Annotated in this window: 56 protein-coding genes (2 of these 56 only partly in view); 36 read left to right on the top strand and 20 right to left on the bottom strand. The window is 67.4% G+C overall.

The genetic code is table 11. The features are described from left to right. The 5 genes from ACZ5PO_RS34110 to ACZ5PO_RS34090 form a co-directional block, all read left to right on the top strand. Nucleotides 1-131, top strand: the 3' end of a protein-coding gene (locus ACZ5PO_RS34110) for a DUF1499 domain-containing protein (protein WP_464187141.1). Its footprint begins 652 nt before the window's first position; only the last 131 of its 783 coding nucleotides appear in the window; the start codon falls outside the window, past its left edge; its stop codon occupies nt 129-131. Nucleotides 132-528: 397 nt separating this feature from the next. Further along, nucleotides 529-2,022, top strand: a complete 1,494-nt coding sequence (locus ACZ5PO_RS34105) for a 2-hydroxymuconic semialdehyde dehydrogenase (protein WP_464197148.1) — start codon at nt 529-531, stop codon at nt 2,020-2,022. 114 nt (nt 2,023-2,136) lie between these two features. After that, complete coding sequence (gene hpaH, locus ACZ5PO_RS34100; protein WP_464187140.1) at nt 2,137-2,919, top strand: 2-oxo-hept-4-ene-1,7-dioate hydratase; 783 nt, start codon at nt 2,137-2,139, stop codon at nt 2,917-2,919. Between the two features lie 15 nt (nt 2,920-2,934). Next, a complete protein-coding gene (locus tag ACZ5PO_RS34095) occupies nt 2,935-3,699 on the top strand; it encodes an HpcH/HpaI aldolase family protein (RefSeq protein WP_464187139.1) in 765 nt (254 codons plus the stop codon). Nucleotides 3,700-3,706: 7 nt separating this feature from the next. Next, a complete protein-coding gene (locus ACZ5PO_RS34090) occupies nt 3,707-4,675 on the top strand; it encodes an amidohydrolase family protein (RefSeq protein ID WP_464187138.1) in 969 nt (322 codons plus the stop codon). Here ACZ5PO_RS34090 and ACZ5PO_RS34085 read toward each other — a convergent pair. From ACZ5PO_RS34085 to ACZ5PO_RS34060, 6 genes are all read right to left on the bottom strand, one after another. After that, nucleotides 4,650-5,561, bottom strand: coding sequence for an MBL fold metallo-hydrolase (locus ACZ5PO_RS34085; protein WP_464187137.1), 912 nt, complete (start codon nt 5,559-5,561; stop codon nt 4,650-4,652). The two genes, ACZ5PO_RS34090 and ACZ5PO_RS34085, sit on opposite strands and share 26 nt — an antisense overlap. 170 nt (nt 5,562-5,731) lie before the next feature. After that, nucleotides 5,732-6,622 (bottom strand): cation diffusion facilitator family transporter, encoded by an 891-nt coding sequence (locus ACZ5PO_RS34080; protein WP_464187135.1) that lies wholly within the window; start codon nt 6,620-6,622, stop codon nt 5,732-5,734. A 206-nt stretch (nt 6,623-6,828) separates the two neighbouring features. Further along, nucleotides 6,829-7,053 (bottom strand): hypothetical protein, encoded by a 225-nt coding sequence (locus tag ACZ5PO_RS34075; protein WP_464187134.1) that lies wholly within the window; start codon nt 7,051-7,053, stop codon nt 6,829-6,831. Between the two features lie 474 nt (nt 7,054-7,527). Continuing rightward, nucleotides 7,528-8,049, bottom strand: coding sequence for a hypothetical protein (locus tag ACZ5PO_RS34070; protein WP_464187133.1), 522 nt, complete (start codon nt 8,047-8,049; stop codon nt 7,528-7,530). Nucleotides 8,050-8,153: 104 nt separating this feature from the next. Continuing rightward, nucleotides 8,154-8,816, bottom strand: coding sequence for a TetR/AcrR family transcriptional regulator (locus ACZ5PO_RS34065; RefSeq protein ID WP_464187131.1), 663 nt, complete (start codon nt 8,814-8,816; stop codon nt 8,154-8,156). A 37-nt stretch (nt 8,817-8,853) separates the two neighbouring features. After that, on the bottom strand, nt 8,854-9,243 hold the full coding sequence (locus ACZ5PO_RS34060; protein WP_464187130.1) for an amidase family protein: 390 nt from the start codon (nt 9,241-9,243) through the stop codon (nt 8,854-8,856). Nucleotides 9,244-9,528: 285 nt separating this feature from the next. On the opposite strand from ACZ5PO_RS34060, the gene ACZ5PO_RS34055 reads away from it, so the two are divergent. The 4 genes from ACZ5PO_RS34055 to ACZ5PO_RS34040 are packed head-to-tail and all read left to right on the top strand — an operon-like array spanning nt 9,529 to nt 14,139. After that, the gene (locus ACZ5PO_RS34055; protein ID WP_464187129.1) at nt 9,529-10,500 is read left to right on the top strand and encodes a BMP family protein; all 972 of its coding nucleotides are present in this window, start codon (nt 9,529-9,531) and stop codon (nt 10,498-10,500) included. Next, nucleotides 10,497-12,116: an ABC transporter ATP-binding protein gene (locus ACZ5PO_RS34050; RefSeq protein ID WP_464187128.1), complete on the top strand. Its 1,620-nt coding sequence runs from the start codon at nt 10,497-10,499 to the stop codon at nt 12,114-12,116. Before ACZ5PO_RS34055 ends, ACZ5PO_RS34050 begins: the two co-directional genes overlap by 4 nt. Further along, complete coding sequence (locus ACZ5PO_RS34045) at nt 12,113-13,219, top strand: ABC transporter permease (RefSeq protein ID WP_464187127.1); 1,107 nt, start codon at nt 12,113-12,115, stop codon at nt 13,217-13,219. Before ACZ5PO_RS34050 ends, ACZ5PO_RS34045 begins: the two co-directional genes overlap by 4 nt. Nucleotides 13,220-13,221: 2 nt before the next feature. Continuing rightward, nucleotides 13,222-14,139: an ABC transporter permease gene (locus ACZ5PO_RS34040; protein ID WP_464187126.1), complete on the top strand. Its 918-nt coding sequence runs from the start codon at nt 13,222-13,224 to the stop codon at nt 14,137-14,139. A gap of 130 nt (nt 14,140-14,269) precedes the next feature. Here ACZ5PO_RS34040 and ACZ5PO_RS34035 read toward each other — a convergent pair whose 3' ends face one another. Together ACZ5PO_RS34035 and ACZ5PO_RS34030 are read right to left on the bottom strand one after the other, a co-directional pair. After that, a complete protein-coding gene (locus tag ACZ5PO_RS34035) occupies nt 14,270-14,677 on the bottom strand; it encodes a hypothetical protein (protein ID WP_464187125.1) in 408 nt (135 codons plus the stop codon). A 122-nt stretch (nt 14,678-14,799) separates the two neighbouring features. Beyond that, nucleotides 14,800-15,447, bottom strand: a complete 648-nt coding sequence (locus ACZ5PO_RS34030) for a LexA family transcriptional regulator (RefSeq protein ID WP_464187124.1) — start codon at nt 15,445-15,447, stop codon at nt 14,800-14,802. A gap of 92 nt (nt 15,448-15,539) precedes the next feature. Between ACZ5PO_RS34030 and ACZ5PO_RS34025 the strand changes: the two genes are divergently transcribed. From ACZ5PO_RS34025 to ACZ5PO_RS34010, 4 genes are read left to right on the top strand one after another with little or no spacing between them, the layout of a single operon-like run. Further along, the gene (locus ACZ5PO_RS34025; RefSeq protein WP_464187123.1) at nt 15,540-15,806 is read left to right on the top strand and encodes a hypothetical protein; all 267 of its coding nucleotides are present in this window, start codon (nt 15,540-15,542) and stop codon (nt 15,804-15,806) included. Next, on the top strand, nt 15,803-16,291 hold the full coding sequence (locus ACZ5PO_RS34020; protein ID WP_464187122.1) for a hypothetical protein: 489 nt from the start codon (nt 15,803-15,805) through the stop codon (nt 16,289-16,291). The genes ACZ5PO_RS34025 and ACZ5PO_RS34020 overlap by 4 nt, the downstream gene beginning before the upstream one ends. A 32-nt stretch (nt 16,292-16,323) precedes the next feature. Next, nucleotides 16,324-16,551 carry a hypothetical protein gene (locus ACZ5PO_RS34015; protein WP_464187121.1) on the top strand — a complete coding sequence of 76 codons (228 nt, stop codon included), beginning with the start codon at nt 16,324-16,326 and terminating at the stop codon, nt 16,549-16,551. Continuing rightward, nucleotides 16,548-17,147: a hypothetical protein gene (locus ACZ5PO_RS34010; protein WP_464187120.1), complete on the top strand. Its 600-nt coding sequence runs from the start codon at nt 16,548-16,550 to the stop codon at nt 17,145-17,147. Before ACZ5PO_RS34015 ends, ACZ5PO_RS34010 begins: the two co-directional genes overlap by 4 nt. A 550-nt stretch (nt 17,148-17,697) precedes the next feature. Here ACZ5PO_RS34010 and ACZ5PO_RS34005 read toward each other — a convergent pair. Both ACZ5PO_RS34005 and ACZ5PO_RS34000 read right to left on the bottom strand, forming a co-directional pair. Further along, nucleotides 17,698-17,871, bottom strand: coding sequence for a DUF3606 domain-containing protein (locus ACZ5PO_RS34005; protein ID WP_464187119.1), 174 nt, complete (start codon nt 17,869-17,871; stop codon nt 17,698-17,700). Between the two features lie 153 nt (nt 17,872-18,024). Further along, nucleotides 18,025-18,243: a hypothetical protein gene (locus ACZ5PO_RS34000; protein WP_464187118.1), complete on the bottom strand. Its 219-nt coding sequence runs from the start codon at nt 18,241-18,243 to the stop codon at nt 18,025-18,027. Nucleotides 18,244-18,586: 343 nt separating this feature from the next. Here ACZ5PO_RS34000 and ACZ5PO_RS33995 point away from each other — a divergent pair, with 343 nt between their 5' ends. The 5 genes from ACZ5PO_RS33995 (at nt 18,587) to ACZ5PO_RS33975 (ending at nt 26,007) form a co-directional block, all read left to right on the top strand. After that, nucleotides 18,587-19,099, top strand: a complete 513-nt coding sequence (locus ACZ5PO_RS33995; protein WP_464187117.1) for a winged helix-turn-helix transcriptional regulator — start codon at nt 18,587-18,589, stop codon at nt 19,097-19,099. 23 nt (nt 19,100-19,122) lie between these two features. Beyond that, nucleotides 19,123-20,310: an acetyl-CoA C-acyltransferase gene (locus ACZ5PO_RS33990; protein WP_464187116.1), complete on the top strand. Its 1,188-nt coding sequence runs from the start codon at nt 19,123-19,125 to the stop codon at nt 20,308-20,310. A gap of 63 nt (nt 20,311-20,373) precedes the next feature. Further along, on the top strand, nt 20,374-21,639 hold the full coding sequence (gene fabF / locus ACZ5PO_RS33985; protein WP_464187115.1) for a beta-ketoacyl-ACP synthase II: 1,266 nt from the start codon (nt 20,374-20,376) through the stop codon (nt 21,637-21,639). An 804-nt stretch (nt 21,640-22,443) separates the two neighbouring features. Beyond that, nucleotides 22,444-23,340, top strand: a complete 897-nt coding sequence (locus ACZ5PO_RS33980) for a Hint domain-containing protein (RefSeq protein WP_464187114.1) — start codon at nt 22,444-22,446, stop codon at nt 23,338-23,340. 159 nt (nt 23,341-23,499) lie between these two features. Further along, nucleotides 23,500-26,007: a tetratricopeptide repeat protein gene (locus ACZ5PO_RS33975; protein WP_464187113.1), complete on the top strand. Its 2,508-nt coding sequence runs from the start codon at nt 23,500-23,502 to the stop codon at nt 26,005-26,007. A gap of 190 nt (nt 26,008-26,197) precedes the next feature. Here ACZ5PO_RS33975 and ACZ5PO_RS33970 read toward each other — a convergent pair whose 3' ends face one another. Next, nucleotides 26,198-27,370 (bottom strand): helix-turn-helix transcriptional regulator, encoded by a 1,173-nt coding sequence (locus ACZ5PO_RS33970; protein WP_464187112.1) that lies wholly within the window; start codon nt 27,368-27,370, stop codon nt 26,198-26,200. A gap of 181 nt (nt 27,371-27,551) precedes the next feature. Between ACZ5PO_RS33970 and ACZ5PO_RS33965 the strand changes: the two genes are divergently transcribed. Further along, nucleotides 27,552-34,709 (top strand): Hint domain-containing protein, encoded by a 7,158-nt coding sequence (locus tag ACZ5PO_RS33965; protein WP_464187111.1) that lies wholly within the window; start codon nt 27,552-27,554, stop codon nt 34,707-34,709. Nucleotides 34,710-34,725: 16 nt separating this feature from the next. Here the strand turns inward: ACZ5PO_RS33965 and ACZ5PO_RS33960 are convergent, their stop codons facing one another. After that, nucleotides 34,726-35,898 carry a helix-turn-helix transcriptional regulator gene (locus ACZ5PO_RS33960; protein WP_464187110.1) on the bottom strand — a complete coding sequence of 391 codons (1,173 nt, stop codon included), beginning with the start codon at nt 35,896-35,898 and terminating at the stop codon, nt 34,726-34,728. Between the two features lie 494 nt (nt 35,899-36,392). Between ACZ5PO_RS33960 and ACZ5PO_RS33955 the strand changes: the two genes are divergently transcribed. Beyond that, entirely contained in the window at nt 36,393-36,635 is a 243-nt protein-coding gene (locus tag ACZ5PO_RS33955; RefSeq protein ID WP_464187109.1) for a hypothetical protein, read from the top strand. A gap of 172 nt (nt 36,636-36,807) precedes the next feature. Here ACZ5PO_RS33955 and ACZ5PO_RS33950 read toward each other — a convergent pair whose 3' ends face one another. After that, nucleotides 36,808-37,578, bottom strand: coding sequence for a LuxR C-terminal-related transcriptional regulator (locus ACZ5PO_RS33950; protein WP_464187108.1), 771 nt, complete (start codon nt 37,576-37,578; stop codon nt 36,808-36,810). 56 nt (nt 37,579-37,634) lie between these two features. On the opposite strand from ACZ5PO_RS33950, the gene ACZ5PO_RS33945 reads away from it, so the two are divergent. Both ACZ5PO_RS33945 and ACZ5PO_RS33940 read left to right on the top strand, forming a co-directional pair. Next, nucleotides 37,635-37,844: a hypothetical protein gene (locus ACZ5PO_RS33945; protein WP_464187107.1), complete on the top strand. Its 210-nt coding sequence runs from the start codon at nt 37,635-37,637 to the stop codon at nt 37,842-37,844. Between the two features lie 187 nt (nt 37,845-38,031). Next, a complete protein-coding gene (locus ACZ5PO_RS33940; RefSeq protein WP_464187106.1) occupies nt 38,032-38,742 on the top strand; it encodes a LuxR C-terminal-related transcriptional regulator in 711 nt (236 codons plus the stop codon). Between the two features lie 316 nt (nt 38,743-39,058). Here ACZ5PO_RS33940 and ACZ5PO_RS33935 read toward each other — a convergent pair whose 3' ends face one another. Then, nucleotides 39,059-39,805 carry a Hint domain-containing protein gene (locus ACZ5PO_RS33935; protein ID WP_464187105.1) on the bottom strand — a complete coding sequence of 249 codons (747 nt, stop codon included), beginning with the start codon at nt 39,803-39,805 and terminating at the stop codon, nt 39,059-39,061. A gap of 574 nt (nt 39,806-40,379) precedes the next feature. Between ACZ5PO_RS33935 and ACZ5PO_RS33930 the strand changes: the two genes are divergently transcribed. The 5 genes from ACZ5PO_RS33930 (at nt 40,380) to ACZ5PO_RS33910 (ending at nt 43,097) form a co-directional block, all read left to right on the top strand. Then, nucleotides 40,380-40,691 (top strand): hypothetical protein, encoded by a 312-nt coding sequence (locus ACZ5PO_RS33930; protein ID WP_464187103.1) that lies wholly within the window; start codon nt 40,380-40,382, stop codon nt 40,689-40,691. A 792-nt stretch (nt 40,692-41,483) separates the two neighbouring features. After that, nucleotides 41,484-42,065 carry a hypothetical protein gene (locus ACZ5PO_RS33925; protein WP_464187102.1) on the top strand — a complete coding sequence of 194 codons (582 nt, stop codon included), beginning with the start codon at nt 41,484-41,486 and terminating at the stop codon, nt 42,063-42,065. Next, nucleotides 42,062-42,304 carry a response regulator transcription factor gene (locus tag ACZ5PO_RS33920; RefSeq protein WP_464187101.1) on the top strand — a complete coding sequence of 81 codons (243 nt, stop codon included), beginning with the start codon at nt 42,062-42,064 and terminating at the stop codon, nt 42,302-42,304. The genes ACZ5PO_RS33925 and ACZ5PO_RS33920 overlap by 4 nt, the downstream gene beginning before the upstream one ends. 99 nt (nt 42,305-42,403) lie before the next feature. Further along, nucleotides 42,404-42,889 carry a hypothetical protein gene (locus ACZ5PO_RS33915; protein WP_464187100.1) on the top strand — a complete coding sequence of 162 codons (486 nt, stop codon included), beginning with the start codon at nt 42,404-42,406 and terminating at the stop codon, nt 42,887-42,889. A 40-nt stretch (nt 42,890-42,929) separates the two neighbouring features. Next, nucleotides 42,930-43,097: a hypothetical protein gene (locus ACZ5PO_RS33910; protein WP_464187099.1), complete on the top strand. Its 168-nt coding sequence runs from the start codon at nt 42,930-42,932 to the stop codon at nt 43,095-43,097. A 32-nt stretch (nt 43,098-43,129) separates the two neighbouring features. Here ACZ5PO_RS33910 and ACZ5PO_RS33905 read toward each other — a convergent pair whose 3' ends face one another. The 3 genes from ACZ5PO_RS33905 to ACZ5PO_RS33895 form a co-directional block, all read right to left on the bottom strand. Continuing rightward, a complete protein-coding gene (locus tag ACZ5PO_RS33905; protein WP_464187098.1) occupies nt 43,130-43,564 on the bottom strand; it encodes a GFA family protein in 435 nt (144 codons plus the stop codon). Nucleotides 43,565-43,784: 220 nt separating this feature from the next. Further along, the gene (locus tag ACZ5PO_RS33900) at nt 43,785-43,991 is read right to left on the bottom strand and encodes a hypothetical protein (RefSeq protein ID WP_464187097.1); all 207 of its coding nucleotides are present in this window, start codon (nt 43,989-43,991) and stop codon (nt 43,785-43,787) included. Nucleotides 43,992-44,328: 337 nt separating this feature from the next. Further along, nucleotides 44,329-44,691, bottom strand: coding sequence for a hypothetical protein (locus ACZ5PO_RS33895; protein ID WP_464187096.1), 363 nt, complete (start codon nt 44,689-44,691; stop codon nt 44,329-44,331). A gap of 322 nt (nt 44,692-45,013) precedes the next feature. Here ACZ5PO_RS33895 and ACZ5PO_RS33890 point away from each other — a divergent pair, with 322 nt between their 5' ends. From ACZ5PO_RS33890 to ACZ5PO_RS33865, 6 genes are all read left to right on the top strand, one after another. Continuing rightward, on the top strand, nt 45,014-45,253 hold the full coding sequence (locus tag ACZ5PO_RS33890) for a hypothetical protein (protein ID WP_464187095.1): 240 nt from the start codon (nt 45,014-45,016) through the stop codon (nt 45,251-45,253). Nucleotides 45,254-45,374: 121 nt separating this feature from the next. Beyond that, on the top strand, nt 45,375-45,632 hold the full coding sequence (locus ACZ5PO_RS33885) for a hypothetical protein (protein WP_464187094.1): 258 nt from the start codon (nt 45,375-45,377) through the stop codon (nt 45,630-45,632). A 244-nt stretch (nt 45,633-45,876) separates the two neighbouring features. Further along, nucleotides 45,877-46,113: a hypothetical protein gene (locus ACZ5PO_RS33880; RefSeq protein ID WP_464187093.1), complete on the top strand. Its 237-nt coding sequence runs from the start codon at nt 45,877-45,879 to the stop codon at nt 46,111-46,113. A gap of 115 nt (nt 46,114-46,228) precedes the next feature. Further along, nucleotides 46,229-47,470: an LLM class flavin-dependent oxidoreductase gene (locus ACZ5PO_RS33875; protein ID WP_464187092.1), complete on the top strand. Its 1,242-nt coding sequence runs from the start codon at nt 46,229-46,231 to the stop codon at nt 47,468-47,470. Nucleotide 47,471: 1 nt separating this feature from the next. Then, nucleotides 47,472-48,707: a serine hydrolase domain-containing protein gene (locus ACZ5PO_RS33870; protein ID WP_464187091.1), complete on the top strand. Its 1,236-nt coding sequence runs from the start codon at nt 47,472-47,474 to the stop codon at nt 48,705-48,707. Between the two features lie 273 nt (nt 48,708-48,980). Continuing rightward, nucleotides 48,981-49,673, top strand: coding sequence for an adenylate/guanylate cyclase domain-containing protein (locus ACZ5PO_RS33865; protein ID WP_464197146.1), 693 nt, complete (start codon nt 48,981-48,983; stop codon nt 49,671-49,673). A 68-nt stretch (nt 49,674-49,741) separates the two neighbouring features. Here ACZ5PO_RS33865 and ACZ5PO_RS33860 read toward each other — a convergent pair whose 3' ends face one another. Beyond that, nucleotides 49,742-50,641: a LysR family transcriptional regulator gene (locus ACZ5PO_RS33860; RefSeq protein WP_464187090.1), complete on the bottom strand. Its 900-nt coding sequence runs from the start codon at nt 50,639-50,641 to the stop codon at nt 49,742-49,744. Between the two features lie 142 nt (nt 50,642-50,783). Here ACZ5PO_RS33860 and ACZ5PO_RS33855 point away from each other — a divergent pair, with 142 nt between their 5' ends. From ACZ5PO_RS33855 to ACZ5PO_RS33845, 3 genes are all read left to right on the top strand, one after another. After that, a complete protein-coding gene (locus ACZ5PO_RS33855; protein WP_464187089.1) occupies nt 50,784-51,812 on the top strand; it encodes an aldo/keto reductase in 1,029 nt (342 codons plus the stop codon). Nucleotides 51,813-51,821: 9 nt separating this feature from the next. After that, entirely contained in the window at nt 51,822-53,060 is a 1,239-nt protein-coding gene (locus ACZ5PO_RS33850) for an MFS transporter (protein ID WP_464187088.1), read from the top strand. Between the two features lie 134 nt (nt 53,061-53,194). After that, entirely contained in the window at nt 53,195-54,271 is a 1,077-nt protein-coding gene (locus tag ACZ5PO_RS33845; RefSeq protein WP_464187087.1) for an alkene reductase, read from the top strand. 109 nt (nt 54,272-54,380) lie between these two features. Here the strand turns inward: ACZ5PO_RS33845 and ACZ5PO_RS33840 are convergent, their stop codons facing one another. Beyond that, nucleotides 54,381-54,680 carry a YciI family protein gene (locus tag ACZ5PO_RS33840; RefSeq protein WP_464187086.1) on the bottom strand — a complete coding sequence of 100 codons (300 nt, stop codon included), beginning with the start codon at nt 54,678-54,680 and terminating at the stop codon, nt 54,381-54,383. 229 nt (nt 54,681-54,909) lie between these two features. Further along, nucleotides 54,910-55,228, bottom strand: the 3' portion of a protein-coding gene (locus ACZ5PO_RS33835) for a DUF1801 domain-containing protein (RefSeq protein WP_464187085.1). The gene runs 137 nt beyond the window's last position; the window shows 319 of its 456 coding nt (coding positions 138-456); its start codon lies off the right edge, out of view; it ends in the stop codon at nt 54,910-54,912.

The raw sequence follows: 55,228 nt of genomic DNA, 5'->3' as shown, positions 1-55,228 counted from the left end.
CGGCGGATGGCACCCGCATCGACGTGCGCTCGGTCTCCCGCTTCGGCGCCCATGATCTGGGCACCAACGCCGACCGCATCCAGACCTTCCTGGACGCCGTGTCCGAAGAGGTGTCGGAAGACGAATCGTAAGACGCCGATCTCGATGCCTGGAGCAGGCATCGGAGGGCGTCGTATGGCTCGATGCGGGATACGGGTCGGCGACAGGCATCGACGTCGGCAGATATGCGGCACCTGATCCGCCGAATTATATCGAAATTTTTGATAAAATCGCTCGTTTATGTGACGAAAGCGCCGTTCTGGCCAGGCGATGGTCTTGAGCGAACGGCTTCTCTGTGAAGCGATAAGTCAAAATAATATCTCACATTTTTCTATCGAAGGTGCGGTTCATCCCGGCGTCGAATATCGACGCAGGGCATGGCGGATCGTCGCGTTGATCGTCCAGCTTGTCATAATTTCGAAAATATCATTGATGCTTTGCAAGGGGCGGCCGACGCCGCTCGGCTACGCTTCCTTGATGGAGACTTCTATGAGCGCGGCGCTTTCGCGACGGCCCGGCGAGGACCCGGTTCACCTCGACCATTTCGTCGACGGGCGGTTCGTCTCGGCGCACGGGCGCCGGTTCGAGAATCGCAACCCGGCCACCGGAGCAGTGATCGCCACCGTCGACGAGGCCGACGCCGCTACCGTCGATGCCGCGGTGCAGGCGGCGCGACGCGCCCTCAAAGGGCCCTGGGGGCGGTTGAGCGAGCAGGAGCGCGCGGCGCTGCTGCGCAAGGTGGCGGACGGTATCATGCGCCGCTTTGACGAATTCCTCGCGGCGGAAGTGCGGGATACGGGCAAGCCGGCCGGGCTTGCGTCGCACATCGACATTCCCCGCGGCGCGGCGAACTTCAACATCTTCGCCGATCAGGTGCTGACCCTCGCCACCGAGACCTTCCGCATGCCGACGCCGGATGGGCGCGGTGCGCTCAACTACGCGCTGCGCGCGCCGCGCGGCGTGATCGGCATCGTGTGCCCGTGGAACCTGCCGTTGCTGTTGATGACCTGGAAGGTCGCGCCCGCCCTCGCTTGCGGCAACACGGTGGTGGTGAAGCCGTCGGAGGAGACGCCCACCACGGCCACGCTGCTCGGTGAGGTCATGAACGAGGCCGGCATTCCGCCGGGTGTCTACAACGTGGTGCACGGCTTCGGGCCGGACAGTGCGGGCGAGTTCCTGACCCGCCATCCGGGCGTGGACGGCATCACCTTCACGGGCGAGACGCGCACCGGCACCGCCATCATGAAGGCTGCGGCCGACGGCGTGCGTCCGGTATCGCTCGAGCTTGGCGGCAAGAACGCCGCCGTCGTCTTCGCCGATTGCGATCTCGACGCCGCCATCGAAGGGACGATGCGCTCGGCCTTCGCCAATTGCGGCCAGGTGTGCCTGGGGACCGAGCGCATCTATGTCGAACGGCCGGTCTTCGAGATCTTCGTCGCGCGCCTGAAGACCGCGGCGGAGCGCCTGCGCATCGGCGATCCGTTCGACGAGGCGACGACGCTCGGGCCGCTGATCTCGGACGAGCATCGCCGCAAGGTGCTGGCCTACTACGCGAAAGCCAAGGTCGAGGGCGCCACGATCGTCACCGGCGGCGGCGTTCCCGAGGCGCCGCCGGCATTGCGCGGCGGCTTCTTCATCGAGCCGACGATCTGGACCGGCCTGTCGGCGTCCTCGGCCATCCTCAACGAGGAGATCTTCGGCCCCTGCTGCCACATCGCCCCGTTCGACGACGAGGCAGCCGTGCTCGAAGCGGTCAACGACAGCCCCTATGGGCTCGCGACCGCCGTGTGGACGCAGAATCTGGCGCGGGCCCATCGCCTGGCGGCCGGCATCGAGGTCGGCATCGTCTGGATCAACTCCTGGTTCCTGCGCGATCTGCGCACGCCGTTCGGCGGCTCCAAGCAGTCCGGCATCGGCCGCGAGGGCGGCGTGCACTCCATGGAGTTCTACACAGAGCTGCGAAACGTTTGCGTAAAGCTCTAGAGCGGGACGATTTTTCTTCGAATCATCATCCCGCTCCATGTCGTTTTCTAAGAATGATCTTGTCCCAAAACCGGCGTCCACTTTTTGGGATCATGCTCTAACCGCGAGGCACCCATGTTGTCCGACACCGAGCGCCTGACGGCCGTAGACCGGCTTCTGGAGGCGCAGCGCACGCGCACCCCCGTCGTGCAGCTCTCCACGACGTTTCCACACATCGATATCGAGGACGCCTATTGGATCCAGAGCGAGGTGACGCGGCGCAAGATCGATGGCGGGCGCAGGCTGATCGGCCACAAGATCGGCCTCACGTCGAAGGCAATGCAGCAGTCCTCCCAGATCGATGAGCCGGACTACGGACACCTGCTCGACGATATGATCGTGCCTGACGGCGCCAAGGTCAGGCACGCCGACTACTGCGTGCCGCGGGTCGAGCCGGAGCTCGCCTTCGTCCTCGGCAAGCCGCTGAAGGGGCCGGGCGTCAACCTGTTGGACGTGCTGCGCGCCACCGAATACGTCGTGCCGGCGATCGAGATCATCGACGCCCGCGTGCAGAATCCGCGCAAGATTTTCGACACTGTCGCCGACAATGGCGCGGCGGCCGGCCTCGTGCTCGGCGGACGTCCGGTCGCCCCGCTGGACGTCGACCTGCGCTGGATCGGCGCGGTGTTCTACCGCAATGCCGAGATCGAGGAGACGGGCCTGGCAGCCGGCGTCCTTGGCCATCCAGCGCTTGGCATAGCCTGGCTCGCCAACAAGCTCGGGCCGTTCGGCATCACGCTCGAGCCTGGCCACGTCATGCTGTCGGGCTCCTTCACGCGGCCGGTGTGGGCCGAGAAAGGGGACACGCTGCACGCCGACTTCGGTCCGCTCGGCGGCCTCGCCGTTCAGTTCGTCTGACGGAGCAAGCGGCCGATGGAGCTTCGCCCCAACGCGTTCAAGGCAGCGCTCGCCGCCCGGCGACGGCAGATCGGGCTGTGGAGCAGCCTGTGCAGCAGCATCGTCGCCGAGCTGATCGGCGACAGCGGCTTCGACTGGATCCTGCTCGATACGGAGCACGCGCCCAACGAGCTGCCTGATCTGGTCGTGCAGATGCAGGCGCTGGCGACCGGCACGGCCACGCCGATCGTGCGGCCGGCCTGGAACGATCCCGTGCTGATCAAGCGCATCCTGGACGCCGGGGCGCAGACGCTCCTCGTGCCCTTCGTACAGAACGCAGCGGAAGCGGCCGCGGCGGTCGCCGCGACCCGCTACCCGCCCGAGGGCATCCGCGGCATCACGGTGAGCGGCCGCGCCTCCCGCTACGGACGGATCCAGAACTATCTGACGTCCGCCGCCCGCGAGCTTTGCATCCTCGTCCAGGTGGAGACGACGACGGCGCTCGCCGACCTGGAGGCGATCGCATCCGTCCCGGGCGTCGACGGCGTGTTCATCGGCCCCTCCGACCTGTCGGCGTCGATCGGCCATATCGGCCAGGCCGGCCATCCCGAGGTGCAGGCGGCGCTGCGCGATGCGGCGGTGCGGCTTGCCGGGCTCGGGGTGCCGGCCGGCATCCTGACCGGCAGCGAGGACGAGGCACGCCGCTATCTGGATTGGGGCTATACGTTCGTCGCCGTCGGTTCAGACCTGGGCCTGCTCAGCAGGCACGCCGACGCCCTGGCGCAACGCTTCAGGAGCTGAGACCGCCGTGCCCGCCCCCCATCGCATCGACACGCAGCACCACATTCTGCCGCCGCGCTACCTGGCCGAGGTCGGAGCGGATGCGATCGCCCGGACCCTGGTGTCGGGCCGTGCGCCGGACTGGACCCCGGAGCATTCGCTGGCCGCCATGGAACGCAACGGTGTCGCGGCGGCGGTGGTGTCGGTCTCGGCACCGGGGTTTCCGGTCGCCGACCCGGTCGGCCTTTGCCGCCATTGCAACGAATTCGCCGCCGCGATGGTGCAAGCGCGTCCGGGCCGTTTCGGCAGCTTCGCCAGCCTGCCGCTGCCGGACGTGGCGGCGAGCCTCGACGAGATCCGCTACGCGCTCGACGAGCTCCAGGCCGACGGCATCTGCCTGCTGACGAACTACGGCGGGCGCTACCTCGGCGATCCGCTGTTCGCGCCCGTCTTCGCCGAACTGGAGCGACGAGGCGCGGTCGTCTACGTTCACCCGAACGACGCGCCGGGCAGCCTCCAGCTCGGCCTCCCGCCGGCTTCCCTCGAATTCCCGTTCGATACGGTCAAGGCGATCGCAGCGCTCCTGTTCAGCGGCATGCTCGCGCGCACGCGGCATATTCGCTACATCTTTTCCCATGCGGGCGGCGGCCTTCCGGTGCTGGCCGAACGCCTGGCACGGCTCGAACGCCGACCCGACTTCAAGCAGCACGTGCCCGACGGTGTGCTGGCCGAGGTTCGCCGGCTGCATTTCGATATCGCGCTTTCGGCCGGCGAACTGACCCTCGGCGCGCTGCTGCGGTTCACCACGGCTGACCGCGTGCTCTTCGCCAGCGATTTTCCGCATGCGCCGGAGGACGCGATGGCCGGCACCGTCGCCGGTCTGGCGCGGGCGGAGTTGCCGGCTGAAGACCTTGCCCAGATCGAGCGCGACAATGCGGTGCGGCTGATGCCTCGCCTGGCCGCCGGATATCCTATGCCGGCCGATAGCGCCCCTTGAGCACCGGAGGCCCGTCGGTCGCGACCTTGCCGCGCTCCACCAGATCCTCCAGGTGAGCGTAGACCGACAGGCCGGCGGCCGGGATCAGCGCCGCGGCCAGGCCCTCGTAGAGCCTGGGCACGATCTCGCCGATGGTGGCGTCGCCGGCTTCCAGCCGTGCCAGGATCGCCGCTTCGCGCTGGCGCCGGTGGCCGGTCAGTGCGCGCACGAAGCGTTTGGGATCGCGGACCGGGCCGCCATGGCCGGGCCAATAGACGGCGTCGTCGCGCACCCTGAGCTTGTCCAGCGAGGCCATGTAGTCGGCCATGGCGCCGTCCGGCGGGGCGACGATGGTGGTCGACCAGCCCATGACGTGATCGGCGGAGAACAGCGCCTGCTCCTGCGGCAGGGCAAAGGCGAGGTGGTTGGCGGTATGGCCCGGCGTCGCCACGGCGATCAGTGACCAGCCGGGGCCGTCGATGCGTTCGCCGTCGGCGAGCTCCAGGTCGGGCCGGTAGTCCATGTCGCCGCTGGCGTCCAGGCGTGTCACCTCCTCGCCGGACAGGGGGCGGGAGGGTCGGTGCGGGCCGCAGCCGGCGAGCACGGCGCCGGTGGCGGCAACGAGCGCCTTGGCGCCCGGGGAGTGGTCACGGTGAGTATGGCTGATCACCACGTGGGTCACCCGCTCGCCGGCGACTGCGGCGAGGATAGCCGCGGTATGGCCCGCATCCTCCGGCCCGGGATCGATGATCGCCACCTCGCCACGGCCGACGATGTAGGTGTTGGTGCCGCGGAAGGTGAACGGCCCCTCGTTGGGCGCCAGCACCCGCCGCACCAGCGGCGTGAGCTCGGCGACAGCGCCGGGCGGCGTGTCGAACTCGCGGTTGAACGGGATCTCGTCTGCCATCGGCCTCTCCTGACCGATGACCTATGGCATAGAAGCGAGCCGCGGTCATGCGTCGCAAAGCATCGTCAAGCGCCTGTGGCGGAGGCGATTTTTCCCCTGGCAGGCTCCGAGCGCCGCTCCGATCTGGCTGATTCCCTCCGATCGCGCGCGCCGGCGCGCCGGTGTCAGCCTCACACTACTGGCACCCCGCCGGGGTGCTTGGCCTTCTCCTCCGGCTCCACGTGGATGGAGATCACGACATCCTCGATGCCGGCGCGCAGGGCATCCTCGATGCGGTCGCAGACGGCGTGGGATTCCGAAACGGTCATCGTGCCGGGCACGACCAGGTGGAACTCGATGAAGGTGACACGTCCGGCGTGGCGCGTGCGCAGATCGTGCGCCTCCAGCGCCCCTTCCGCATGCGACGAGATCAGCGCCCGCACGCGCTCCAGCGTCTCCGCTGGCGCCGCCTCGTCCATCAGCCCGCCGACGGATTCCTGCACCAGCTTCCAGCCCGCCCACAGGATGTTGACGGCGACCAGGGCAGCGAGGATCGCGTCGAGCTGAAGCCAGCCGGTGAGCGGCACCAGGGCGACACCGACAAGGACGCCGGCGGAGGTGACGACATCGGTCCACAGGTGCCGCGCGTCGGCCAGCAGCGCCGGCGAGCGCCAGCGCTTGCCCCAGCGGAACAGCACGGCACACCACGCCGCGTTGATTGCGCTGGCGCCGGCGTTGATGGCAAGGCCGAGGAACGGCGCGTCGAGCGGCTGCGGCGCCAGGAACCCGAGGTAGGCTTCGCGCAGGATCGTCAACGCCGCCACGACGATCAGCACGCCCTCCAGCACCGCCGACAGGTACTCCGCCTTGTGGTGGCCATACGGATGATTGGCGTCGGGCGGAATGGCGCTCAGGCGGACGGCGAAGAAGGCGGCCACCGCGGTCGCCACGTTGATGATGCTCTCCAGGGCGTCGGAATAGAGCGCGATGCTGCCCGAGACGTGGAACGCCAGGTACTTCAGCGCAAAAACGATCGTGCCAACGGCGATGCTGCCGATGGCCAGCTTGAGTGTTCCCGACATGACGTCACTCGGTTATGAACCACGTAGCGCCGGTCGAACGGGGCGTCGCGACGCCCATGCACGCCGACGACGACCCGGCTCAATACTGAAGCGCATGCTGCCGCGCGCTCGGTATAGCCATCCGTCGCATGTGGGCAATGCTTTTGTTTGCTAGTGAAAACTATTCGCAATACGAGGCGGGGAACCGGTGCGGCGCTGAGGCTCCGCTATTTCACCAGCGTGCGGCAGCCTGGGGCGTGGGTGATGGCGCAATCCATCAGCGCTGCCGAATCCCTGGCGCGCTTGATCAGCACCGCAGCCAGCACGACGAGTCCGATGACGAAGACAATGCCGATCAGACCGCGGAAGCCGGGATCCGGCGGCCGGTCCGATGGCTCCTCACGCCGGGGCGGCGCCGGCACCGACTCGTGCGGATTCGTTTGCTCCGACATGGCGCGATTATACAGGATGGGGTGGATGGCAGGTCCCGCAGAGCGGATACCGGTTCTGCGTGAACGGCATGCGTGCGTCAGGAGGCTCCGGGAACCTGGTCCACCGCCGGCGTCTGAATCGTGTGCGCCGCATCGGCGGCGAGGGTCGGTTCGCCGTCGGTTCGCCATGTGCGCCGGCGCACGTTCAAATTCCGCAGAGTGAGTCCATAAAGGCCCACCAAGGGTAATCGAGACCCCTTGAGACCTTGGAGACTGGGCCCTGCGCACGCCCCCCGCGCAGGGCCCTTTTCATGTCGACGGCACGCGAGCAAGCCGCTGCCGCGGCTTGCCCGTTCGATGCATCATGCAACTCGGCCGGATGGGGCCCGAGTGCATCAGCTGCTCGCAAAGTGCCCCAGATACAACGAGTTAGCGCTTCCTATCCGATCGGACGTGCCTGCCGCACAGGCCAGGACGGATGGGAAGGGCGGCGGCTCACGCGCTGGGTGTTTTCCGGCTCGTCCGGCTTTTGGCCGCGGGGGCAGGCGCCTTTGAGGGTGCCGGCTGCTTCGCCGCAGGCGCGGGCGCCTTCTTGGCCGCCACCGGTGCCTTCTTTGCCGCTGCTGCCGGCGCCTTCTTCGCCACGGCGGCCGGCGCCGGCTTCGCCGGTGCGGCGGGGGCCGGCTTCGCCGCTACCGCAGGGGCCGGCTTCGCTGCCGGCGCGGGCTGCGGCTGCTCGGCCGCCTTGGCCTGCTGCTTGGCGGCGAGCCCGATGGCACCGTCTATGGCGGCGCGCAGTTCCTGCAGCGCATGGGCGTTGCATTTGAGGTAGGCGACGGCGCCCACGACATTCGGGATGGTGCCGTTGCTGAGCGGGATCGGCCGCCCCGCCACCAGGCCGAACGTAAAGGTGCCGTGCGCGCTGCCGACGGCGCTCACCCCGTCGAAGGCAATGATGGGCGCGTGTTCGGCGCCCGAAATGACGGCACGGGACGGACTGGTTTCACCTTCAGACATCTGTGCACTCCTCTGGCTCGCGCGGACAATAGGCCGAGGACAATCGTCGCGACAAGCCGCGCTTTAACGGAAGGTTAACCGTGCCACGGAGCATCGCCGCAAGCTTACGTCGCCGCGCCCGCCCGCAGAAAGGTCTTCAGCATGCGTCGGGCATCGCGCTTGCGTGCCGCGCGCCACGCCGCCGTCGACAGATCCTGGTCGAAGATGAACGACAGGGTGTGCACATTCGACAAATGAAACTGGCACAACGCGACCATCAGGACGTAAATGCGCAGTGGATCGAGGTCTGCTGCAAGCTGGCCTTGCGCATAACCTTTCTCGATGAGCCGCGAGATCATCGCCAGAACCGGGGACGACATTTCGCGGATCTTGGCAGACGTCTTCATGAAGCGGGCCTTCAGCAGGTTCTCGTTGCGGAACAGACTGACCAGGGCCTGGTTCGATTCGAAATGATCGTTCATGAAGTCGAAGAGCTGCAGTAGCCCCTCGAGCGGATCGGCATGGTCGACGTCGAGCTTGAGCTCGTGGCGGCGCAGGTCCGTCAGCGCATCCTCGAGCACCGCCACGTAGATCTCCCGTTTGCTGCCGAAGTGATGGTAGAGCATGCGGGAGTTGGCGCCGGCCTTGGCCAGGATGCGGTCGACTCGCGCGCCGGCAAAGCCGTGCTGAGCGAACTCGGTCTTTGCCGATGCGAGCAGGCGCTCGCGCGTCGGTACGGCCGCCCTCCTGTTTCCCGATGGCCGCCCGACCTGCGTGGGTCGAGGCATCGGGCCGTCCGTCGGATCCGTCCGGTCCGGCGCCGTCTCAGCCGCACGCCGCATGATGCTCCTCGATGATGTGCGCGGCCGAGGTCAGCAGGGAGCGGTCTGCTCCGCGCGGCCCGATCAGCGAGAGCCCGATCGGTGCGCCCTCGACCAAGCCCGTCGGAATGGTGAGCTGCGGCAGCCCGGCGTGGCCGGCGATGCAGCTGAGCGTCAGCGCAGCGCGATGGAACGGCCCGAGCCCGTCGGGCGCGACCGTGCGAAGCGGCGCGATGGACGGGGACGTCGGCAGGATCAGCAGGCCGTCGTCGCCGAGGAGCGTGGCCATCCGCTCGCGAATGGCGAGCCGCAGGGGTTGCCAGCGGGCGGCATCGTCGGCGCCGTCCCGCGCCATCTCGAAAGAGGCTTTGTCCTCGTCTGTGCGTCCGCTCATGGCGATCCTGACCGCTGCTTCGACGAGCCCGACAGCAAGTCCCTTGCCATGGGCGGTTTTGCAGGCTCGCGCCCAATTGCGGTCGCGCCGCTGCCGTTCCTTGCGCCAATCGGCGTCACGCGCTGCCCAGTAAATAAACACTTACTTTTATATGTGATATATCACTCTGATAATATTTGACTTTTTTGATCCGCAAGCTTGGCATGTCGCGTGCTTGTGGTGGTCCGGGCCGAGGCCGCTGCCGCGCCGGTCCGCACGACGACACTGCGTTTGCGAGGACCACCCATGCTGCTCACCCGCCGCAACCTGCTCGTGACGGCCGCCGGACTGGCCGCCGTCTCGTTGGCCCGCCCCGGCCTTGCCGCCGATCCGATCAAGATCGGCATCCTCATTCCCGGCTCGAAGTCCGACAAGGGCTGGATGGAGTCCGGCTACGACGGGCTCGCGGCCGCGCAGAAGGCCTACGGTGACAAGATCAAGGTGCAGATGATCGAGAACATCAACTACGCCGACATGGAGCAGGCGCTGACCCAGCTCGCCAGCGCCAACCAACTGGTCATCGGCGTCGGCGGCCAGACCCAGGCGGCCGTGTTCAAGATCGCCAAGCGCTTTCCCAAGACCAAGTTCTCCATCGTCGGCGGCAATGCTGGCGACAGCCTGCCCAATGTCGCCGGCTACGACGTCAAGCAGGCGGAAATCGCCTTCGTCGCCGGCGCCGCCGCGGCGATGCTGTCGAAGACCGGTGCCGTCAGCTACGTCGGCGGCATGGAGATTCCATCCATCGTCAATGCGGGCAAAGAGTTCGGCAAGGGCGCGAAGTACATCAATCCCGACATCAAATACTTCGAGAATTACACCGGCGATTTCGACAACGTGGCCAAATCCAAGGAGGCGACCTTGGCGGCCATCGCCCAGGGCGCCGACGTGCACTACCACATCCTGAATTTGGGCTTGCGCGGCATGGAGCAGGCGGCCAAGGAGAAGGGCACCCACATCATCGGCAGCTACACCAACTATTGCGGCACCGACCCGCTCTATATCGCCTATTCGATCACCGGCGTCGGCTTCCAGGTGCGTTACGCCATCGACCAGATGGTCGCGGGCACCTGGGCGGCCGGCTACAAGCCGTTCGGCCTCAAGATGGGCCCTGAGGCATCCGACATCGTCGTCTGCTCGGGCACGCCCGAGATGAAGACCAAGCTCGACGCCATCAAGGCCGATATTCTCTCCGGCAAGATCAAGGTGCTGGAAGGGTGAGCGCCGTTGCGGCAGTGCCCGAGCCGCTGGACGGGCGCGGCGCAGGCGTGCTCGCCCTGCGCGGCGTCGGCAAGCGTTTCGGCGCGTTTGCGGCGCTGGCGGACGTCGATCTCGACCTTCGCGCCGGAGAGGTGCATTGCCTGCTGGGCGAGAACGGGGCCGGCAAGTCCACGCTGTGCAATCTGCTCTTCGGTATCCATCGGCCCGACGGCGGCGAGATCCGGCTCGACGGCGCACCCTACCTGCCGGGCGGGCCGCGCGATGCGCTCGCCGCCGGCATCGCCATGGTGCACCAGCATTTCAGCCTGATCGACGACATGAGCGTGGTCGACAACCTGATGCTGGGCCAGGAGCGCGGCGTGGTGAACCGCAGGGCCTACGCCGCCCGGCTCGGCGCGCTCGGCGACCGTTACGGCCTGACGCTCGCGCCTTTCGCCCGCGTCGGCGACATCTCCATCGGCGAGCGCCAGCGCGTCGAGATCGTCAAATGCCTCATGCGCGAGCCGCGCGTGCTCATTCTCGACGAGCCGACCGCCGTGCTGCTGCCGGACGAGATCAGGAGCCTGCTCGCGGTGATCCGCCGCGTGGCGGCGCAAGGCTGTGCCGTCATCCTCGTCACCCACAAGCTGGCCGAGATCCGCGATGTCGCGGACCGGGTCACGGTGCTGCGCCAAGGCCGTATCGCGGCGAGCTCGGACACGCCGGCCGACGACATCGGCGCCCTGGTCCGCGCCATGATCCAGCGCCCGATGGAGGGGCTCGACCCCGCCATGATGATCACCCTCGGCATGGCCCAGGGCTTGGGCCAGGATTTGGCGCAGGACGCGGCGCCACGGCCGCCCGCGCGTCCCCGGGCGGCACTGCCGCCGCAGGACATGCTGCAGCTCGACGGCATCACCGTCAGGGACGCCGACGGGGCGCTCCGCCTGGATACGCTGACCGTCACCGTCAGGCCCGGCGAGATCGTCGGCATCGCGGGGGTCGAGGGCAACGGCCAGAGCGAGCTCGGCGCCGTGCTCGCCGGGCTCAGGGCGCCCGACGAGGGGCGCGTGGTCGTCGACGGTGCAGACCTCACCGGCCGCAGGCCCCAGGCGTTCACGGCCGCCGGCGTCGGCATCGTGCCCGAGGACCGGCACCTGGTCGGCGCGATCGTCGACATGAGCCTCACCGAGAACCTGTTCCTCGACCGCGCCCGGGTGCCGACGCGCTTCGGCCTGCTGCGGCGCGGCGAGATGCGCAAGGTGGCGCTCGCCATGATGGAGCAGTTCGACATCCGCGCCGCCGGTCCGGACGCGGCTTTCGGCAGCCTGTCCGGCGGCAACCAGCAGAAGGCGGTGCTCGGCCGCGAGCTCACCACACCCGGCCTCAAGGTGCTGCTCGCGGCCCAGCCGACGCGCGGCCTCGACGTCGGTGCGGTGGAGGCTGTCTACGGCCTCATCCGTGCCGCCTGTGCCCGCGGCGTCGCCGTGCTGCTCATCTCCTCCGAGCTCGACGAGATCCTCGCCGTCGCCAATCGCGTGCTGGTGCTCTACCGGGGCCGCATCGTCGGCGAATGCCCGGCCGAGCCCGGAGAGCGGGAGCGCATCGGCACCCTCATGGCGGGGCAGGCGGCATGACGACGGAAGCGCCCTCGGCTCCCACGCGCCCGCCGCCGCAACCGCGTGCAGCCATGGTGCCGGCGGGCTTCGCCATCCCGATCGCCGCCGTGCTGGGCGCCTTCGCCTGCGGCGCGCTGCTGGTCGTCGCCACCGGCCTGCCGCTCGGCCAGGCCGCGGCCGCCTTCGTCGACGGCGCCTTCGGCTCGGCCTATGCCATCTCGGCCTCGCTCAACCGCTCGGTGATCTACGCCCTGGTGGGCTTGGGCTTCATCTTCGCCAACCGCGCCAATCTGACCAACGTGGGCGGCGAGGGCCAGATCGCCGTGGGCGGCATCGCTGCGACCGCCGTGGCGCTGGCTCCTGGCGTCGGCACGCTGCCGTTCGGCCTCGCCTTCATCATGCCGATGCTGGCGGCGACGCTGGCCGGCGCCCTGTGGGGCGGCATCGCCGGCGTGCTGAAGGCGCGCGTCGGCACCAATGAGGTGATCAGCACGCTGCTGCTCTCGTTCATCGCCACATGGCTGGTCTATTGGTGCGTGCAGTCGGAGCAGTTGCTGCGCCAGCCGATGACGACGGCAGCCACTCTGCCGGAATCGTCGGCGATCCCCGAGGCGGCCCAGCTGCCGCTGTTGACCGGCGACTATGGGTCTCCGGTCACCATCGGCCTGCCGATCGCCGTCGCGCTCGCGATCCTCGTCGCCATCGTGCTCGGCCGTTCGCGTCTCGGCTTCCAGCTCAAGGCCGTCGGTCTCAACCCGGTGGCGGCAACCCGCGCCGGCTTCTCCACGCCGCAGACCGTGGTGCTGGCCTTCCTCGTCGCCGGCGGCTTCGGCGGCCTCGCCGGCGCCATGATGCTGCTCGGCGACCAGTACTCCCTCAAGGCCGGCTTCTCGTCGGGCTACGGCTACGACGGCCTCGTCGTCGGGCTCCTGGCGCGCGGCTCGGTGGGAGGCGTCATTGCGGCGGCCCTGCTGTTCGGCTTCCTGCGCTCGGCCGGCATCACCATGGAGATGAGCGCCGGTGTGCCGACCGCGCTGGTCCTGGTGATCCAGGGGCTGATCGTCGTCGCCGTGGCCGGCGCCGCCTTCTGGCTCGACCGCAGGCAACCGGCGAGGGGCTGAGCATGACCGCGGAATTGCTGGCCGTCTTCCTGGGGTCGTCGATCCGGCTCGCCATGCCGCTGATGCTCGCCGCCATCGGCGAGCTGGTGAGCGAGCGCGCCGGCGTGCTCAACATGAGCCTGGAGGGCATGATGCTCACCGGCGCCTTTGCCGGCGCGGTCGCCTCCTGGGCGACCGGCAGCCCGGCGCTGGGCCTGTTGATCGCCATCCTCGCGGTGGTGCCGGTGGCGCTGCTCCAGGCCTTTCTCACCAACACGCTCAGGGCCAACCAGATCGTCTCCGGGCTCGGCCTCAATATCCTGATCCTCGGGGCCACGACGCTGGGCTATCGGGAGATCTTCGGCGCTCGCTCACGCGAGGCCATCCCCGGCTTCGACAAATGGAGCCCGCCCGGCCTGGGGCAAATCCCGGTGTTCGGCGAGGCGGTGTTCACCCAGGTCTGGCTCGTCTACGCCGCGCCGCTGATCGTCGTCGCCGTCGCCCTGGTGCTGCGTTCCACGGCGCTCGGCATCGCGCTGCGGGCGGCCGGCGACAGCCCGCGGGTGCTCGACCGCGCCGGGCTGTCGGCGCAGCGGCTACGCTACGGCGTGGTGATCTTCACCGGCATCATGGCAGCGCTGGGCGGCGCCTTCCTGTCGATCGGCGACATCCACACCTTCACCGAAGGCATGACCAACGGCGCGGGCTATCTCGCCATCGCTGCCGTGATCTTCGGCAAATGGGATATCGTCCGCACCGCCATCGCCTGCCTGCTGTTCGGCGCCGCCACGGCGTTGCAGTTCCAGTTGCCGGCCATGGGCATCGAGGTGCCCAGCGCCCTGCTGATCATGTCGCCCTACCTGCTGGCTTTCCTCTCGGTGGCCGGTCTCGTCGGTCGTCAGACGGCGCCGCGAGCGCTCGCGGTGCCCTATTGGCGGTAGCCGGCGGGGTTGTTTGTCCCGCGCACTGCATCGTACGCCGCCGCGCTCGCGGTGCGCGACGAGGCGTCGAGCCGGAACCTCGTCCTCGTCGACGGCGTCGGCGAGGCAGGATAATGGGGCGACCAGGATATCATCCGGCCTGTGCGCTCTCGCGCTCGTAGAGCCGGCGGCCGGCGCGGTACCAGTCCTCCTCATAGAACGGGAGGCCATAGGCTTCGATCCAGTCGCGCACCGCGCCGGGCGGCGTCGCCAGGCGCGTGAAGCTCAGCGCCGACATGAGCTCGGCGATCTCGGCGTCGGCGATCGCCGCGGTGCCCGCCGCCGGCTGGCAGCGCACCACGCCGATGATCCGTTCGTACTGGCCGTCGAAGATGTCGGCAGCGACGCGTTCGGCGGTGGCCGTCGCCAGCGTCGTCTCGGGCATGAAATCGCCATCGGCGTGGCCGAGGAGGACGAGGTAGAGGTCGCGATCGGCGGCAACCGGTGGCTCCGGGCGAACGGGCCGCGGCAGATCGCGGGCGCGGATGGACATATGCACAAGGGCCTCCCGCGGCGGCCGGTCCGCCACTCGTGAGACCCAGTGTTTCTCAAAATATGAAATTCATCAAACGCCGAATATTCTGATTATAAGAAATATCCAAACCGAACAGGCGCTTCAGCTCAGGCTTCGTACTTGCCGACGATGCGCAGCGCGCGCGCCCATGGGTTTCTGGCCAAAGCGAACTCGCGCTCGGGATTGTACTGTTTGACCCGCCACTCCTCCGGCGTCGCCTTGATCAGCTGTTTCACCGTCGCCTTGAATTCGCCGAGCACCGTCTCGGCCACGAAGATGTGCTTCTTGTTGGGCAGCGGCGGCAGGCGCGGGTTGACGATGACCATGTCGCCCGCCTCGTAGACCGGCGACATGCTCTCACCGGTGACCAGCACGGCAAAGCCGTCGCGCACGTCGCCCATGAACCACGGGCGCGGCACGTGGTCGATGGGATCGGTCGAGACCACCATCTCCCCGGGCCCGCCCTCGACGGCGGCGTAGACCGGCAGGTCCCGGGCACCCAACGCCGGCGGCGAGGGGCGTCCGGGCGCCGCAGGCATGTGGCCGGGTCCGGGGGGGGCGGATGGGGGCTCCAACGCCAGGGGCGACGGCACCTCCAGGTAGTCGGCAATGAAGGGGATTTCGGATGCCTTGAGCTGCCTGGCCCCCTTCAGCAGCGCGGTCACGACCGAGGGCTGCCAGCCCATGTGCGCGGCCAGCCCGGACCGTGTCTTGCCCGGCTTGTCGAGTCCGCGGCGAATCCAATCGACAGACATGATGATATATTTCTGTAAATCAGAATAAAAAGCAAGGGTAAAAATCTGAAATAAGCTTGACCGAAATTTCACGTTAGCAGAATGTTAACCCCATGGAACCGGCACGCACCATCATCAAGCGCCTGGGCGGCGAAGCCGCGGTCGCCGCGGCCACCGGCACGGCCTACACCGCGCCCTACCGCTGGCAGTATTCCAAGGCCAGGGGCGGCACCGGCGGCCTGATCCCGCAGCGCCATCACCGGCGTCTGCTGGATTTCGCCGCCAAGGTCGGGGTGGCGCTGCAGCCGGACGATTTTCTGCCGCGTGCCGAGCCGGCCGTGCCGCGCGCGACGCCCTGCCAGCGCGCGGAGGTGCGATGATGGCGCCCGTCGACGGCACGCGCCGGCGGACGCCGCGCCAGCCGACCGTGTGGACCGGCGCTCGCGTTGCGCGGCTCCTGGCGCTGCGCCGCCAGGGCGCCACGCCGGCGGAGATCGCCGCGGAGCTGGGCGTCACCGCCAACGCGGTCAAGATCAAGGCCTGCAAGCTCTCCTACGAGCCGCATCGGGCGCCGGCCCGCCGGGAGAAGCCGGTGCCGGGCTTTTCGACCAAGGTATCGGCCCAGAACGCCAAGGCGATCGCCGAACAGGCCCGGGCGTTCGGGCTGACGGCGCCACTTGCCGTCCGCGAGATGATCCGCCTGGCCGCCCAGCACGGCCTGGTGCGTGCCCTGCTCGGCGAGGCCTACGAGGCGTCGGCGGACGAGGTCTGGGACGAGCACGAGGCTGCCGTCCCCTCGACGCGACGAGGCACGCTGGCTCCGCTCAACCTTCCGAACACCCCACCCGCCCGGCGTGACGCGTAGCGGCCCGCCTCAAACCGTTCAGGAGCACGACCATGGCATCCGAAACCGACCGGACCGCCGACCAGGCCGCATCGCCGGCGCTCATCGACCACGTGGCCAAGGCGCTGCTCGACCACGATCGGCTCTTCGTGAACCCGTTCCGCAGCTGGGCCGACATCCATCGCCGGAGAGAGTACCGCGACCGCGCCGCGGTGGCGCTCGAGGCTGCGGCCGCCTGGCGTACGAACCAGCATTCCATTCCCGCCGGAGAAGGCCGATGAGCTCGAAGCGCGACGGCGAGGGCCGCTATACCGCCATCCACCGCGGCAGCGTGCCCGGCGAGCTGCCCAAGGCGGGCCAGCGCGGCTTCAACGTCCACATCGTGCACGGCATCGTCGCCGATCCCAACGCGGCACGGCCCGGCGACAAGCAGCGGGTCGCCATCAACGCCCGCACCGATGCGCTGGAGACCGAATACGCGCACAAGCGCATCGACCATGCGGCCTATGCGGCGGGCCTGCGCTACCAGCAGGCGCTGGAACGCACCGGCCTTCATGCGCTCGGCAGCGCCTGGGCGATGGAAGGAAGCCGCAGCGATCCCGCCGACCGCCGCGACGCGCGTATCGTGCAAGGCCTGGAGGCGGCGCAGGCGGCGGTCAGGCTGCTCGACGCCACCCGCCCGGTGGTGGGCATGTTGGGCGAGCGCGTCCTGGTCATGGTGCTGGGCGAGCGCCTCACCCTGGGTGATGCCGCCTACCGGCTCAGCGGCCGGCGCGACAAGCATATCACGGATCGCTATGCCTGGATGTTCCGCCAGGCGCTGGAACTCCTGGCCGAGCACTGGGCCGTCGTCGGCCGCTCCGCCAAGCGAGGGTGAGGGCGTGCCCGACGCCGGCGGGCCTGCGCCGGGCGGTCGTCATGGACCAATGCCCCGTCGGCAACACATCCGATGCCGATCTGACGTGCCATTGGATGGACCCATCCAATGGCAGCGAAATGCTCATCATTTTTTAAATCTGAAGCGCTTCTCTTGTGATTGGGCGAGCCCACCCGGTCGCGAAGCGCTTAAGGCTGAAATGCGAGATATTATGCTGTGCGCCTCTGCAAATAATGGGTCTGCCGATAAAGGCCTCAACTTATGCCGCGGGATCGGAATCGGCCTCTACATTGAGCTTGCCGCGACGAGCCTTATCATCGTTGCGATCCGACTCCTGACTTGACCGCGCCAGTGGTCGTTAGAGCATGATCCCCAAAAGTGGATCTCGGTTTTTGGACAAGATCATGCTCAAAACAAAGACTTGGAGCGGGATGATGATGCGAAGATAAATCATCCCGCTCCAGCGCGACGCTTGCGCGGCGGCGGGCAATCCCCGGAGGAGGGCGCGGGCCACGTCTCCGCCGACGGAACGGCCGCGTGCGCCTGCCGATCATCTCCGCAGCTTCTCGGCCGCCGCCTTCAGCTTCTCGCGATTGTTGCCCAGCTTCTGGAGGAGCCTCAGCGCCTGATCCTTCGAGATGCCGTGCTCTCTGGCGAAGTGGTGAGCCCCCGTGGTGAGTGTACCACGATCTGAGGCGGCCCGCGGCGTCTTGTCGTCAGGCATGCTGTCCCCCGCGCCGGACGCCAGCCCACCCCCGGGCTTCCCCTAGGGCATCCGGTTCAAGCGATCAGCTCAGCACGGCATCGGCCCGTGCACAAGGCCCATGAACGCACTGCGCCCCGTCGGATCGTGCCGTCTGCAACCGTGCCGGACCGCTTACTGCTGCCGAACCTCGATGCCGCAGGTCCTGAGCCATTCCATGATTTGTTCCGGCGTTTCCTTCACATGGAAATGCCTCTGCTGGGCTTTCGTGCCGTCGGCGAAGCCGAAGCTCAGCCTGGTCAAGGGGCCGGTCGTGGCTTGAAAATGCGTGACGCAATCCATGTTGACCGTCACGGCCTCATCGGATGTATTGGTGAGCTGAATCCAGGCCATCGTTCTCTCCCCAACCCAAGTTCTTTTGATTCACGAGCTGGAGCGTGAAGCCTCGGCCCAACACCGTCAAGATGGCCGAAATTGTTACTCCCGACATCGATCGCGTGCGCATCGCTTAGTGGAAGAGCGCCTCGTCGCAGCCGGCGATGACTCGCGTTCATATGTGCGGCCTGGTCGAAGCCCGTCCCGAAGCCGTTCCGTTGCAGGGCCGGCCCGGCACGCGTGTCCAGCCCCCTGAGCTGTCCGCGTGCAGGGGTTCGGGAACATCGGAACCAGTGACTTGCATGATGATAGTTGATGACTATATGTCGGGCTTAGCCGTTCTCGACGGAGCGTTCGCACGGTGAGGCGCAAGAGCTTCGATAACATGCAATGCCCGGTCGCCCGCAGCCTCGAGCGCGTCGGCGAGTGGTGGAGCATCCTTATCCTGCGCGATGCGCTGCACGGGCTGCGGCGCTTCGACGAATTCCAGGCGAGCCTCGACATCGCGCCGAATATGCTGGCGCGGCGGCTGAAGGCGCTCGTCGACGCCGGGCTGCTGGAGAAGCGACCCTACAGCGAGCGACCGCTGCGCTACGAATACGTGCCGACTGAGCGCGGCCGCGACTTCCGTCCGGTGCTGCAGGCCCTGCAGGCCTGGGGCAACGTCCATTTCGCGCCGGAGGGCCGCAGTGTCGTCACTGTCGACAGCCGCACCGGCCGCGAGGTCGAGGCGGTGCTCATCGACCGGGTCAGCGGCTTGCCGCTGACCGATCCGGTCTTCCGCACCATCGCCGGTCCTGCTGCCGATGCGGGCATACGGCAACGCTACGCCGGCGCGTCGCCGCGCCCGGCATCGGATCCCGCGGTCAGCTGAACTCGGAAAAGGAGCCATTCATCATGTCCACCGATCCGGTCGTCATTGTCTCCGCCGTCCGCACGCCGCTTGGCCGTTTCCTCGGTGACCTGGCCCCGGTCGCGGCGCCGGCGCTCGGCGCTCATGTCATTCGCTCGGCCCTCGAACGGGCGAAGCTGCCCGCTGACCGCGTCGACGAGGTGCTCATGGGCTGCGTATTGCCGGCGGGGCAGGGGCAGGCTCCGGCCCGTCAGGCCATGCGCGGCGCCGGGCTGCCCGATGCGACCGGCGCCACCACGATCAACAAGGTCTGCGGCTCGGGCATGAAGGCGACCATGCTCGCTCACGATCTGATCCGGGCGGGCTCCGCCGCCATCGTCGTCTCCGGCGGCATGGAATCCATGTCCAACGCGCCCTACCTGCTGGCCAAGGCGCGCGGCGGCTACCGCGTCGGGCATGAGCAGATCTTCGACCACATGATGCTCGACGGGCTGGAAGACGCCTACGAGCGCGGCCGCCCCATGGGCGATTTCGGCGAGGCTGCGGCCGAGGCCTTCCAGTTCAGTCGCGACGACCAGGATGTCTATGCGGCCGAGACCCTGACGCGGGCGCGCCGGGCCATCGCGGACGGCGCCTTCAAGGCCGAGATCGTGCCCATCGCCGTTCCCGGCAAGGGTGGCCAGACGCTCGTCGATACGGACGAGCATCCGCTGAAGGTCTCGCCCGACAAGATCCCCACCCTCAAGCCGGCCTTCCGGCCCGACGGCACGATCACCGCCGCGAGTGCCTCCGCCAACGCCGACGGCGCAGCGGCGCTGGTGCTGACCCGCCGCTCGATCGCCGAGCGGGAGGGGCTGCCGATGCTCGCCGAGATCAAGGCGCACGCCACCCACAGCCAGGAGCCGGCCTGGTACACGACGGCGCCGATCCCGGCGATCCGCAAGCTGCTCGACAAGGCCAACTGGGCCGTCGGCGACGTCGACCTGTTCGAGATCAACGAGGCCTTTGCCGTCGTCGCCATGGCTGCGGCCAAGGATCTCGGCATCGCGCGCGACCGTCTCAACGTCAACGGCGGCGCCTGCGCGCTGGGCCATCCGATCGGTGCTACCGGCGCCCGGCTGATCGTCACGCTGCTGCACGCGCTCCAGCATCGCGGAGCCGAGCGCGGGGTCGCGGCGCTCTGCATCGGCGGTGGCGAAGCGACCGCAGTTGCCATCGAGCGCCTGCACTGACTACGCTCCGCTCGGGCAGCAGCACGCGAGCGGGGCATGACGGCAAACTCGGAAGGATCGCGCATGCGCCGCGTCGTTGTGACGGGCTTGGGACTCGCCAGTCCGCTCGGGGTCGGCGTGGAGCTGGCCTGGTCGCGGCTGCTCGCCGGGCGTTCCGGCATCCGCCGCCTTGCCGACCCGGCGGCGGCCGAACTGCCGGCCAAGGTCGCCGGCGTGGTCCCCGATCGGGCCGACGACCCCGAAGCCGGCCTCGATGCGGAGCGCGTCGCCCCTGCCAAGGACCTGCGCAAGATGGATCGCTTCATCCTGCTTGCGCTCGCGGCCGCAGACGAGGCCATCGCGCAATCGGGGTGGGCGCCGCGAACGGGACGCGAGCAGGAGCATAGCGCAACGGTGATCGCCTCCGGCATCGGCGGCTTCCCGGCCATCACCGAGGCGGTCCGCACGGCCGACGCCCGCGGCATACGGCGGCTGTCGCCGTTCACCGTGCCGTCGTTCCTCGTCAACCTCGCGGCCGGACAGGTCTCGATCCGTCACGGCTTCAAGGGGCCGATCGGCGCACCGGTCACCGCCTGCGCCGCCGGCGTCCAGGCCATCGGCGACGCGGCCCGGCTCATCCGCTCGGGTGAAGCCGATATCGCCGTCTGCGGCGGCAGCGAGGCCTGCATCAACAATGTCAGCATCGGCGCCTTTGCCGCGGCGCGCGCACTCTCCACCGGCTTCAACGACACGCCGGAGCGCGCTTCCCGGCCCTTCGACGCCGACCGCGACGGCTTCGTCATGGGCGAGGGCGCCGGCATCCTGGTGATCGAGGCCCTGGACCACGCGTTGGCCCGTGGCGCCGCGCCGCTCGCCGAGATCGTCGGCTACGGCACCACCGCCGATGCCTATCACATCACCGCCGGGCCCGAGGACGGCGACGGCGCCCGCCGCGCCATGGCCATCGCCCTCGACCAGGCCGGGCTGGCGCCGCGCGACGTGCAGCACCTGAACGCCCACGCCACCTCCACGCCCGTGGGCGACCACGGCGAGCTCGAAGCGATCAAGGCGCTGTTCGGGGTCGAAGGCGGCATCGCGGTCAGCGCCACCAAGTCGGCCACGGGCCACCTGCTCGGTGCCGCCGGAGGCCTGGAGGCGATCTTCACCCTACTGGCCCTGCGCGATCAGATCGCGCCGCCGACGCTCAATCTGCATCGGCCGGACGCGGCAGCCGAGGGCGTCGATCTCGTCGCCCTCACCGCCCGGCCCATGGCCATGGAGCATGCCATCTCCAACGGCTTCGGCTTCGGCGGCGTCAACGCCAGCGTGGTCCTGCGGCGCTGGAGCTAGAGCGGCCGCCCCAGGACGAGGCTGACCTTGGAGTTGTTCTAAAGCCGAGACAAAGAGCTTCGATTCTGGAGCCCTTCTCCTGCGGCCGGGCGATTCCGGCCGACCGCGGTGCCTCCCAGCTGGGCGGCGCGGCGGTCTGGCACTGTGGCGGGGGGGCGTGCGTCTCGTCAGTGAGATCAACTTTTCGTGATCGCGATAGAGCGCTTGCCCGATCCCGGTCGGTGTCCCCTCCGGAGGGGTCTCCGAACGTCCTTCGCCTGTCGGGAATTCCCTCGACCGTATTCGTCGCGCCGCGGCAGAACCTTATCCGGCTTGGGATTGAGGTCCAGTTGCGAGCGGCCGAGAGGGCTCCACCGCTGACAATATCATATACCCATAAATGGGTACTCATATATCCATAAAGTTATATATGGGGCATATGTAGTATAGTCCCAACTTGGTAAGCGGTGCGCGATGTTGTGCCGTGCCCGCCATTGTTGCATCGCAAGAAATTCCTTGTACGCGGGTCGATCGATTGGTAGGACGTTCAACCGAATAGGACAGTCCTGGCTCTCGTTTCTTGCTGGCGTGCCGAGCCCGTACAGGCTCTTGGTTCGACGGGGACGCAATGACGACTTGAATATGCAGACAGGCCGCGCCGTGCTGCCGCACGCCGCCGTCAACGCCGACGTCTTGGTTGTCGACGTAGTAGCTTGTCTACATATGCGGTGAAGGCGCAGATCATCGTGTGGGTTGAATAGTAATAATGTATAAATTTGGTAATAGAAAATAGATCTGCTGATCCGAGGCAAACTGGAGAGAGAAATGGCTGACGTAACCTACTCGCGTCTTTTTACCTATGATATCGGCACGGGTATTATCACGGCTGAGGAGGGGACCGCCGACAACCGTCCCGTCCTTCATGCGCCGACGCCTCCCACCAGCTTGGCGGTGGGTGACACCGTCACCATTACATTCAACGGGGCCACGACGCCCTGGATCTACCAGGGCATGAGCGTCGACAGCCAGCCGTTCTTCACCAACGCCGACGGCACGCAGCATTTCTTTCTCTCGCCCAACGGCAATCTCGATCCGGGCGATCCGGTGCCGCCCTTCGACGAGGTCCCTTACTGCTTCCTCGCCGGAACGCTGATCGCCACGCCGGACGGCGAGCGCGCGGTCGAGAGCCTGGCGGCTGGCGACCTGGTGCTGACCGCCGATGGCGAGACCCGGCCCGTGCTGTGGATCGGCCGCCAAACGATGGCCGCCCTGTTCGCCGATCCGCTGCGCAGCTATCCCGTCCGCATCGGCGCTGGCGCACTGGCGGAGAACGTGCCGTCGCGCGACCTCTATGTTTCGCCTGACCATGGCATCCTGGTCGATGGCGTGCTGGTGCAGGCCGCGGCCTTGGTCAACGGCACCAGCATCACGCGGATGGCCCAGCCCGCGGCTACCTTCACCTACTACCACATCGAGTTGGAAGACCACGCCCTGGTGCTGGCGGAAGGCGCCGTCGCGGAGACCTTCGTCGACAACGTCAGCCGCCGCCGCTTCGACAACTACGCCGAGTACGAGGCGCTGTTCGGCGACCGCGAGGCACATATCGACGAGCTGGAGCTGCCCCGTGCCAAGTCGGCGCGCCAGCTGCCGCGGGCGCTCGTTGCACGCCTCGAGGAGCGGGCGGTGGCCCTCGGCTACGCCGCGGAGAAAGCGGCGGCGTAAGCTGCTGACGCAGCCGCCGATACGATTCGAGACAGGCGGGGGCGCAACGGCGCCCCCGCCTTTTTCGTGCGCAGCGCGTGGCGACGGCCTCGGTGTCCTTGATGCGGTTCGTTATTCTGGCATAGGACAGTCTAGGGCAACGCAACGTGACACGGCGGGATGAATCGTCCAGTAATTGAGCAGCCGGCTTATCAGCCGCCGCCCGGCGAGAACCCGGCATCCTGGATCCGCGCTACGGCGTCGGCCGGCATGAAGGCGTTGGAGCAGGGCGACTTCGAGACTGCTGCCGCGAGCTTCGCTGCGGTGCTCTCGGTCGAGCCGGCGGCGCCGCGCGCTTTGCATGGACGGGCGGAGCTGGCCCGCCGCCAGGGGGAGCCCCAACAGGCGTTCTCCCTCGCCATTGCGGCCCTCACAGGCGATCCTACCCACGTCGGGTTGCATCAGCTGGCCCGTGCCTTGATCAAAGATCTCGGCGGCCAGACCGGCTCATCGGAGGCCGTGCGGGTGCTGCTGCTCGCGCATCCGTCGGTGCCCAATGTGGCGCGGCTGTTCTGCATTCACGCCCGCCAGCACGGCGGCGCGGAGGCCATGCACGACGGCCTTGTGGCTGCCATGGCGGCCGCGCCTGAGGATGACGCGCTGCGCCTGCTCGCCACGCAGGAGTTGCTCCGCGCCGGGCTGGCGCGGGCGGCCAAGGATGTGATCGATCCGCTGCTCGCCGCTCGGCCCGACGACCGGGCTGCGCTCATCGCCGCCGGCGACGTTGCGCTCGCGCTCAAGGACGACGAGGCGACGGTGGCCTTCTTCACGCCGGCGCTCGCCGCCGAATCGGGGCCGGCCGACAACCGGCGGCGGATCATGCTGGCAGCGGCCTTGAAGCGCCTCGACCGCGTCGAGGCGGCCGAGGCGGCGCTGGCCCCGGTCCTGGCCCAGGCCGAGGTGCCGGCTCTGGCGCATGAGCAGGCCGGCCATCTGGCGCGGGCGCGCGGCGATACCGCCGCCGCGATCGGGCATTTCGGCGCTGCGGTAGCGGTGGAGCCCGCTTCGGTGCGGATCCGCATGCTGCTGATGCGGGCGTTGCGGGATGTGGGCCGGCGTGCGGAGGCCGCGGCTGTCGTTGACGCGATCCTCGCTGACGACCCGGACGTGGCCGATGCTCAGCTGCAGCGGGGCGAGTTTGCGCTCGCCGCCAAGGACCACACGCAAGCACGCGAGGCCTTCGAGCGGGCCTGCCTGCTGACGCCGACTGACGCGCGGCCATGGCAGCGGCTGGCGCATCTCGCCGGGCTGACGGCGGGGGCGCATGCGGCGCTCGAGATCATGGCGCAAGGCGTCGAGCAGGCCAAGGGACCGGAGCTGCTGCTGGCGCAGTCGGACCTGCTGTTTCGCCGGGGGCTCGACACGGAGGCAGAGGCTTCGCTCCGCGCCGCCGAGGCCGTGGCGCCCGATGCAACCGCTGTTCGCATCATGCGCATCAAGCGCGCCATCGCCACCGGTCAGCACGACCTGGCCGGCGCCATGACGGCGGTGCTGCCGGCGGATAGCAACCGGCAGCGCGCCGTTCGTCACGATCTGGAGGGCACGCTGGCCGAAGCGCAATGGCGCTTCGACACGGCGGCTGCCGCGTACGCCGCAGCGGCGGCGTACGACCCGCGTTCGGCGCCGCTGCAGGAGAGCCTGGGGCGCTGCGGGCTGCTGGGGCTCGATCCGCGCCAGGCGCGCCGGCACTTCGCCAGCGGACGGGACCTGAATCGCGTCACCATCCTCGGTCGCGGCGGCTCGCTCAATCCGTCACAGAGCCGCTACGGCGCTCTGGTCAACGACGCCTGGTGCGATGCCGAAGCTCTCGCCACGACGCGCCAGGCGGCGGACACGGCAGGCGAGACGGCGCTGCTCGATGCCGTCCACCACATGCCGCACTACACGCTCGCGGCCATGGCCCTCCTGGTCAAGCTGCGCCATGCAGGATGCCTGGATGCCGGGCCGCTGGCACCGGCGGAGTCGCCCGCACCGGACCGCCGCATTCCGCAGCTGATCCACCAGTATTGGGATACCCAGGCCGTGCCGGACGACGTCGTCGACCTCATGCAGTCCTGGGCGGCGCTCAATCCGGGTTGGCACTATCGCAGGTTCGACAAGCGCACGGCGCAGGACTATCTGCGCGAGCACTTCCCGCCGAACGTCGGCCGGGCCTTCCGGCGGCTGCGCGTCGCTGCCCAGCAGGCGGATCTCTTGCGCCTCGCCATCCTGGTGCGGGAGGGCGGCGTCTACGCCGATGCGGACGACCGCTGCCTGGCGGATCTGGCACCGCTGACCGCCCGCGCGGCGCTGGTGCTGCGCCAGGAGCACCTGGGCAGCCTGGCCAACAATTTCATCGCCACGGCGCCGGACCACCCGGTCCTGGCGACAGCTTTCGAGCTGGCGGTGGAGTCGATCGTCCGGGGCGATGCGGATTCGATCTGGCTGTCGACCGGGCCAGGGCTGATCTCGCGCGCCGTGGCTGGCTATCTCGCCGCCGACCGGGGGCGCCTCGCCGAATTGGGTCGCGACCTGCTGGTGCTGACCCCATGGGAGATGCGCCGCTTCACGGCGCCGGCCTGCCAAGCTTCCTACAAAGCCTCGCCGAAGAGCTGGCTGAATCAGGAGTTCAACGCCCGCGCCTCGTGAGCTCTTGGTCCGTGAGCTCTTGGTCTCTGTCGCGCGCCTGCCGCTTGAACGAGAGCCCAGTATAGGAGCCTCCACCGGATGTGGGCTGTTGCGAGCCCCGTTGGATGGTCGAGCTAAGGCTGAGCCGTTTTCTGTGTGAAATAGCTGAATGTCGTCCTCCAGGCCGTGCCCCGTGGGGCCACGCGGCTGGTCACAGCGGCAGGGTCAGCGAGGCGGCGAGCTTGACGAGGTCGGCCTGGCGCCGGCAACCGGTCTTGTCGAAGACGCGCAGCAGTTGCGTCTTCACGGTGCCGACCGAGAGACTGAGCTGGGCGGCGATGGCCGTCTGCGTGTGGCCGGCAGCGATCATCTCGAACACGCGCGCTTCGGCCGGCGTGAGGCTGTAGATCAGCGCAAGCGCATCCCGCGGCAGCTCCGAGGAGGCCGCGGTCGGGGCGATCACAAGCGCCGCGGTTGCGCGTTGCATGCGGCCGGTGAATGACGTGCGGCGGGTGCGCAAGGGCAGGACGTGGACGACCGCGGGCAGGCCGTCGGGCTGCCGCGCCGGGATGCCGACACCGCGGGCGCTGGGCTTTGCCAATCCGCTGGCGGCCTCGCGAACGGCGGCGCCCAGCGCCGCCGTCGTCGCGTCCAGGGGCAGCGCGATCCGACCGTCCTTGACCTGGATGGGAGCGTTGGCGGCCAGCATGGCGGCCGCGGCGCTGTTGGCGTGCACTGGCCGCATGTCGTCGGCGACCAGGACGATGCCGGCCTTGAACGTCTCCAACGTGGCGGCGAAGGCCCCGATCTCGATGGTCCGCAATTCCAGGATCTGGCTGATCGCCACGGCGCGGCGCAGGTGCGGTGCAATCAGACGCAGGCCATCGAGCTCTGCGCCCGTGATCTCGCCCGCTGATCCATGCCGACCCATAGCCAGGTTGGCAACGCTTGTCGGGCTGCGCTCGAGGCCGATGACGACCGCATCCATGATCCCCTGCGGTTGCGCCCACTCCGCGAAGTAGCGGTTTTGTCTCATGCGCTCCAGATTGTCCTTCGCGGCCAGCTCCGGCATGGCGCGCGATTGTACGATCGGCTCCTCGAGCGGATACTTCTGAATACGTTCAGGGCCGCCCCAGAGGTCGACGACGGCGCTGCCGAAGCTTCCCATGATGGCGAGCCAATGCGGCTCGACGCCGGTCGTTACATTGAGGATTGCGCTGCCGTCCACGAGGCCGTTGACCGCCAAGACGGCATTGAAAAAGTTGAACTCGGCCCGGATCGCGTCGATGACGCTGCTCCACTGCTCTGGCGCCAGCACACAATCGTAGATGGCGCCGATGAGGTCGGACAGCCGCTCCGGCGACGTCCGGATACTCTGACCCATGGGCGCTTCTCCTGCGTTCCGCGTCATCCAACTTCCGGGCCCGCACAACGCCCATACGAGGTATCGCACGGCACCATTTTGCACCGCAACAGCCGACGTCTACCAAACGGTAGACGCGCCCTGCGGAAAATCACGCTAATTGACTGTCCGGCCGCCGCCCACGAGACAGCCGGAGAGTCGCATGGCACTGACGATTGATGCAATCGAGACCCAGCTCGATCAGCTCTTTGGCGTGTTGAAAGACAATATTGCGGGCTCGGTTGCCAACCAGGCCTTGCCGTTGCTTGGCAAGATCAGCGATCTACCGGGCGGAGATGGCACTCTCGACCCGTTCGCGGCGCTCAAGGACGAGATCCTCGACGCGGTACAGGGAGCGACGGGCGACGACGTGGCCGGCGCGGTCGCGGCGGCGATCAACGCGCTCGATATCACCGGCGTGACGGCGACGACGGCGGACGGCGCGCTCGATATTGCCATCGACAAGAGCGCAACCGTCGATACCGGCACGGCCACGCTCGACACGGGCTCCGCCATCGGCGACTTTCTGACGTTGTCCGCGCAAGCGTCGGCGTCGTTCACCGCTTCTCTCAACGCCGTCGTGGAGTTCAGCGCCACCGGCGATGCGTCGCTCAAAGACAACGGCACGCCGGAGCTCACCGTCTCCGTCGGCGCCAATCTGTCGCCGCATGCGGCCGCCAATCTCGGCATTGCCCAGGTTACGGTAGCGGACAAGGATCCGGCGGCGCCCGAGCTCAGCGCGAGCTTTGCCTTCGATCTGGCGCACGACAATGGCGGCTTTACGGTCGCGGTGCCCACTGTGACGGGCTCGGCGGGTCTTGACCTCACGTTCGCGACCGACACAGCCCTCGGCGACCTCCTGCCCGGGATCAAGGGGGAGTTCGTCGTCGACTTTCCCTTCGACGGCATCACCTTCAAGCAGCCCACGGTCGAGGTGCGCGACCTCAAGCTCGATCTGGGCTCGCTGGTCGGCATCGTCGGGCACACGGTCGGCGACATCGCCAAGATCTTCAACTCCGGTCCGCTGGGGACGCTGATCGACATCGCCACGGAGCCGGTGCCGGTGCTCGACGATCTCGCAGGTGCGGTCCCGGGCCTTAAGTCCTACCTCGACACGGTCGGCGGTTTCGACGGCGATGGCGACGGCATCATTTCGCTCGGCGACCTCGCGGCTCGCATGTTCCCGCAATATGCGGACTCGATCACGGCCTGGTATCAGGCGGTCACCATCATCGATGAGCTGCGCGAGATCGGGGCGGTGGCCGGCGCCGGCGAGATCGATTTCGGCAGCGGCAGCCTGATCGGCGGGGCGATCACGTCCAACATCGACGCCGGCGCCGTCGCGCAATCCTTGAGCGACGCGCTGGGAACGTCGGGCCTGAGCGACCACGTCCAGGACTTCCTCGACGGCGGGACCGGCAGCTCCGGGTTCCGGTTCGAGCTGCTGGAGCATCCCGAGAAGATCCTGGATCTTCTGTTCCAGAAGGACCCCGATCCGGTCAGCCTCGTGCAATACGACATGCCGGCGCTCAATCTTCAGATCGCCTACCGGCAGTTCTATCCCGTCGTCGGTCCGCTCGGGTTCACCTTGGGCGGCAACGTCAAGGTCGGCGTTCAGCTCAATGTCGGCTACGACACCACCGGCGTGTCGACGGGCAACTTCCTTGACGGGTTCTACTTCGCGTCCAATCGCGACGACCCCAACAACGTCACGGGGCAGAGCCTGCGGGGGATCCCGTACGAGCCCATCGGCTGGCTCGGGACCGAGCTCTCGGGCGGGGCCGGCATCAACTTCATCGTCGGCACCGGCGGTGTGGAGGCGACCTTCGGCTTCGGCATCGACACCTACTTCGATCCGAACATCGTCAGCTACGATCCGGATTTCGACGACTACAAATACCATCCGTCGGACGAGAACTTCGGCTGTGTGTTCGACATCGCGGGCCGCGCCTACGTCGACGTGCACCTGTTCGTGCAGATCGGGTTCGGCCCGTTCTCGTTCACCAAGAACATCCCGCTGGCGCAGGCGACGCTCGCCGAGTTCGATCTCTTCAAGTGTCCGCCGGCGACGGTGGTGCCCACGGCCGAGGCGCCCGGTCTCGCCACCGCCGACGGCACGACGCTCCTGCTGAACGTCGGGGATCCCGACGGGGACCGCGGCCGGTACCGCCTCGTCAAGGACAACGAGGCCGAAGAGCCGGTCCATCTCGTCAATCCCGATGCACCCGAGACAGAAGCCTACGTCATCGCGCTCGCCCGCGACGGGAGCACGGTCGTCCCCGGCAGCCTCGACGTGACCGCGTTCGGCCTGACGCAGCGGGTCGACGTGCCGACGCTGATCGTGGCGGACTTCAAGGGCGGCAACGACACGCTGGTCATCCAGAGCGATGTCGCGGTCGACAGTGAGATCCACGGCGGCGACGGCAGCGACACCCTCGTGGGCGCCGCCGGCCGCGACCTGCTGTACGGCGATCGCGGCGACGACAGCCTCACCGGCGGCCGCGGCAACGACGAACTGTATGGCGGCGACGGCAACGACACCCTGGACGGCGGTGCGGGCGCGGACCACCTGGACGGCGGCGCCGGCTTCGATGCCGTCGACTATTCCAGGTCGAACCACGATGTCGGCATCGGCATCATCGTCAATCTGGGGAATCCCAACGACACCGGCAGCGGCGGCGATGCCGACGGCGACACCTTCGTCTCCATCGAAGCGTTGACCGGCACCGACTATGACGACCTCATCCGCGCCGACGGCGTGACTTCCAGCGTCTACCTGGATGGTGGACGCGGTAACGACATCATCTTCGGCGGGACGGGCAACGACCTGCTGATCGGCGGCGCCGGCGCGGACGTCATCAACGGCAACGTCTACGGCGGCGACGACCGGGATCAGACGAGCTACTACACGTCCTGGGGCGGTGTCGACGTGGACCTCACGCGCGGCAGTGCTGTCCGCCAGAGGGGTGGGGATGCGGAGGGCGACACCCTCGTCCACATCCAGGACGTCCAGGGCTCCATCAAGGACGATACCATCCGCGGTGACGACAAGGACAACGAGATCCACGGCGAAGCCGGCAACGACATCCTGGAAGGCCGCGGCGGGCGGGATCTCCTCTATGGCGGCGACGGCGACGACCTCATCTACGGGGGGGCGGACGGCGATACGCTCGACGGCGGCAGCGGCATCAACACGCTGAGCTATGCGCACGTCAACGGGCCGGTCTCGGTCGACATCGGACGAACGAACGGTGGCCCCGATACGATTGCCGTCGCTCTGCTGAACCCCTACCTCACGGGACGGAGCTACAGCACCTTCACCAACCTGATCGGTACGGCCTACGACGATACGCTGACGGGCGACCTTGCTGCCAACCGTATCGAAGGGGGCGCCGGCAACGATATCCTCAATGGGGACGCGGGCAACGACGTGCTGATCGGCGGGGCTGGCGCGGACCAGCTGAACGGCGGCGACGGCTTCGATTGGGTATTCTACGACTCGTCCCCCGTCGCCGTGAACGTCAATCTGGGGGGCGTGGGGTCCGGCGGCGACGCCGAGGGCGACACCTACGCGAACGTCGAGAACATCCTCGGCTCGCGCTTTGGCGACATGCTCAACGGCAATGCCGGCGACAACATCCTCGATCCCAATATCTCCAGTGTCGTCGGCAACGAGCGGGTCATCGGGGGTAGCGGCGTCGACACGCTTCAGGCGGATTATTCCATCGCCGGGGCCGACAAGGGCGGCGGCATCACGATGACGAGCAACACCGTGCGGCGGCTGGACGCCGACGGGCGGGAAGTCGATCGGGTCAACTACGGCTCCATCGAGCGCTTCTTCCTCACCGGAACCGCCCGCAGCGATACGATCTACGGAGGGGATCAAGCGCTCGGCGACCGGCTCATCGGGGGCAGCGGGGATGACGAGATCGACGCGGGATCTGGCGCTGACTACGTGGACGCGGGCGCCGGCAACGATGCCGTCTGGTACTGGTCGAGTGACGCGTCGGTCCAGTTCTATCTCGACGGTGGCAGCGGCATCGATACGCTCAATCTCGACCTGTCGACGGTCCGCGACAGCCTGTCCATTACGGGGCCGAGCGGCAGCGGCCAATTCAACGGAGTCGATGTCCGCCTGCCGAGCGGCGCATCCGCCAGCAACTTCGAAACGCTAGGGCGAATTGATACCGGTGCCGGTAACGACACGATCACGCAGCTGGGCAACCACGACAACCAGTTCTATGGGCACGCCGGCTCGGACACGTTCAAGCCGGGGCTCGGCTTCGATACCGTCAACGGCGGCTTCGACTTCACCGGCCTGGCGGCGGACGGCTTCGTGCAGGGCACCTACAGGAGCGCCGGCACGCTGAACACCGATCGGCTGGTGCTGGATTATTCCGGTCTGGCCGCAGGCGAGTACGTGTCCGGCTACGGCTCCATGGTCGACACCGGCATCGTCGTCAGCTACCGCGCAGGGGGAACCAACGAGTTCCCGGCGTATGCAACCCGAACCCTCTACACCAACAGCGGCTCTTACCGCTCGCTGTCGTCGGATGGGACGACGACAAACCAGGTCAACTTCTCCAACATGGAGGGCCTCGACGTAAAGGGCTCGCAGGGCAACGATTTCCTGGACGGCACGTACACGACATACGGATTGGCGCCCGAGTGGGGTAACGATGTGCTGGACGGCGGCGCCGGCAACGACGTGCTGACGGGCTCGACCGGCAACGACGTCCTGATCGGCGGAACCGGTGCCGACAGATTCGACATGGCAATGGGCGGTTTCGGCTACGCCTACAGGGTTTACGAGACTGTATTCAATCAAAGTCACTTCTACGCGGCCGGCAAGGCGACGATCACCGATTTCAACGCGGCCGAAGGCGACGTCCTCGTGCTACCGACCGGAGCCTCGGCCGGCTGGTCGCGAAGCATTTCCGACTATTATATCAGCGTGCACGATGGATCGACCGACATCGTCGCGCGCAACTACAATTCAGCCGATTCCGTCGTTGCAACGTTGCAGGGCGTCACCAACTTCGATCTGAGAGCACCCTATGTAAGCTACGTGTATGACGGGGCCGGTTTCTTCACGGCAACGGCAGAACCGCTATCGTCGGCTGCCGAACCGGTTGCCAGCGAGTCATTTCGCCTGACGAGCGAGGCGGAGGAGGCGCCTGTCATGCCGGCGGCCCAGGATGCCTCCTGGGTTCAGCAGTCGGGCGATGCCGACGTCCTGAGGCAGGCACTCGATGGGGACGCGGCCGGCACAACCTTGACGCTCGAGGGCGACGCCGAGGCCTTCGGCACCTTCAGCGGAGACCCCTTCGGGCTCGGTTCGGGCATCATCCTGTCGACCGGCCGCGTCGCCGATCTGCCGGGAGCGAACACCAGCGCCCGGCCGCCGTCGCTGGCCGGCGACATTCCGGTCACGTTCACGAGGGTCGGCACCGCGGGCGGGACGACGATCTACAAGGCGGATCTCTCGGGCCTGGGGATCGACCTTCAATCGATCAAGCTCGTCGACGGCAATTCGGGAACCGGCGGCAGCGGCGGCAAGTTCAGTGGTTTCGATCTCGACGCCATCGCGTTCAGCCACACCGATCTGGCAGTGGGCGAATACACGCAGGCGGACTTGAACGCCCTCCAGCAACTCGGTGTCTTCGATTACTCGACGGCGGGCGTCTTCCAGCTCAAGGCCGGCGACCAGCGTCCCGGCGGCACGCAGACGGCGGAAACCGACGGTTGGACCAATGGGCTGATCAATGCCAACACGACGCTCGGGATCTTCGATTCGACGGGATCGGCGAGCGAGGTCGGCCACAGCGTGACTTTGGGCGACGGCGGCGCCATCGGCTTCAATCTGCTGCAGCCGGTCAGCACGGCGGACGGTCCGCTGTACCTCTACATAGCCGAAGCTGGCTCCAGCGGCGGCGAGACATTGCAGGCCAGCATTTCGGCGTCGTCGGACAAGATCCAGCCGGCGAGCGATCTGTCCACCGACCTCGGCCCGGCCGGGCCCGCCGGCGACGACACCAAGCTCACCTACACCTTCACGCCCGAAGCCGGCGATGACAGCTTCTCGCTTCAGGCGGTGCTGTTCACCGAGGAATTGCCGGAGCACGACGGCACCGATCTGAGCGATCTCTTTTCGATCAAGCTCAATGGCGTCGAGATCGGCGCGCTGTCGAACGGCGCGGCCCTCGACCTGCAAGCCCTCGTCTATTCGGGCTCGGGCGACCTGATCGCCAACCCGGTCGGCACCGGGCCGCTTGCCGACAAGGTCAAGGCCGACGCCTATACCCGGCTGCTGACGATTTCCGGCACGGTCCAGCCGGGTGTACAGAACACCCTCACGATCGAGGTAAAGGACCAGGGCGACGCCCTTCTCGACAGCGGCCTGCTGATCAAGGCGGGCTCGTTCAAGACCTCGGCGCAGGGCGAGAACCTCGCTCCGACGGCCAGGGGGGACTTCTATGTGGCGGCGGAGGGGACGAAGCTCGCCGTGTCGGCCGCGCAAGGCGTGCTGGCCAACGACAGCGATCCCAACGGCGACAATCTCTCCACGCTCTTCATCTCGGCGCCAGCCCACGGCACGCTCGCTTTCAACGCCGACGGCTCTTTCTACTACACGCCGGTGGCCGGTTATGTCGGCACCGACAGTTTCATCTACCGGGCGAGCGACGGCAGACTCGACAGCGGCAATGCCAAGGTCACCATCGACGTGATGCCTTGCTACTGCCGCGGCACGCGGATCCTGACCGACAGGGGGCAGGTCGCCGTGGAGGATCTCGCGATCGGCGACACCGTCCTCACCACCGCCGGCGAGACGAGACCCGTGCTGTGGATCGGCCGGCGGACGGTCGTGTCGGCATCTGCCGACCCGCTGAGCAGCTATCCGATCTGCATCGGTGCCGGCGCGCTGGACGTGCAGGTGCCGACTCGCGACCTCTACGTCTCGCCCGATCACGGCATGCTCGTCGACGGCGTGATCGTACAGGCCGGTGCGCTCGTCAACGGCGCCAGCATCAGGCGCGTGATGCGACCCGAGCCCGAGTTCGTCTACTATCATATCGAGCTGGAGGATCACGCGCTGGTGCTGGCGGAGGGGGCGCCGGCGGAGACGTTCGTCGACAACGTCACGCGCCGCAGCTTCGACAATTATGCGGAGTACGTGGCGCTGTTCGGCCGGCGGTCCGCGCACATCAGGGAGATGATGCTGCCGCGGGCGAAGTCGGCCCGGCAACTGCCGCGGGCGATCCGCGCGCGGCTTGCCGCCCGGGCCGCGGCGCTCGGCTTCGCCACCGCCGCGGCGGCGTAGGGGCGGGGACAGGCCGTCACAGGGGCAGGGTCAGCGAGGCGGCGAGCTTGACGAGGTCGGCCTGGCGCCGGCAGTCGGTCTTCTCGAAGACGCGCAGCAGCTGCGTCTTGACCGTGCCGACCGAGAGGCCGAGCTGGGTGGCGATGGCCGCCTGTGTGTGGCCGGCGGCGATCATCTCGAACACGCGCGTTTCCGCCGGCGTGAGGCCATAGATCAGCGCGATCGCGTCCCGCGGCAGGTCGGGCGCGGTCAGAGCCGGCGCGATCACGAGCGCCGCGGTCGCGGGTTGCATGAGGCCGGTGAGCGACTTGCGGCGCGTGCACAGCGGCAGGACATGGACGACCGCCGGCATGCCGTCGGGCTGTCGGGCCGGGATACCGATGCCGCGCGCGCCGGGCTTCGCCAGCCTGCTGGCGGCGTCGCGGACGGCAGCGTCCAGCGCCGCCGTCGTCGCCTCCAAGGGGAGGGCGATTCTGCCGTCCCTGACCTGGACGGGGCTGTTCGCCGCGAGCATGGCAGCGGCAGCGCCATTGGCGTGAACCGGTCGCATATCCTCGTCTACGAGGACGATGCCCGCTTTGAAGGTCTCCAGCGTGGAGGCGAAGGTCTCGACCTCGATGGCCCGAAGCTCCAGGATCCGGCTGATCGCCAGGGCGCGGCGCAGATGCGGCATGATCAGCCGCAAGCCGTCGAGCTCTTCGTCGGTGATCTCGCCCGCCGAGCCATGCCGGCCCATGGCGAGGTTGGCAAAGCTCTCCGTGTTGCGCTCGAGGCTGACCAAGACCGCATCGGTGATGCCCTGCGGCTGGACCCACTCCGCGAAGTAGCGGTTCTCCATCATACGCTCCAGATTTCCTGGCTCGCGGAGCCCCGGCATGGCGCGGGACTGCACGATCGGTTCCTCGAGCGGGTGTGTCCGCATCCGCTCGGGGCCGCCCCAGAGGTCGAGAACGGCGGTGCCGAAGGTACTGATGAGGGCCAGCCACGGAGGCTCGATGCCGGTCGCCACATTGAGGCTCACGCGGCCGTCGCTGAGGCCGTTGACCGCCAGAACGGCATTGAAAAAATTGAACTCGATGCGGATCGCGTCGATGACCGCGCTCCATTGCTCCGGCGCGAGCACGCAATCGTAAATGGCGCCGATGAGGTCGGATAAGCGTTCCGCCGAATATGCGAATTTCTGGCTCACGGCTGTTTCTCCTAGGCCTGCGCCCCCATCTCGACGCAAGGAGGTCCGGCAACGACGCACTGTTGCTGCCCGCAGGTCCGACGGAGGCGAGGCCCGCCGCGGCACCGCACGCCGAACAGCGCACTACGCAACGGGATCATCGGGCCACGTTCTTTATTCCCGAGGCCACCACCTGACGCTCTGACGCCGTGGCGCGCCGCCCCCTTTAGCGGTGCTGCGGCCGCCTCGCCTCTGCCAAACGGTAGACGCCAAGCTCAACAAATTCCGCAACGAGAGGGGCTGGACGTGCAGGCACGAGATCCTACGGCCGCAGCACCGCGAAAGCGGTGCTGCATCCCTCCACCGAATGGTGGAGGGGGACGGCAAGGATACGGGATGCGGGCCGGCAGAATAGGGACATAGGGCCGGAGGAAAGCGCGCCAGATCAAAGGGTTGGTACATGTCCCCGCAGATCGGGAGATGCGCCAGCGGCGAGGACGGGGCGCGAGCGGATTATGGCGATCACGAACGGCGTCGACGGCGGCTCGACGGACGCTCAGCACCAGGGCTGGCTCGAGATCAGCGCCTATGACCTCCACGTCGCCAACCTCATCGCACAGGCGGGCGGTGGCGGCGCGGCGGGCAAGGCCGAGTTGAGGAGGCGCCGGCCGAGACCTTCGTCGACAATGTCACCCGCCGCCACGTCGACAACTACGCCGAGTGCGAATCCCGGTTTGGCGCTCGTCATGCGCGCATAGCCGAGCTGCCGCTGCCGCGCGTGAAAGCGGCGCGCCAGTTGCCTCGCGCGGTTCGCGAACGGATCGCGGCACACACCGCGCCGCACCGCAGCGCTGGGCTTTGCGGCGGTGCAAGCGGCGTAAGCGAAGGGCGCGGGCGATGGGCGGCGGCGGCCGCCCGTCGCTCAGCGGCTCAGGACGCAAGCCTGGGCGCCGCCAAGCCGCCCGAGTCCAGGCTTCTGGTGAGCAGCGCGACCTCGGTGCGGTTTTTCGCGTTGAGCTTGCGCATGATCGCCTTCACGTGGACCTTGACGGTGCTCTCGCGCATGGCCAGCGCGTAGGCGATCAGCTTGTTCGGCAGTCCCTTGCGGATCTCCCGGGCGATGGCGAGCTGCCGCGGTGACAGGAGCTTGGCCAGCTCCGAGGCGCGGGGCTCGTCGTCGCGGGCTGCGGTGGCCACCGCCGACAGCGCGCTCGCCGGGACGAAGGTGCCCCCGGCGCGCACGAGGGCCATGACCTTCACGGTCACGCCGATGCCCATGCTGGCCGGCAGAAAGGCGCGCGCGCCGCTGCGCATGACGTGAGCAACGCAATCGGCGCCCTCATGGTCCGACATCACTGCAACCGGTGGTGCGTCGGGCAGCTCCAGCACCTGCTGCAGCCGGTCGTCGAACCCGCCATCCTGCTGCGGCGCCGCCATCCAGAGGATCAGCAACGACGTGTTCAGAGTGTCGGCGTTCTGCGCCCACGCGTCGACGCTCCCGAAAGCCCGGAAGTTGTGGCCGGGCTCCATGGCTTGGAGCGACGACAATATGCACTCGCGCAGCAGGGTCCGCTCCTCGATCAGGACGGTGCACGGCCTCAACGGGGCGAAAGCGCCCGACGTGGAGGACCGCAGGCCGCCGCGAGGCTCGGCCCCGGCGGCCCGTGCGGGATGGTCTCTTGCCGAATGTTCGATGCTCACCCTTGTCACCCCTTCTTGAATCGTGCGCCCGACGGGCCGCTTGAAGGGGGGTGTAGATGCTCGACGCTGGCGATGACGTGCGCGAGCGCGCATGGCCGAGCGCCGTGTATCCGATCGAATCAGGTCATCGCGCCGCGCCGCCGGTCTGCCTTCGCGCTGTACTGGGTTCTGACAATAATGTGATCGGACGTTCCCAGACGTGTTGCTGTGTCGCCACGTTTCTTTCTGAAAAAGGACGCTTTTTGCGAAAGCAGTTTGCTTCCTGAATCGGAGCGTACAGGCGAGCCGCGTCATCCCGCCGCAAGTCGTTCCGCATCGGAAAAGTGTTTCGCAGCGTAGCTGGCTATGAGGTCGTGCTCGCGAGCCTCAGTTCAACAGGGGATAAAGTTGGGTACCGAAGCTTTGGCAGGCGACTATCGCTGGAATTCAAGCAGTTCTGGGCCGAGAGGCGACATGCCGCGGGCGGTGACGGGCCTGCCTCGTATCGCTCTGCCGGTCTCGACCGAGCCGCGCACGATCCTGATCGAGGACAGGACCTTTTTCCGCGAATGTGTCCTGGCGTCGCTTCGCGCCGCGGAGCCCGATCACGATTTCCAGGCCTTCGAGAGCGTCGCCGCGTGGGCGCAGAGCGGCGAGGCGGCCAGGACCTCGCTGCTGATCCTCTGGATGTCGGCGCCGTCCATGGCGCCGGAGCCGGACAGCGGGTTCAGCGACCGGCTGCGGCAGGTGCTGGAGCTGCCCGACGCGCCGCCGGTCGCGGTGATGTCGGACCATGAGGGCGCCGATTGCATTGCCCATGTCATGAGCAGCGGCGCGCGCGCCTTTCTGCCGGCAAGCATGGGCGTCGACATGACGGTGAAGGTTCTGGATTTGGTGCGGGCCGGGGGCACGTTCATCCCCGCAAGCACGCTGTCGGCGGTGGCAACCGCCGTTGATGCGACGCCTCGCGCCTCGGAGCTGGCCCAGCTCCTGTCGCCGAGACAGCTCGCGGTCGCGAGAGCCATGCGCAAGGGGCTGCCGAACAAGCTGATCGCCTACGAGCTGGCGATGTGCGAGAGCACCGTCAAGGTCCACGTGCGGACCATCATGCGCAAGCTGAAGGCGAGGAACCGAACGGAGGTTGCTCTCCTCACGCGGGATCTCGACGCGGCTTGCTCGGGCTAAAGCGCTTTGCGATTGGGTGGACACACCCAATCGCAAGAGAAGCGCTTCAGATTCAAAAGATTATAGGCATTTCTCTGCTACTGGATGGGTCCATCCAATAGCAGAGAAATGCCCTAACCCTGGATATCTTGCGGATCGGATGTGTCATCCGATCGAAGCGGGATGTTCCAGCTCTTGAAGCACAGCGTCCCGGCCTGGCATCGCCCGGCCGGGACGCGTGTTTTGCTTTGTGTGGATGCGGGCCTGCGGCGGGGCGGCCCACGTTCGCCGTGGCGGCCGGGGCTTCGCCCGGCCGGGCGTCAAGCCAGCGCGGGGATTACGCCGCCTTCTCGACGGCGAAGCCAAGCGCTGCGGCGCGCGCCGCGAGACGCTCGCGGATGGCGTGGGACAGCTGGCGCGCCGACTTCACGCGCGGCAGCTCCATCTCGTCGATGTGAGCTTCGCGGTCGCCGAACAGCGCCTCATACTCTGCATAATTGTCGAAGCGGCGGCGGGTGACGTTGTCGACGAAGGTCTCCGCCACGGCCCCCTCGGCCAGCACCAGGGCGTGGTCCTCGAGCTCGATGTGGTAGTAGACGAAATGCGATTCCGGCTCGTTCACCCGTGTGATGCTGGCGCCGTTGACGAGCGCGCCGGCCTGCACCAGGACGCCGTCGATCAACAGTGCGTGATCCGGCGACACGTAAAGGTCGCGGGCCGGAATGGCGTCGTCGAGAGCGCCGGCGCCGATGCGGATGGGGTAGCTGCGCAACGGCTCGGCAAACAGCGACGCGATGGTCTGCCGGCCGATCCAGAGCACCGGCCGGGTTTGCCCGTCGGCGGTCAGCACCAGGTCGCCTGCGGCGAGGTCTTCAACCCGCCTGTCGCCCGCGGGCGTGGCGATCAGAGTGCCGGCCAGGAAGCAGACGACGAGCGGATCGGTGGTGTTGACGGGAAGTGGCGCGCCGCTCGGATCGACCGTGCTGAACAGGAAAGCGATCCCGTAGGGGCCCGCAAGCACGATGCCGTCCGGCACGGAGCCGACGAAGATGCCGTTGAAGTCGAAGGGGCCGGGGCCATCCATATGCAGGGTATCACCCGGCGTAAAGCTGGTCGCATCGCCTCCGATTGCGGTGTATTGCACCGGAATCGAAAAACCGATCGGATCGAATACGTGAGTGAAGGGGTTGTAAATGCCAGCGGTGACCCAGGCTGTCTGATAAGTGGCCATCAAAGATTACTCACCTTCGGGGTTTCGGTGCAAACGTTTGACTTAGCGTAGTATTAGCAGATGAAAATTGTGCGCTTACTTGAACTAAAGCGCGCATTCTATCAAAATCACAAATTTTTGATCGATTGGATTTAAGTGATATTATCCAAATTACGCGGCGGAGGCGTGGATAGTCTACGTGGATATGGTCAAGATTCCGCCTATCATCGTCGCGTTATCGAGAACGCAGCGCCGGAACATTAGCGTTACAGTGGCGCTCTTGCTTCGGCCCAATTGGGGGTAGTGACCTAGCCCTTTGGAGGTATATCCACGTGCGAGCACCCTCTAAAGTGGTGTGCTTTACGGTGTGGAGTGGACGGCGGCGGCAGTCGTCGCCATGGGGCGTCGCCCATGCGCGGGGCGGTGCGGGTTGCTCTGCTGCCATATCGTGATCAGCGGGCTGGCCACGTCCTTCGGGCAGAGATATCCACGCCGCCCATTAGGCCAGATGGTTGCTCAAGCGGATGCGATGTCTTCGAAACGAGAGCGGATCGGTCAGGAGCCTCTGAAGCTCGCCGGCACGGGTGCCAGCGCCCAGGGCATCATCAAGGACATCCGATCGCGATTTCCGGACGCCAAGACGAAGGATGTCATGGAGGCGGCGTTTCACATGGTCATCGAGATCTCGTCCTCGGACCCGGACAATGCGCTGCGTCTGCAGGCGCTCGCTCTCGATCAGCGCGGACCGTCCGACGATTGACGGCCTACCGAGGCCTGCCCCGAAAGGGGTATCCTGTTGCCCTCTTCCGAATGTGGGGAGGCGCCGCGAGCTCATGTCCAGCCTGCGAGCCCAGCCCGTGGCGGCGCGGCTTGTGCCCGCCTGGCTCGACGTCCCGGAGCCCGGATGCCTCTCTGCCGGCCCGGACAGGCGATTGCGGAACAGTTGGTCCCCGTATGCGTCCGCTGCATGACATACGCATCAAAATGCCGCGGTTCGGCTCGGCCGGGCCCTAGACTCGCGCGCTGTAAGCCCGTGTCCCTCTTGACGGCCGCAGCCATAAGTCGCTTTATAGCGGGCGGGCGGCCCGGCTTCAACCAACGATTGGTGGACAGGCGAGGGAGGCGAGGGCTATCGACTTAGTCGACAAATCATCTGACCTAGGATGATTTGTGGTTCTCTTGGTCGCGTGCGCAACAATCGCGCGTTTGCCTCCATGTAGACGCATCGTCATCGCTTTATGTTCGAGAGGACAATTTTGCCCGCGGAGGATTTCGACGTTCTCGCTGTCTATCATGAACCTCGTGTCTCGCCGGCAACTTCGACTCACGCTGGGCATCAAGGCGCGCGAAACGTCACGTTCAGCGACGGTCGGCGGATCTCGCCGGTTCGCGTCGCGGCACCAAGGCTATCCGTGGCCGCGCGTGAAGCTGCTTCGTTTGCGTGGAACACAGATATACGCTGGAGCGTTGGAGCGAAGCTCCCGCTAGGACAGAACTGAACCTGTAATTCAGTTTGAAAATCGGGCATCGTGGGGGCGAAGCTCTATTTAAGTTGACCGTAGTCGGCACGGCCGGCAAGCGGCTCAGCGAGGGAACCGCCTTGAATACCGAAGCTTCGCCAAGCAACCGCGCCAGGCGATCAGTCAGTTCCGACCCGTGGGATGACACCGAGCCGATCGCGGTCAACGCGCCGCCGGTCTCCGTCCCTTCGGCCGAGGAGCCATGTACCGTCGTCATCGAGGATAGAACCTTCTTCCGCGAATGCGTCCTGGCGTCTCTGCAAGCTGCGGAGCCCGGCCACGATTTCCAGGCATTCGAGAGCGTGTCGGCTTGGACGCAGAGCGCTGCTGCGCGCAGGACCTCGTTGCTCATCCTCTGGATGTCGGCGCCGTCCATGCAGCCGGAGCCGGACGGCGTCTTTGCCGACCGTCTGCGGCAGGTGCAGCAACTGCCGGCTGCCCCGCCAGTCGCCGTGATGTCCGATCACGAGAGCGCAGACTTTATCGCCCACGTCATGAACAATGGCGCGCGTGCGTTTCTGCCGGCGAGCATGGGGCTCGACATGGCCGTCAAGGTCATGGACCTTGTGCGCGCGGGGGGAGCTTCATCCCAGCGAGCACCCTGTCGGCGATGACAAATGGCGGCCGTCATGACGCGCCGCGGAATGTGGACCTGGCGGCGCTGCTGTCGCCCCGCCAGCTCGACGTGGCCCGCGCCATGCGCAAGGGGCTGCCGAACAAGGTGATCGCGTACGAGCTGGCGATGAGCGAGAGCACCGTCAAGGTCCACGTGCGAACCATCATGCGCAAGCTCAAGGCCAGAAACCGGACGGAGGTCGCGCTCCTGACCGAAGAACTGGATGCCGGCCGATAATCGCTCGCGTGCCCAGGGCGAGCGCCCCGCAGCGCCGCCCGCCGCGGCGCATGCGGTGACGTGAGCGTGATCGATGTTCAGTTCGTCCGCGTCGAGGGCGTGGTCGAGCATGCGGAAGCCAGCGACGATGGGCTGAGCCTCGATATCAGGCTTGCCCGGCGGATGGAGCAGGGTTCGGAACGCTGCGTCGTCGATCCGAGCTTCGCCGTGGGAGCGGGCGACGAGCTCGATCTCTGGTACATGCTGGTCGAACGCCGCCCCGGAGCGACGCTCGGCCGTATTCTCAACCGCCGAACGGGTGAATCGATCATCTTCGACGCGCTCGTTCGGGAAGCCTGCGAAGCGCAAGCCCTCGTCGATCACCGCAACCGCGGATGTCTATTCGGCGGTGCCGGGACGCTGGTCGGAGGCGTCTGCTTCAGCGTGTTGATGCCGTGGTGGGCGGCGCTGCTGGCGTTGCCGCTCGGCTGGATCGTCGGCAGCCTCGTCGCGCTTCTGGTATTCCCGATCGGGGTCCGCCAGCGCGACATCGACGCCGTGAAGAACCGCCTCCGCGCTGGCGACGAGGATCTCGGCCGGCCATGACGCCGCTGAAACATACGGTCATAGTTCCGAAAAATGGAACTTGGTGCTGCCCGATTTCCGGATTCACACTGGCGAGGTTGCATTTTGGGGGATCAAAACGAGATTGAAAAATAAACAAAAAGAGTACGGTCGGGCCGATCGGTTGCAGCCGCAGGCAGCTGCTCCAGGCGAGCAAGGCTGCGCGTTCCTCACCGGTTGCGTGATGTGATCAGGCTGAAGGCGCAGCCTGACCGCTCCTGTCTACGGATGGGCGGGGCCCGCATGCTCCTCGTACTGCGGCAGGTCGTCGGCGATCGTGAACCATGACGCCTTGGACCCCACGAAGATGTGCTTGGTCGGGCGCAGGGTCGGCTCGTCGCTGAGGCTGCCCATGGCGACATGCGCGAAGGCACCGTCACGCACCACCGAGTAGAGCAGCGAGCCGCACCGGTTGCAGCGCGCGTCGTGGTTGCTCTCCGTGCCGAAGATCATCAGGCTGTCCTCGCCCCGGGTGACGACGAGCCTATCGCGCTCGATACCGGCGAAGGGCTTGAATGCGGAGCCGGTCGCCCGCCGACAACCCGAGCAATGGCAGTTCGCCGCGTAGCTGAATGCGTCTGCGACCGCGTAGCGGACCGCGCCGCAAAGGCATTGGCCGGCAAGCCTGCGCTCGCCGATCTCGTGTGCGTCGGTCATGGGCCCTCCAGTGGGCGCGGCACGTGACGCCCCCAGCGCCTGGAGGGCGTCCCGACCGGATGCGACCTTCCGATTCACGGGACCGGGACGGCCGTCCAGAGTGACAACGGAACAGCAGCTTCAAACAGGCGGAGCATTTCCCGATCAGATGAGCACATCTGACCGGGACGTGCTCCAGCCGCCGCCATCCGACGCCGAATCCCACCCTCTGTCCACCGCACTAGCTCGCTGTCATCGTCGATTGCAGGAGACAGCTCGCCGCCTGCAGCAGCTGGAATTCGTTCAGCGCCCCGCATTGCCCAAGAAAGTGAGCGAATACGGCCTCGTCGACACGCCCCGTATTGTCGATCACCTCGACGACCGCCTCCACAATGGCTGCCGTCGCCGTGTCAGGCGCAACAAATCCACCCAGATCCATCATCTTCATCCCTCCGCTCCTCGGCAGGGCCCTGCGCTCAGATCGCCGCCCGTGCCGCCGGACATTCGGATCTCGCCGCGCGGACCGCTGTGCTGAACGGCACGCGAATGCGGGCGTCGTCGCCCGACCGCGTGCGTGAGAGCACAGGGGAGAGCCCGTGGCCGCCGGACCAGGCGGCTGGCGGCGATTGATCGAGCGTACGTCCAGCCGGCGGCGGTCAGGGGCGGCTATCGAAGGGCCCTGAATGCTGGTCATCGGCCCAACTGAGGCACAGAAACGCCACAAGCTTGTGGGACGACATCAAGGCTTCGGCTTCGTCTGCGAGGGCAGCCGGCGGCGCGGAGCGTCACGCCGGCGTGCACGGTGTTCGGTCGACGCCCGCGACGCGATCGCGCTGGACCGTGCCATTGTCGCTGAGAGGCTTGGTGGGCGGCCGCTGTGGAGGAGGAGCCAGCCCCTTGCGCTGCGAGTTGCCGCGTTCAGTAGGAGCTTCGGTGCCCCAATCGTGCGGCCCGAGGCGCAACAGGTCTTCTTCTCCCCGCTGCCCTGGCCTCTTCGGCGTACTGATACTGATGAGCGCCGCGGTGATCTTGACCGCCGCATGGGTCCCGGCGTCCTGGGCAGCAAGCGAGAAGCCGCGGCAAGCCGAGATGGCCGCTTCGGACGGCGGCGCCGGCGAGAGCACGGCGCGCAGGTCGCGGGCGGTCAAACGGGAAGCCGGTCGAAAGCGCCGCGCGCCACGGAGCGATCGCGACGTCAGCCGATCGATCGGAAGTATCTGCTCCAATTGCTAGTGTGGTGGATCTGAAGGTCCTGCTCCCCACATGGCATCCATGTTCAGGACCTGGCGAATCCGAAATTCGCACCACCTCGGGGCAGCGCTGGGAGCGAATTTCGGATTCCCAAGCCACACTTGATGATGGTCGTTTCTGCCGATGCCGGCACGGCGGCAAGCGGCGAGGCGAATGCGGCCAAGGTCGTCAGGATAAGTGTGACCTTCATGGAAGTTCTCCGCAGTGATTGACCCGTGAGTGGAGAACAGTCTCGATTTAATTTTGCTTCCCTTGGCCGCGGATTTTCCAAAAACGAAGGCGAAATATCCTCAAGTTCATTCGATTTTGTCTTTCATTTGCTCACCAAGATCGCGAATTTTGCCGATCTATGTCGCCTTCAACGCCAATGGTGTGGATTTCCGCGGCCGATCCACCAGCCCCGGTGCAGTCCACGATTACCGTGTTGGTGATGGCCCCAGTGACCGTGCCAGCCTTTGACGCTCAACAGCATCGACGGAGGCGCCGAAAGGGGCTGCATGGGGCGGCAACCGCCGCCGGGACGGCCAGGACCAGGGTGGCGAGCGGCAGGGTGGCGAGCAGCGAGTGGTGAAGCCTCTTCATGTCGATCTCCCGTTCACAAGGCGCCGGCAGCAGGCACCTCGTTGATGAGCCGTTCGTCGGCCGCGGCGAGATTGCTTCTGGGCGTGGCGAGGGCCGCCAGAGCGAGGGGCTCGGCGCCGGCCGCAGCGGCCGCGACGGTGGGAGCGCGCGGCTCATGGTGAGCCGCCTGCGCGCACCTCAAGTGTTCAACGTGGTCGCGGGCGAATGGTTCTGCGGCCGCCCGCGGCCGGGTGGCCGCTCATTCTCGTTTAAGTGATAAGTTGAAGCTTGTGGTGTCGGCTGTCGGCGGCGACCCAAGGCATTTGGTGCACATGATGCTTGGCCTTTCTGGTGCGATGGCGGGAGCCCGTCGTGAGCCTCAACTGTGCAATGCCGCACGCCGTCCAACATGACTAGGCGGTTACTTGTAGTATAGACTTTGCATCTGACAGTACCGAGGGGGCACAGCTTCGCAGCTGCGGAGAGGCCTCCACGTCATCGGCATCGGGATCAGGGGGCACATGGCAAAGCCGACCAAACCGCCCTATGGCCGCTCGATCATCGTCGGGCTGAGAGCGTCGGCGATGGGCGCCGGCGCTGTGGGCAATGCGACGTCGCCGTGGAGCCTCGGCACGCCGGGCGAGGGCCGGCCCGGGCGGCACCGGGAGGCCGAGCTGCTCGATTGCGTCGCCGAAACCATGCTGATCCTTGCCGTGATCGGCAGCATCACCGTCGTCATCGTGGATGCGATCACCTGAGGGTGAGCGCGCGCATCGCCGGGTTGCGGCCGCTGCCCTTTCGCACGCTGCCGTCTTGCGGTCTACTGGCGCGTAAGGGGTCCAACCCCCAGGTCGGCAAGGGAGGAGCGCCGCGATGCGGTTCGGCATTTTCTACGAGCATCAGCTGCCCAGGCCGTGGCAGCCGGGCGACGAGGCCAAGCTGTTCCACGAGGCGCTGGCCCAGGTCGTGCTCGCCGACAAGCTCGGCTACGATTATGCGTGGGAGGTCGAGCACCATTTCCTCGAGGAGTACTCGCACTCCTCCGCCCCTGAGGTGTTCCTGTCGGCGTGCGCGGCGCTGACCAAGACCATTCGCGTCGGCCACGGCATCCGCCAGGTGATCCCCAACTACAACCACCCGGCCCGCACCGCCGAATGCCTCGGCACGCTGGACATCATCTCCAAGGGCCGGGTCGACTTCGGCATCGGTGAGGGCGCTACGCGGCTCGAGCTCGGCGCGTTCGGTATCCCGGCCAGGGAAAAGCGCGCCATGGCCATCGAGGCGGCCGAGCAGATCGCCAACATGATGGTGATGGACCCCTATCCCGGCTACGAGGGCAAGGGCTTCTCGATGCCCTGCCGCAACATCGTGCCCAAGCCGGTGCAGAGCCCGCACCCGCCGATCTGGATGGCCTGCACCAATCGCGACACCATCAAGGTGGCAGCCTCCATCGGCGTCGGCGCGCTGGCCTTCTCGTTCCTCGACCCGGAGGAGGCGCGCACCTGGGCCGGCATCTACTATGACATCATCAAATCCGACCGGTGCGTGCCCATCGGCCACGCCGTGAACGCCAACATCGCCATGGTCTCCAATTTTTCCGTTCATCGCGACCGTGACGAGGCGATCCGGCGCGGCCATGAGGGCTTCGAGTTCTTCGGCTATGCGGTCAATGCGCTGGTGGCGCACGACACCGTGCCCGGCCGCTCCACCCTCTGGCACGATTACATCACTGCGCGCGGCAATCGCACCCAGGAGGTGATCGACGCGGCCAAGCGGGCGGAGACCTATGCCTCCGGCATCGGCACGCCCGACGACATCCGTGAGCACATCAAGGGCTTCCAGGAGGCGGGCATCGACCAGGTGATCTTTCTGCAGCAGGCCGGCCGCAACCGCCACACTCACATCTGCGAATCGCTGGAGCTGTTCGCCGCCGAGGTGATGGGCGACTTCAAGGCCGAGGTGGCGGCGCGCGAGGCCAGGAAGGCCGAGGACTTGGCGCCCTACCTGGAGGCCGCCCTGAAACGCAAGCACTGGATGAAGCCGCTCGATGACGGCGAGATCCCCGTGGTCCGCGCGTCCGTGGCCCGCGCCCAGACCGCCAATTCGGTGAGCTGACATGAACATGATCGAACACGACATCCCGACGGGGCGGGTGGCCGGCCGTTGCGACCCCCGCTTTGCCGGCGTGCTGGACGCGTTCCTGGCGAACTTCGCCGACCGCAACGAGGTCGGCGCCTCCGTCTGCATCATGGTCGACGGCGAGCCGGTGGTGGACCTTTGGGGCGGCGCTCGTACCGCTCAGGGCGACCCGTGGGAGGCGGACACGGTCTCCATCGTCTTCTCCTGTACCAAGGGCGCGTCGGCGCTCTGCGCGCACATAGCCGCCGAGCGCGGGATGCTCGACCTCGACGCCCCGGTGGCACGCTACTGGCCGGAGTTCGGCCAGGCCGGCAAGGAGGGCGCCCGGGTCTCGATGATGCTCGACCATTCCGCCGGCGTGCCGGCCGTGCGCGAGGCGCTACCCAAAGGCTCCGTCTACGACTATCAGTACATGTGCCAGCGCCTGGCCGAGCAGGCGCCGTTCTGGGCGCCGGGCACGCGCAACGGCTACCACGCCATCACCGCCGCGTGGACCGTCGGCGAGATGGTCCACCGCTCGACCGGGCGGCGTCTCGGCCGCTTCTTCGCCGAGGAGGTGGCGGGGCCGCTCGGCCTCGACTTCTGGATCGGCCTGCCCGAGGACATCGAAGGGCGGGTGGCTCCGGTCATTCCCTATCCGGAGGACGACAAGACGCGCAATTCGCGGCTCGCCCAGGCGGTGCGTGCCGATCCGATGGGCCCGACCGGCCGCTTCCTGCTCAACGGTGGCGGCTTCAACCCCAACTCGCGTGACGGCCACGCGGCTGAGATCGGCTCCGCCAACGGCATCACCAACGCGCGGGGACTGGCCGGCCTCTATGCACCGCTGGCCAACGGCGGCAGCTGGCGCGGCACGCGGCTGGTTGCGGCGGATACGCTGACGCGCATGGCCCGCGTCTCGGTCGCCACCCATGAGGATGCGACGCTCATGATTCCGACGCGGTTCTCGCTCGGTTTCATGAAGTCGATGGACAACCGTGCGCTGGACAACGCCGACGATTGCTCCGTGATCCTGTCGGAGCCCGCCTTCGGCCACGTCGGTGCCGGCGGCTCGATCGGTTTCGCCGACCCGGAGGCGAGGATGAGCTTCGGCTACACCATGAGCCGCATGGGTTCCGGCATCCTGCTCAACGACCGCGGCCAGAGCCTGGTCGACGCCGCCTACCGGGCGTTGGGCTATCGCTCCAACGCCGGCGGTGCCTGGGTGGCGTAGCGTCGCGGCCCGAAGAGCCTTGCGATCGGCTCACCTCATCCGATCGCAAAATGGCCGCTCGAGCCTCAGTGAATGCGAGGTCCCGCGCGCGGATGTCCCATCTGCGCGCGGGACACGCGGCGCCTCCGTGATAGAATCTCTGCCGACGGCGAGTGGCCGAGCCACCGTCCGTCAGGACGTTGGGGCGCGGACCACGTCGAGCGCCCCTCCAACGCAGGGAGGCGCGCCGTGCCATATGCCCAAGCGATGATCTGCAAGGGGTGCTGGCAGCAGATGCATCTGCCCATACCCTTGCGCGGACCGGTCTCCCTTCCCTTCCGCGCCTTCGGCATCCGGCGGAGCCGGATGAACCCGAACACCTGCACGATTTGCGAGCTCATGTTCACGCGCGTGATGAAGGCCCGCAAAATTCCGGTCGACGTGACAGTCCTGTTTGCGGACCTGCGTGATTATACGGCTCTTTCGCAGTCGCTGCCGACCGATACGGTGTCTTCTCTGCTGGACGTCTTCTATGACGAGTGCGCCGACGCCATCTGGGAGTTCGATGGCCTGCTCAACAAGACGATCGGCGACGCGGTCATGGCGATCTTCAACTTTCCGATCCAGCACGCTGACCATGCCGAACGCGCCGTGTGCGCCGCACGCGCGATCCGGCAGCGCTGCCACGCCCGCCCGGAGTTCCATGTGGCCAGGAGGGCCGGCGACGGCGAGCAGGAGCTCGGTGTCGGTATCGGCATCGATTCAGGCGAGGCCAGCTTCGGCGAGTTCGGTCATTCGCATCGTGACCTGACGGCGATTGGAACGGTGGTCAATACAGCGGCGCGCGCCCAGTCTGTCGCCGAGCCCGGGCAAATCCTGGTCAGTCGCAGCGTTTACGATCGGGCCGGTCTACAGACGGGCGGTGGGCACGGTCGAGGCTACCAGTTGAAGGGCTTCGATAGGCCCGTCGAGCTCTTTGCCGCCTGAGCTCCGGTGGCGGTGATCCGGGATCGGGGGCCATCGTCGGGGGCCGCCTTGGCGACCGCCCGCGGGTCTCAGCGCAGCCGCGCCACGCAGGCGTCGACGAAGGCGCGCAGCTTGGGCTGGTTCCGGCTGCCGCGGGGGAAATAGATGAACAGGCTGTCCTGCGCCGGCGCATAGGCTTCGAGCACGGGCTCGAGCGAGCCATCGGCGATCTCGGCGGCCGTCTGCAGGCTGGACGTATAGATGAGGCCCATGCCCTGCCGGGCCAGCGCCCTGAGCAGACCGGCATCGTTGACCACCACCGATCCCGGCGGCTCGATGGCCAGAGCCTGGCCGTCGCGCTCGAACTCCCAGCGGTAGATGTCGCCCACGTCCGGGCGGCGGTAGCGGATGCACTCGTGCCCGGCGATGTCCTCCGGCGTTTGCGGCCGGCCGCGCGCCGCGAAGTAGGCGGGAGCGCCCAGCACCATCCAGGCGAACGGCGGCGTCACGCGCGCCGTCACCATGTCGCGATCGATGAACTCGCCGATGCGGATACCTGCGTCGTAGCCGCCGGCGACGATCTCCGCGTGCGTCTCGTCCACCGTGATCTCGACCTTCACGTCCGGATAGGCCGCGCAAAAGCCCGGCAGCACCGGCTCGATGACGTAGGGCAGGGCGACCCGGTGGACGAGCAGGCGCAACGTGCCGGCGGGCGTGGCGGCGAGCTGGACGAGATCGTCGAGGGAATCGGTGATGGTCGCGGCGGCGGGGCCGATGCGCTCATGCAGCCGCTCGCCGGCTTCGGTCAGCGCCACCGAGCGCGTCGTGCGGTGGAACAGCGGCTGGCCGAGCCGCGCCTCGAGGCTCTGCACCGCCTGGCTCACCGCGCCGGGCGTGACGCCGAGCTCGAAGGCGGCCCTGCGGAAGCTGCCGCAACGCACGATCGCCAGGAACTGCAGGAGGCCGTCGAAGGGATCGGCGCGCGCCATGGCCAACGGTCTCCGGGTTCGAAGCGTTGACTATATAGCGCAGCTAAACACTGTATGAAGCGCGAAGCGCCTAACCCTCAACAAACAAAGCGCATATCTGAACCTCTGTCCGTGCGGCGGACGATCCCGAAAGGTTGAGCACATGCGCTACAGGACTCTCGGTGACACCGGGCTTCTGGTGTCGAACATCTGCTTGGGCACCATGACCTTCGGCGGCAAAGGCTACTGGACCGCCATCGGCAACCTGGACCAGTCCGTGGCCGATGGCATCGTCGCACGGGCGCTCGATGCCGGCGTCAACTTCATCGACACGGCCGACGTCTATTCGGAGGGGCTGTCGGAGGAGATCACCGGGCAGGCGATCAAGAACTCGGGCCGGCCGCGCTCGGACATCGTGCTGGCCACCAAGGTCTACGGTCAGACCGGCCCCGGCCCCAACGAGCGCGGCGCCTCGCGCGGCCATATCATGGACGGCGTCAAGGCCAGCCTGAAGCGGCTCGGCACCGACTACATCGACCTTTACCAGATCCACGGCCTCGATCCGATCACGCCGATCGAGGAGACGGTGCGCGCCCTCGATGATCTCGTCCGACAGGGCCATGTCCGCTATGTCGGCCTGTCGAACTGGTCGGCCTGGACCATCATGAAGGCGCTCGGCGTCGCTGACCGGCACGGCTGGACGCGTCCGGTCACATTGCAGGCCTACTACACCATTGCCGGGCGCGACCTCGAGCGCGAGATCGTGCCGCTGCTGAACGCCGAGAAGCTCGGCCTCATGGTGTGGAGCCCGCTCGCCGGCGGCCTGCTGTCCGGCAAGTACGGCCGCGACGGCGGCGGCCCCAACAGCGCGCGCCGCGCCTCCTTCGACTTCCCGCCGGTCAACCGCGAGCGCGCCTTCGATTGCATCGACGCCATGCGCGCCATCGCCGACGCCCACGGCGTCTCCGTGGCGCGGATCGCGCTGGCCTACGTGCTGGCCAAGCCCTTCGTCATGTCGGTCATCATCGGCGCCAAGACCGCGGAGCAACTCGACGACAACCTGGCGGCGACCGGGGTTGCCCTCACGGCCGAGGAGATCGAGGTGCTCGACAAGGTGAGCGCGCTGCCGCCCGAATATCCCGGCTGGATGTTCGAGCGCCAGGGAACGGCGCGCGCGGCACAGCTGGCCTAAGGGAGCCCGATGTCCGATCAGGTACTGGAACGGCCGGCGGCCGCGGCGGCCGGCGAGCCGTCGGCTGCGCTGCTCACGGTGCTCTCGGTGGCGACCGGGGCGCTCATCGCCAACCTCTACTACGCCCAGCCGCTGGTCGCCGCCATCGCGCCGGCGATCGGCGTCACCCCCGATCTCGCCGGCGCGGTCGTGGGCGTTACCCAGATCGGCTACGGCATCGGCCTGTTCCTGCTCGTCTCGCTGGCCGATCTTGTCGAGAACAAGACGCTGGTGCTCACGTCGATCGCCGTCACCACGGTGGGCCTGATCGGCACCGCGCTGGCGACGGCCGCCGCTCCGTTCTTCGCCGCGGCCGCCCTCATCGGCTTCTGCTCGACGGGCGCGCAGATCCTGCTCCCCTTCGTCGCGCATCTCGTCCCCGAGGCGCGGCGCGGCCGCGTTGTCGGCAACGTCATGGCGGGAGTGCTGACCGGCATCATGCTGTCGCGCCCGGTCGCCCTGTTCATCGCGGCGAGCTTCGGCTGGCGCGCCGTGTTCTGGACCTCGGCCGTGCTGATGATCGGCATCTGCCTGGCGCTGGCACGCATGATGCCGCGCTACCGCCCGGCGCCGGGCATGCACTACGGCCAGATTCTCGCCTCCATGGGCGGCCTCTTGCGCGACATGCCGGCGCTGCGCTGGCGCGCGGCCTACCAGGCGCTGATGTTCGCCGCCTTCAACATGTTCTGGACGGCGGCGCCGCTGATGCTCGCCGACCGCTTCGGCATGGGCGAGCACGGTATCGGCCTGTTCGCCCTGGCCGGTGCCGGCGGCGCGCTGGCGGCGCCCTTCGTCGGCCGCCTCGCCGACCAGGGCCGCGGTGTCGCGGTGACGGCCATCGCCATGGCGTCGCTCGGCCTTGCCTTTTTCGCCTCCGGCTGGGCTGCGGCCGCGGCGGCGCTCGCCGTGCTGGTGGTGCTGGCCATCGTCATCGACAGCGCCATCCAGGCCAATCACATCATCAGCCAGCGCATCATCTTCTCCGTGCCGGCCGCGGTGCGAGGGCGCGTCAACGCGCTCTACATGACCATCACCTTCGCCGGCGGCGCCGGCGGATCGGTGCTGGGCACCATGACCTATCACGCCGGCGGCTGGAGCGAGACGGCGGTCGTCGGCGGCCTCCTCGGCGCCGCGGCGCTGCTGCTTCTGGCGGTTGAACGTCTGCGGGCGCGGGCGCCCGCGACCCCGGGAGAAACGCCTGCTCCATGACGGTGGGGCAGGGGGATCTGATTCCAAAGTGTCAAAAAGGCATGGAGTGGGCGCGTAATCGACGATAGTCCTGTTGCCACGGGCCCCGCCGGCGCGAGCCGGCGCGCCTCTGGACCTTCACGTCAGGACACCGCATGCCCACCCTGTTCGACCCGATCCAGCTTGGCGCCATCCGCGCGCCCAACCGCATCCTGATGGCGCCGCTGACCCGCGCCCGCAATACACGGGATTTCGTGCCGACGCCGGTCATGGCCGAATACTACGCCCAGCGCGCCAGCGCCGGGCTGATCATCTCCGAGGCGACCGGCATCAGCCCGCAAGGCCTGGGCTGGCCCTACGGCCCCGGCATCTGGAGCGCCGAGCAGGTTGCAGGATGGCGCCGCGTCACCGACGCGGTACACACGGCCGGCGGCCGCATCATCTGCCAGATCTGGCACATGGGCCGCCTGGTGCACCCGAGCTTCCTGGGCGGCGCGCAGCCGGTGTCGTCGTCGGCGACCACGGCGCCGGCCAAGGCACACACCTACGAGGGCCGGCACCCCTATGCCGAGTCGCGGCCCTTGCGCCTCGACGAGATCCCGGGCCTGCTCGCCGACTACGCCACCGCGGCGCGCAACGCGCTGGAGGCAGGTTTCGAGGGCGTCGAGATCCATGCCGCCAACGGCTATCTGATCGACCAGTTCCTGCGCGACAACTCCAACTTCCGCAACGACGCCTACGGCGGCTCGATCGAGAACCGCATCCGCCTGCTGCGCGAGGTGACCCAGACGGTGGCGGACGCCATCGGCGCCGACCGCACCAGCGTACGTCTGTCGCCTAACGGCGACAGCCAGGGCGCCAACGACAGCAACCCCGAAGAGCTGTTCCCGGCCGCCGCGGCGGCGCTCTCCGCCATCGGCATCGCTTTCCTGGAGCTGCGCGAGCCGGGCTTCGACGGCACGTTCGGCAAGGCCGAGCGGCCGCCGATCGCGCCGGCCATCCGCGCGGCCTTCGCCGGCCCGCTGGTGCTCAACTCCGACTATGATGCGGCCAAGGCGCAGGCGGCGCTCGCCTCCGGCGAGGCCGACGCCATTTCCTTCGGCCGCCCCTTCATCTCCAACCCAGATCTGCCGCACCGTCTCGCCAAGGGTCTTCCGCTCACCCCCGACGCGGCGTCCACCTGGTACTCCCAGGGGGCCGAGGGCTACGTCGACTACGCCGTGGCATCGTGAGGTAGGGTGCTGCGGTTTGTGTCATGGCAGCTCGGGCGGGATCCATCCGCCCGAGCTCCGTGCGCCGGGCTTGAATGCCTCAGCGGGCCGATGACGGAGATGTCGTTTGTCAGCCGCGTGATCGCAGCGATCGCATGGGATAGGCGTCGTACCTGGCTCCGATCCGAGCCTGGATCATCGGGTCTGCGCCGGTGAGCGCCTCGATATCCTCGCTGTCGTCGATCGCGAACAGCGAGAGCCCCCAGCCGCCCGCGGGATCCATGACCGGGCCGTGAGCGACGACCTTGTCGTCTTCGAGAAGGCTCTGGAGGTAGGCGCCGTGCTCCTGCATCAGCGCCGCCTCCTCAGCCGTCATCGTCGTGATGAAATCCGTGCGGGGCGGAATAAACCTGCAAAAGAAGTACTTCATGCCAATCGTCTCCCCGTTCGCCTGCGGTGATCGCCCCCCGTAGCGAGGGCTCGTTGCTGGGCGCCTCTTCGCCGAACCGACGGCCGTCCGAACCGCTCGTTCGCCGGGCTACGGTCCGGACGCTTCGCGGGTCGCTATCACACGAGGCCGGCGGTTCAAATTCTAGTTCTATTATAGAACTTACACCGTATGATAGGCTGACGTTGATATAAAGGCCACGCCGGACCGCTTATGGTATCGACGATGTGGTGTTTGGAACGGAGGCGCCGCGCCGTCGCGGGCTCACGTGATAGGTCAGCGCCATACCGAGGCAGATCGCCAGCGGCATGGTGGGCAGGGGCCTTGCACAGTCGAGCAGGATCGCCCGGTTACCGGCGAAGCTGAGCGCGTCGGCGAACTGCGCGCGAAAGCGGTCGACCAGCGTCGTGCGGCAGTTGAACAGCACAGCGGCCCGGTCGTCGGCACCGGCGACGCGGCCGAGGCGGATGGTGCTGCCGCTGCCGCTGGCGACGGTGAGATAGGCCGGCTCGCCCCACTTGAGGGTCTCG

The sequence above is a fragment of the Chelatococcus sp. KU-N122 genome (genome assembly GCF_055391085.1).
This window is presented reverse-complemented; position numbering and strand designations above follow the sequence as displayed.

Excerpts from the sequence above, each read along its gene's own strand:
- ACZ5PO_RS34080 (WP_464187135.1), bottom strand. The coding sequence starts at position 6,622 with ATGTCGGGAACACTCAAGCTGGCCATCGGCAGCATCGCCGTTGGCACG.
- ACZ5PO_RS33905 (WP_464187098.1), bottom strand. The coding sequence starts at position 43,564 with ATGACCGACGCACACGAGATCGGCGAGCGCAGGCTTGCCGGCCAATGC.
- ACZ5PO_RS33920 (WP_464187101.1), top strand. The coding sequence starts at position 42,062 with ATGACAAATGGCGGCCGTCATGACGCGCCGCGGAATGTGGACCTGGCG.
- ACZ5PO_RS34005 (WP_464187119.1), bottom strand. The coding sequence starts at position 17,871 with ATGCCTGACGACAAGACGCCGCGGGCCGCCTCAGATCGTGGTACACTC.
- ACZ5PO_RS33860 (WP_464187090.1), bottom strand. The coding sequence starts at position 50,641 with ATGGCGCGCGCCGATCCCTTCGACGGCCTCCTGCAGTTCCTGGCGATC.
- ACZ5PO_RS34105 (WP_464197148.1), top strand. The coding sequence starts at position 529 with ATGAGCGCGGCGCTTTCGCGACGGCCCGGCGAGGACCCGGTTCACCTC.
- ACZ5PO_RS33945 (WP_464187107.1), top strand. The coding sequence starts at position 37,635 with ATGCTCGACGCTGGCGATGACGTGCGCGAGCGCGCATGGCCGAGCGCC.
- fabF (WP_464187115.1), top strand. The coding sequence starts at position 20,374 with ATGCGCCGCGTCGTTGTGACGGGCTTGGGACTCGCCAGTCCGCTCGGG.
- ACZ5PO_RS33880 (WP_464187093.1), top strand. The coding sequence starts at position 45,877 with ATGGCAAAGCCGACCAAACCGCCCTATGGCCGCTCGATCATCGTCGGG.
- ACZ5PO_RS34060 (WP_464187130.1), bottom strand. The coding sequence starts at position 9,243 with ATGAGCGGACGCACAGACGAGGACAAAGCCTCTTTCGAGATGGCGCGG.
- ACZ5PO_RS34000 (WP_464187118.1), bottom strand. The coding sequence starts at position 18,243 with ATGGCCTGGATTCAGCTCACCAATACATCCGATGAGGCCGTGACGGTC.
- ACZ5PO_RS33885 (WP_464187094.1), top strand. The coding sequence starts at position 45,375 with ATGTCGATCTCCCGTTCACAAGGCGCCGGCAGCAGGCACCTCGTTGAT.
- ACZ5PO_RS33970 (WP_464187112.1), bottom strand. The coding sequence starts at position 27,370 with ATGGGTCAGAGTATCCGGACGTCGCCGGAGCGGCTGTCCGACCTCATC.
- ACZ5PO_RS34040 (WP_464187126.1), top strand. The coding sequence starts at position 13,222 with ATGACCGCGGAATTGCTGGCCGTCTTCCTGGGGTCGTCGATCCGGCTC.
- ACZ5PO_RS33875 (WP_464187092.1), top strand. The coding sequence starts at position 46,229 with ATGCGGTTCGGCATTTTCTACGAGCATCAGCTGCCCAGGCCGTGGCAG.
- ACZ5PO_RS33990 (WP_464187116.1), top strand. The coding sequence starts at position 19,123 with ATGTCCACCGATCCGGTCGTCATTGTCTCCGCCGTCCGCACGCCGCTT.
- ACZ5PO_RS34045 (WP_464187127.1), top strand. The coding sequence starts at position 12,113 with ATGACGACGGAAGCGCCCTCGGCTCCCACGCGCCCGCCGCCGCAACCG.
- ACZ5PO_RS33965 (WP_464187111.1), top strand. The coding sequence starts at position 27,552 with ATGGCACTGACGATTGATGCAATCGAGACCCAGCTCGATCAGCTCTTT.
- ACZ5PO_RS34015 (WP_464187121.1), top strand. The coding sequence starts at position 16,324 with ATGGCATCCGAAACCGACCGGACCGCCGACCAGGCCGCATCGCCGGCG.
- ACZ5PO_RS34055 (WP_464187129.1), top strand. The coding sequence starts at position 9,529 with ATGCTGCTCACCCGCCGCAACCTGCTCGTGACGGCCGCCGGACTGGCC.
- ACZ5PO_RS34025 (WP_464187123.1), top strand. The coding sequence starts at position 15,540 with ATGGAACCGGCACGCACCATCATCAAGCGCCTGGGCGGCGAAGCCGCG.
- ACZ5PO_RS34075 (WP_464187134.1), bottom strand. The coding sequence starts at position 7,053 with ATGTCGGAGCAAACGAATCCGCACGAGTCGGTGCCGGCGCCGCCCCGG.
- ACZ5PO_RS34070 (WP_464187133.1), bottom strand. The coding sequence starts at position 8,049 with ATGTCTGAAGGTGAAACCAGTCCGTCCCGTGCCGTCATTTCGGGCGCC.
- ACZ5PO_RS34030 (WP_464187124.1), bottom strand. The coding sequence starts at position 15,447 with ATGTCTGTCGATTGGATTCGCCGCGGACTCGACAAGCCGGGCAAGACA.
- ACZ5PO_RS33900 (WP_464187097.1), bottom strand. The coding sequence starts at position 43,991 with ATGAAGATGATGGATCTGGGTGGATTTGTTGCGCCTGACACGGCGACG.
- ACZ5PO_RS33845 (WP_464187087.1), top strand. The coding sequence starts at position 53,195 with ATGCCCACCCTGTTCGACCCGATCCAGCTTGGCGCCATCCGCGCGCCC.
- hpaH (WP_464187140.1), top strand. The coding sequence starts at position 2,137 with ATGTTGTCCGACACCGAGCGCCTGACGGCCGTAGACCGGCTTCTGGAG.
- ACZ5PO_RS34065 (WP_464187131.1), bottom strand. The coding sequence starts at position 8,816 with ATGCCTCGACCCACGCAGGTCGGGCGGCCATCGGGAAACAGGAGGGCG.
- ACZ5PO_RS33980 (WP_464187114.1), top strand. The coding sequence starts at position 22,444 with ATGGCTGACGTAACCTACTCGCGTCTTTTTACCTATGATATCGGCACG.
- ACZ5PO_RS34085 (WP_464187137.1), bottom strand. The coding sequence starts at position 5,561 with ATGGCAGACGAGATCCCGTTCAACCGCGAGTTCGACACGCCGCCCGGC.
- ACZ5PO_RS34020 (WP_464187122.1), top strand. The coding sequence starts at position 15,803 with ATGATGGCGCCCGTCGACGGCACGCGCCGGCGGACGCCGCGCCAGCCG.
- ACZ5PO_RS33870 (WP_464187091.1), top strand. The coding sequence starts at position 47,472 with ATGAACATGATCGAACACGACATCCCGACGGGGCGGGTGGCCGGCCGT.
- ACZ5PO_RS33840 (WP_464187086.1), bottom strand. The coding sequence starts at position 54,680 with ATGAAGTACTTCTTTTGCAGGTTTATTCCGCCCCGCACGGATTTCATC.
- ACZ5PO_RS33850 (WP_464187088.1), top strand. The coding sequence starts at position 51,822 with ATGTCCGATCAGGTACTGGAACGGCCGGCGGCCGCGGCGGCCGGCGAG.
- ACZ5PO_RS34095 (WP_464187139.1), top strand. The coding sequence starts at position 2,935 with ATGGAGCTTCGCCCCAACGCGTTCAAGGCAGCGCTCGCCGCCCGGCGA.
- ACZ5PO_RS33855 (WP_464187089.1), top strand. The coding sequence starts at position 50,784 with ATGCGCTACAGGACTCTCGGTGACACCGGGCTTCTGGTGTCGAACATC.
- ACZ5PO_RS33940 (WP_464187106.1), top strand. The coding sequence starts at position 38,032 with ATGCCGCGGGCGGTGACGGGCCTGCCTCGTATCGCTCTGCCGGTCTCG.
- ACZ5PO_RS33955 (WP_464187109.1), top strand. The coding sequence starts at position 36,393 with ATGGCGATCACGAACGGCGTCGACGGCGGCTCGACGGACGCTCAGCAC.
- ACZ5PO_RS34010 (WP_464187120.1), top strand. The coding sequence starts at position 16,548 with ATGAGCTCGAAGCGCGACGGCGAGGGCCGCTATACCGCCATCCACCGC.
- ACZ5PO_RS33975 (WP_464187113.1), top strand. The coding sequence starts at position 23,500 with ATGAATCGTCCAGTAATTGAGCAGCCGGCTTATCAGCCGCCGCCCGGC.
- ACZ5PO_RS33935 (WP_464187105.1), bottom strand. The coding sequence starts at position 39,805 with ATGGATGGCCCCGGCCCCTTCGACTTCAACGGCATCTTCGTCGGCTCC.
- ACZ5PO_RS33865 (WP_464197146.1), top strand. The coding sequence starts at position 48,981 with ATGCATCTGCCCATACCCTTGCGCGGACCGGTCTCCCTTCCCTTCCGC.